This window comes from Affinirhizobium capsici (assembly GCF_977018625.1).
Window position 1 is genome coordinate 1 of record NZ_CDRNXD010000005.1, and the last position, 57,671, is coordinate 57,671.

50 protein-coding genes (1 of these 50 running past the window's edge) are annotated in these 57,671 nt (G+C 54.3%); 32 read left to right on the plus strand and 18 right to left on the minus strand.

Annotated elements, in window-relative coordinates:
* Positions 1-41: 41 nt before the first annotated feature.
* Positions 42-1,136 carry an ROK family protein gene (locus AC0JZ1_RS16195; RefSeq protein ID WP_471883484.1) on the plus strand — a complete coding sequence of 365 codons (1,095 nt, stop codon included), beginning with the start codon at positions 42-44 and terminating at the stop codon, positions 1,134-1,136.
* A gap of 153 nt (positions 1,137-1,289) precedes the next feature.
* Here AC0JZ1_RS16195 and AC0JZ1_RS16200 read toward each other — a convergent pair whose 3' ends face one another.
* Complete coding sequence (locus tag AC0JZ1_RS16200) at positions 1,290-2,225, minus strand: bile acid:sodium symporter family protein (protein ID WP_471883485.1); 936 nt, start codon at positions 2,223-2,225, stop codon at positions 1,290-1,292.
* Between the two features lie 360 nt (positions 2,226-2,585).
* On the opposite strand from AC0JZ1_RS16200, the gene AC0JZ1_RS16205 reads away from it, so the two are divergent.
* Positions 2,586-4,424 (plus strand): methyl-accepting chemotaxis protein, encoded by a 1,839-nt coding sequence (locus AC0JZ1_RS16205; RefSeq protein ID WP_471883486.1) that lies wholly within the window; start codon positions 2,586-2,588, stop codon positions 4,422-4,424.
* 198 nt (positions 4,425-4,622) lie between these two features.
* Here the strand turns inward: AC0JZ1_RS16205 and AC0JZ1_RS16210 are convergent, their stop codons facing one another.
* The 5 genes from AC0JZ1_RS16210 to AC0JZ1_RS16230 form a co-directional block, all read right to left on the minus strand.
* Positions 4,623-4,892, minus strand: a complete 270-nt coding sequence (locus AC0JZ1_RS16210; protein ID WP_471883487.1) for a hypothetical protein — start codon at positions 4,890-4,892, stop codon at positions 4,623-4,625.
* A gap of 100 nt (positions 4,893-4,992) precedes the next feature.
* The gene (locus tag AC0JZ1_RS16215) at positions 4,993-5,847 is read right to left on the minus strand and encodes an SDR family oxidoreductase (protein WP_471883488.1); all 855 of its coding nucleotides are present in this window, start codon (positions 5,845-5,847) and stop codon (positions 4,993-4,995) included.
* A 37-nt stretch (positions 5,848-5,884) separates the two neighbouring features.
* Positions 5,885-6,340, minus strand: coding sequence for a MarR family winged helix-turn-helix transcriptional regulator (locus tag AC0JZ1_RS16220; RefSeq protein WP_471883489.1), 456 nt, complete (start codon positions 6,338-6,340; stop codon positions 5,885-5,887).
* A 350-nt stretch (positions 6,341-6,690) separates the two neighbouring features.
* The gene (locus AC0JZ1_RS16225) at positions 6,691-8,169 is read right to left on the minus strand and encodes an NAD-dependent succinate-semialdehyde dehydrogenase (RefSeq protein ID WP_471883490.1); all 1,479 of its coding nucleotides are present in this window, start codon (positions 8,167-8,169) and stop codon (positions 6,691-6,693) included.
* Positions 8,170-8,172: 3 nt separating this feature from the next.
* Positions 8,173-9,453, minus strand: a complete 1,281-nt coding sequence (locus AC0JZ1_RS16230) for a 4-aminobutyrate--2-oxoglutarate transaminase (RefSeq protein WP_471883491.1) — start codon at positions 9,451-9,453, stop codon at positions 8,173-8,175.
* A gap of 133 nt (positions 9,454-9,586) precedes the next feature.
* Here AC0JZ1_RS16230 and AC0JZ1_RS16235 point away from each other — a divergent pair, with 133 nt between their 5' ends.
* On the plus strand, positions 9,587-10,408 hold the full coding sequence (locus AC0JZ1_RS16235; protein WP_471883492.1) for a MerR family transcriptional regulator: 822 nt from the start codon (positions 9,587-9,589) through the stop codon (positions 10,406-10,408).
* Positions 10,409-10,458: 50 nt separating this feature from the next.
* Here the strand turns inward: AC0JZ1_RS16235 and AC0JZ1_RS16240 are convergent, their stop codons facing one another.
* Positions 10,459-11,190 (minus strand): GntR family transcriptional regulator, encoded by a 732-nt coding sequence (locus AC0JZ1_RS16240; protein ID WP_471883493.1) that lies wholly within the window; start codon positions 11,188-11,190, stop codon positions 10,459-10,461.
* Between the two features lie 49 nt (positions 11,191-11,239).
* On the opposite strand from AC0JZ1_RS16240, the gene AC0JZ1_RS16245 reads away from it, so the two are divergent.
* The 10 genes from AC0JZ1_RS16245 (at position 11,240) to AC0JZ1_RS16290 (ending at position 20,263) form a co-directional block, all read left to right on the plus strand.
* On the plus strand, positions 11,240-11,842 hold the full coding sequence (locus AC0JZ1_RS16245) for an amino acid synthesis family protein (RefSeq protein ID WP_471883494.1): 603 nt from the start codon (positions 11,240-11,242) through the stop codon (positions 11,840-11,842).
* Positions 11,817-12,617, plus strand: coding sequence for an alpha/beta fold hydrolase (locus AC0JZ1_RS16250; RefSeq protein ID WP_471883495.1), 801 nt, complete (start codon positions 11,817-11,819; stop codon positions 12,615-12,617). The genes AC0JZ1_RS16245 and AC0JZ1_RS16250 overlap by 26 nt, the downstream gene beginning before the upstream one ends.
* A 20-nt stretch (positions 12,618-12,637) precedes the next feature.
* Positions 12,638-13,558, plus strand: coding sequence for a flavin reductase (locus tag AC0JZ1_RS16255; protein ID WP_471883496.1), 921 nt, complete (start codon positions 12,638-12,640; stop codon positions 13,556-13,558).
* Positions 13,559-13,561: 3 nt separating this feature from the next.
* On the plus strand, positions 13,562-14,599 hold the full coding sequence (locus tag AC0JZ1_RS16260) for an LLM class flavin-dependent oxidoreductase (protein ID WP_471883497.1): 1,038 nt from the start codon (positions 13,562-13,564) through the stop codon (positions 14,597-14,599).
* 8 nt (positions 14,600-14,607) lie between these two features.
* Positions 14,608-16,071 (plus strand): aldehyde dehydrogenase, encoded by a 1,464-nt coding sequence (locus AC0JZ1_RS16265; protein ID WP_471883498.1) that lies wholly within the window; start codon positions 14,608-14,610, stop codon positions 16,069-16,071.
* Between the two features lie 5 nt (positions 16,072-16,076).
* Positions 16,077-16,406: an NIPSNAP family protein gene (locus tag AC0JZ1_RS16270; protein ID WP_471883499.1), complete on the plus strand. Its 330-nt coding sequence runs from the start codon at positions 16,077-16,079 to the stop codon at positions 16,404-16,406.
* 42 nt (positions 16,407-16,448) lie between these two features.
* Entirely contained in the window at positions 16,449-17,459 is a 1,011-nt protein-coding gene (locus AC0JZ1_RS16275) for an ABC transporter substrate-binding protein (protein WP_471883500.1), read from the plus strand.
* Between the two features lie 68 nt (positions 17,460-17,527).
* Positions 17,528-18,385, plus strand: a complete 858-nt coding sequence (locus AC0JZ1_RS16280; protein ID WP_471883501.1) for an ABC transporter permease — start codon at positions 17,528-17,530, stop codon at positions 18,383-18,385.
* A gap of 4 nt (positions 18,386-18,389) precedes the next feature.
* Positions 18,390-19,190 (plus strand): ABC transporter permease, encoded by an 801-nt coding sequence (locus AC0JZ1_RS16285; RefSeq protein ID WP_471883502.1) that lies wholly within the window; start codon positions 18,390-18,392, stop codon positions 19,188-19,190.
* Complete coding sequence (locus tag AC0JZ1_RS16290) at positions 19,187-20,263, plus strand: ABC transporter ATP-binding protein (RefSeq protein WP_471883503.1); 1,077 nt, start codon at positions 19,187-19,189, stop codon at positions 20,261-20,263. The genes AC0JZ1_RS16285 and AC0JZ1_RS16290 overlap by 4 nt, the downstream gene beginning before the upstream one ends.
* Before the next feature lie 158 nt (positions 20,264-20,421).
* On the opposite strand, the gene AC0JZ1_RS16295 is transcribed toward AC0JZ1_RS16290, so the two are convergent.
* Complete coding sequence (locus AC0JZ1_RS16295) at positions 20,422-21,330, minus strand: LysR family transcriptional regulator (protein WP_471883504.1); 909 nt, start codon at positions 21,328-21,330, stop codon at positions 20,422-20,424.
* 130 nt (positions 21,331-21,460) lie between these two features.
* Between AC0JZ1_RS16295 and AC0JZ1_RS16300 the strand changes: the two genes are divergently transcribed.
* The gene (locus AC0JZ1_RS16300) at positions 21,461-23,035 is read left to right on the plus strand and encodes a proton-conducting transporter transmembrane domain-containing protein (RefSeq protein WP_471883711.1); all 1,575 of its coding nucleotides are present in this window, start codon (positions 21,461-21,463) and stop codon (positions 23,033-23,035) included.
* Between the two features lie 4 nt (positions 23,036-23,039).
* Positions 23,040-25,475, plus strand: a complete 2,436-nt coding sequence (locus tag AC0JZ1_RS16305) for a YbcC family protein (protein WP_471883505.1) — start codon at positions 23,040-23,042, stop codon at positions 25,473-25,475.
* Positions 25,476-25,528: 53 nt separating this feature from the next.
* Here AC0JZ1_RS16305 and AC0JZ1_RS16310 read toward each other — a convergent pair whose 3' ends face one another.
* The 5 genes from AC0JZ1_RS16310 to denD form a co-directional block, all read right to left on the minus strand.
* On the minus strand, positions 25,529-25,615 hold the full coding sequence (locus AC0JZ1_RS16310; protein WP_471883712.1) for a small membrane protein YohP: 87 nt from the start codon (positions 25,613-25,615) through the stop codon (positions 25,529-25,531).
* Between the two features lie 177 nt (positions 25,616-25,792).
* Positions 25,793-28,954 carry a DEAD/DEAH box helicase gene (locus AC0JZ1_RS16315; protein WP_471883506.1) on the minus strand — a complete coding sequence of 1,054 codons (3,162 nt, stop codon included), beginning with the start codon at positions 28,952-28,954 and terminating at the stop codon, positions 25,793-25,795.
* Positions 28,955-29,485: 531 nt separating this feature from the next.
* On the minus strand, positions 29,486-29,773 hold the full coding sequence (locus AC0JZ1_RS16320; protein WP_471883507.1) for a hypothetical protein: 288 nt from the start codon (positions 29,771-29,773) through the stop codon (positions 29,486-29,488).
* Between the two features lie 47 nt (positions 29,774-29,820).
* Positions 29,821-30,705: an NAD(P)-dependent oxidoreductase gene (locus AC0JZ1_RS16325; RefSeq protein WP_471883508.1), complete on the minus strand. Its 885-nt coding sequence runs from the start codon at positions 30,703-30,705 to the stop codon at positions 29,821-29,823.
* Positions 30,702-31,685 carry a D-erythronate dehydrogenase gene (gene denD, locus AC0JZ1_RS16330; protein ID WP_471883509.1) on the minus strand — a complete coding sequence of 328 codons (984 nt, stop codon included), beginning with the start codon at positions 31,683-31,685 and terminating at the stop codon, positions 30,702-30,704. Before denD ends, AC0JZ1_RS16325 begins: the two co-directional genes overlap by 4 nt.
* A gap of 143 nt (positions 31,686-31,828) precedes the next feature.
* Between denD and AC0JZ1_RS16335 the strand changes: the two genes are divergently transcribed.
* From AC0JZ1_RS16335 to AC0JZ1_RS16360, 6 genes are all read left to right on the plus strand, one after another.
* Positions 31,829-33,286: an FAD-binding oxidoreductase gene (locus AC0JZ1_RS16335; RefSeq protein ID WP_471883510.1), complete on the plus strand. Its 1,458-nt coding sequence runs from the start codon at positions 31,829-31,831 to the stop codon at positions 33,284-33,286.
* A gap of 38 nt (positions 33,287-33,324) precedes the next feature.
* Complete coding sequence (locus tag AC0JZ1_RS16340; protein ID WP_471883511.1) at positions 33,325-34,047, plus strand: FadR/GntR family transcriptional regulator; 723 nt, start codon at positions 33,325-33,327, stop codon at positions 34,045-34,047.
* A 180-nt stretch (positions 34,048-34,227) separates the two neighbouring features.
* Positions 34,228-35,397 (plus strand): fumarylacetoacetate hydrolase family protein, encoded by a 1,170-nt coding sequence (locus tag AC0JZ1_RS16345; RefSeq protein WP_471883512.1) that lies wholly within the window; start codon positions 34,228-34,230, stop codon positions 35,395-35,397.
* Positions 35,398-35,401: 4 nt separating this feature from the next.
* A complete protein-coding gene (locus AC0JZ1_RS16350) occupies positions 35,402-35,935 on the plus strand; it encodes a TRAP transporter small permease (protein ID WP_471883513.1) in 534 nt (177 codons plus the stop codon).
* Positions 35,935-37,212 carry a TRAP transporter large permease gene (locus AC0JZ1_RS16355; protein ID WP_471883514.1) on the plus strand — a complete coding sequence of 426 codons (1,278 nt, stop codon included), beginning with the start codon at positions 35,935-35,937 and terminating at the stop codon, positions 37,210-37,212. Before AC0JZ1_RS16350 ends, AC0JZ1_RS16355 begins: the two co-directional genes overlap by 1 nt.
* Before the next feature lie 46 nt (positions 37,213-37,258).
* Positions 37,259-38,263, plus strand: a complete 1,005-nt coding sequence (locus tag AC0JZ1_RS16360; protein WP_471883515.1) for a TRAP transporter substrate-binding protein — start codon at positions 37,259-37,261, stop codon at positions 38,261-38,263.
* Positions 38,264-38,346: 83 nt separating this feature from the next.
* Here AC0JZ1_RS16360 and AC0JZ1_RS16365 read toward each other — a convergent pair whose 3' ends face one another.
* Both AC0JZ1_RS16365 and AC0JZ1_RS16370 read right to left on the minus strand, forming a co-directional pair.
* Positions 38,347-39,270: a DMT family transporter gene (locus AC0JZ1_RS16365; protein ID WP_471883516.1), complete on the minus strand. Its 924-nt coding sequence runs from the start codon at positions 39,268-39,270 to the stop codon at positions 38,347-38,349.
* Positions 39,271-39,291: 21 nt separating this feature from the next.
* Entirely contained in the window at positions 39,292-40,494 is a 1,203-nt protein-coding gene (locus tag AC0JZ1_RS16370) for a mandelate racemase/muconate lactonizing enzyme family protein (protein WP_471883517.1), read from the minus strand.
* Positions 40,495-40,831: 337 nt separating this feature from the next.
* On the opposite strand from AC0JZ1_RS16370, the gene AC0JZ1_RS16375 reads away from it, so the two are divergent.
* The 9 genes from AC0JZ1_RS16375 (at position 40,832) to AC0JZ1_RS16415 (ending at position 50,229) form a co-directional block, all read left to right on the plus strand.
* Positions 40,832-41,293 (plus strand): ParB N-terminal domain-containing protein, encoded by a 462-nt coding sequence (locus AC0JZ1_RS16375; RefSeq protein WP_471883518.1) that lies wholly within the window; start codon positions 40,832-40,834, stop codon positions 41,291-41,293.
* 116 nt (positions 41,294-41,409) lie between these two features.
* Positions 41,410-42,402 carry an ornithine cyclodeaminase gene (locus tag AC0JZ1_RS16380; protein ID WP_471883519.1) on the plus strand — a complete coding sequence of 331 codons (993 nt, stop codon included), beginning with the start codon at positions 41,410-41,412 and terminating at the stop codon, positions 42,400-42,402.
* Entirely contained in the window at positions 42,393-43,727 is a 1,335-nt protein-coding gene (locus AC0JZ1_RS16385) for a type III PLP-dependent enzyme domain-containing protein (RefSeq protein ID WP_471883520.1), read from the plus strand. Before AC0JZ1_RS16380 ends, AC0JZ1_RS16385 begins: the two co-directional genes overlap by 10 nt.
* Positions 43,724-44,794 carry a PLP-dependent cysteine synthase family protein gene (locus AC0JZ1_RS16390; protein WP_471883521.1) on the plus strand — a complete coding sequence of 357 codons (1,071 nt, stop codon included), beginning with the start codon at positions 43,724-43,726 and terminating at the stop codon, positions 44,792-44,794. The genes AC0JZ1_RS16385 and AC0JZ1_RS16390 overlap by 4 nt, the downstream gene beginning before the upstream one ends.
* A complete protein-coding gene (locus tag AC0JZ1_RS16395) occupies positions 44,795-46,192 on the plus strand; it encodes an MATE family efflux transporter (protein ID WP_471883522.1) in 1,398 nt (465 codons plus the stop codon).
* A gap of 198 nt (positions 46,193-46,390) precedes the next feature.
* Positions 46,391-47,353 carry an ABC transporter substrate-binding protein gene (locus tag AC0JZ1_RS16400; protein ID WP_471883523.1) on the plus strand — a complete coding sequence of 321 codons (963 nt, stop codon included), beginning with the start codon at positions 46,391-46,393 and terminating at the stop codon, positions 47,351-47,353.
* A gap of 41 nt (positions 47,354-47,394) precedes the next feature.
* Complete coding sequence (locus AC0JZ1_RS16405; protein WP_471883713.1) at positions 47,395-48,393, plus strand: FecCD family ABC transporter permease; 999 nt, start codon at positions 47,395-47,397, stop codon at positions 48,391-48,393.
* The gene (locus AC0JZ1_RS16410) at positions 48,390-49,424 is read left to right on the plus strand and encodes a FecCD family ABC transporter permease (RefSeq protein WP_471883524.1); all 1,035 of its coding nucleotides are present in this window, start codon (positions 48,390-48,392) and stop codon (positions 49,422-49,424) included. The genes AC0JZ1_RS16405 and AC0JZ1_RS16410 overlap by 4 nt, the downstream gene beginning before the upstream one ends.
* Before the next feature lie 7 nt (positions 49,425-49,431).
* Positions 49,432-50,229 carry an ABC transporter ATP-binding protein gene (locus tag AC0JZ1_RS16415; RefSeq protein WP_471883525.1) on the plus strand — a complete coding sequence of 266 codons (798 nt, stop codon included), beginning with the start codon at positions 49,432-49,434 and terminating at the stop codon, positions 50,227-50,229.
* Between the two features lie 40 nt (positions 50,230-50,269).
* On the opposite strand, the gene AC0JZ1_RS16420 is transcribed toward AC0JZ1_RS16415, so the two are convergent.
* Entirely contained in the window at positions 50,270-50,965 is a 696-nt protein-coding gene (locus AC0JZ1_RS16420) for a class I SAM-dependent methyltransferase (RefSeq protein ID WP_471883526.1), read from the minus strand.
* A 217-nt stretch (positions 50,966-51,182) separates the two neighbouring features.
* Here AC0JZ1_RS16420 and AC0JZ1_RS16425 point away from each other — a divergent pair, with 217 nt between their 5' ends.
* Both AC0JZ1_RS16425 and AC0JZ1_RS16430 read left to right on the plus strand, forming a co-directional pair.
* Complete coding sequence (locus tag AC0JZ1_RS16425) at positions 51,183-52,085, plus strand: SMP-30/gluconolactonase/LRE family protein (protein ID WP_471883527.1); 903 nt, start codon at positions 51,183-51,185, stop codon at positions 52,083-52,085.
* 235 nt (positions 52,086-52,320) lie between these two features.
* Positions 52,321-53,463 (plus strand): polysaccharide biosynthesis/export family protein, encoded by a 1,143-nt coding sequence (locus tag AC0JZ1_RS16430; protein WP_471883528.1) that lies wholly within the window; start codon positions 52,321-52,323, stop codon positions 53,461-53,463.
* A gap of 18 nt (positions 53,464-53,481) precedes the next feature.
* On the opposite strand, the gene tagF is transcribed toward AC0JZ1_RS16430, so the two are convergent.
* Entirely contained in the window at positions 53,482-54,897 is a 1,416-nt protein-coding gene (tagF, locus tag AC0JZ1_RS16435) for a type VI secretion system-associated protein TagF (protein ID WP_471883529.1), read from the minus strand.
* Positions 54,879-57,671 carry the 3' portion of a type VI secretion system membrane subunit TssM gene (tssM, locus tag AC0JZ1_RS16440; protein WP_471883530.1) on the minus strand. It continues 696 nt past the right edge of the window, so only the last 2,793 of its 3,489 coding nucleotides appear in the window; its start codon lies off the right edge, out of view; the stop codon is at positions 54,879-54,881. The genes tagF and tssM overlap by 19 nt, the downstream gene beginning before the upstream one ends.

Here is a 57,671-nt window from a genome sequence, read left to right on the forward strand (position 1 = left end):
AGTAATTGACCATTGCTGGCATGCTGAACAAGGTATCGAGAATGCAGAGACTGAGCCACAACCAGCGTATGTTGCTTGATCTTTTGCGCCGCCACCAACCCATCGCTCGGGCCGATGTAACAGAGTTGACTGATCTCACCCAGCAATCTGTTCATCGCTTGATCGAAGGGCTGATATCGGATGGTTTTGTTCAAACAGAGCGTGCGAAGCCGAATGGACGGGGCAAGCCCAGTCCGCTGCTGACCCTGGCTGGTTCGGCAGTATATTCACTCGGCGTGAGCGTAGATGCCGAGCAAATCGTCTTCGCGTTAATTGATCTGAATTGCAGCGTGATCGCGCGCCGCAGGGTCAACTACACCGAGGTGGGTCTCGACACCTTCATTGATATGATTACTGCCGCATTTGAGCAGATGGCTAAGGGAGCCAACATACCACTTCAATCTCTCTGCGGAATCGGTCTCGCTCTTTCCTCTCAAATTGTGGGCCGGGATCAGAGAGTTACATTTCCCTCATCGCTAGAAACCCGGTCTCAAGCGGAAATCCTCAATCAAATGGAAGCCAAATTTGGCGTGCCAATTTTTCAGCGTGGCGATGCCATGGCATCCGCAATTTGTGAGAGCCTGATAGGGGTGGGGCAGGCTTATAAAAACTTCGCCTTACTTGCCTTTGATCAACACCTTTGCGTTGGTTTGATTTTAAATGGCCAACCTTATTCTGGACAGCCCGGGAATGCGGGCGATCTGTCTTTGCTCGTATCCGACGGTCTGCAGAGTGACCAATCTATGCGCAACATTATGCACCGTCTCCAGGCGTCAGGGGTAAGCATCAACAGTTTGGACGATCTGTGGGAGGACTTCGATGTCTCTTGGCCGGGCGTCGATAAATGGCTGCAAGAGGTCGTGCCACAAGTGAACCATGTCACGCAGATCCTGAATGCGGTGCTGGCCCCAGATGCAATAATCCTTGGCGGGAAGCTGCCACCTGTCCTTGGCCAGATGATCATGGAACGTATTAAAGCACCCGATACCTATCCGGATGCAGTTTCAAGCCCCGCCTTGTGCTTGAGCCGCGTGGGCTGCGACACTGCTGCGATTGGCGCAGCGCTTTTGCCGCTCAAATCTAATTTCTTTCTATGAGTTGCCACGTTTTTACACGCAATGTCTCTGCTCAACTTCCCTAACCTGCTAACTCTGCTGATCTCGCAAATCCTGCGGGAGGGGAGTATCTGCTTCCAATCGCGGCGGCTCTGCCGAAAAGTGTGCCGCGCTGCTGGCTTGAGTAACACCCTATTACCGTTGCGCCTCATCACGTCCGGCAAACCAATTAGCAAGTAGCGCGCCGGATATGTTGTGCCATACGCTAAATATCGCACTTGGAACTGCCGCAAGCGGGGAGAAATAGGCGGTCGCAAGAGCAGCACCAAGACCCGAGTTCTGCATACCTACTTCAATGGCAATGGCCTTGCGCTTGGCAAGCGTCAGGCCGAAGGCTTTCGCAGCGAAAAAGCCGAGCAAATAACCAAGACCATTATGCAGAATGACAACGGCGAAGATCATCAGGCCGGACTGCACGATTGATGCTTTCGATGCGCCGACGACCGCCGATACGATCAACACAATGCCGATGACGCTAACGAGTGGCAGAGCAGGCACGGCAGCCTTAACGAAAGTCGGCAGAAGCTTCTGTAGGACGGCACCCAGCGCAAGCGGAACCAGCACCACCTTGATAATACTGATAAACATCGCCCAGCCGTCTACCGGCAGGTATTGGCTGGCGAACATCCAGACGAGAAATGGCGTGATAATTGGCGCCACAAGCGTCGTCACAGACGTGCAGGCTACCGAAAGCGCGACATCACCCTTTGAGAGATATGTCATGACATTGGAAGAGGTTCCACCAGGGCAGCACCCGACAAGGATCACACCAGCCGCAACTTCTGGAGGCATCGGGATGAGCTTAGTCAGCAAGACGGCGAGCAACGGCATGATCAGGAATTGACCGAGCACTCCAATTGTCACGTCAAATGGACGTTTCACCACTTCGCGGAAGTCGTCCAGGGAAAGGGTAAGGCCCATACCGAACATGATGATGGACAGCAGGGTGACGATCCAAGGACCGATCTGCTTGAAGGTGTCAGGGAAGAAAAAACCAAGGAATGCGAACAGCACAACCCAAGCGGCGAATGTCTTGCCAACGAAAGCTGATATCTGCGCTAATGGTCTCATGGTGTTTTCTCCCTGCATGCTTAGTGATAGCTGTAAAGCCAAGGCGAAGCCTGTCAAGGTTACCGAACTTGGTTGCTGGCGCGCGTGAGATAAGTTCAATCATCTGCAGGCAAAATTGGGCAATACGGATGCTGGGGGAGAGGCATCCAAAGCCAGCACCGCGAGGCTTGGTATTGTTTAAATGGCGTGCATACTTGGGAATATTATGAACATCATCTCAGCCGTGCCTAGAGCCGCGTGGCGGTGAGATTTCGACGTAGTTTTGCTGTAGCGGTAAATTTGAGAGTATATCACACTCCCTTTAATAAGTAGTAATAAATCACTTGCTAGATTTGCCCTTCGAATTCTGAGGGGGAAATTATGCAACGCTTAACCATCGCGTCACGGCTCTACTGCCTTATCTTATTGTCGATGCTGATCCTTGGAGGGGCGCTGACCTTCAGCCTATTTCAAAGCTATTCATCCGCCGAGCGAGAACGTAAGGCTGGTCTTGCACAAATGAACGATGTGGCGCTGACTGTCCTAAAAAAATATCAGGCCCTTGAAGTAACAGGCACGTTGTCTCGCGAACAAGCTCAGGCTGAAGCCAAAGCTGCAGTTTCAGTGATGCGCTACGGCGACGGTTCTGGATACTTTTGGATCAACGACATGTTGCCCCGGATGGTGATGCATCCCATCAAGCCAGAACTGAATGGCAAAGATCTCTCTAACGATAAGGACCCCAATGGGAAATTCTTGTTTGTGGAGTTTGTCAACGTCGTGAAGGGGAGTGCTACGGGTAAGGGCTTCATGGATTACTACTGGCCCAAACCTGGAGCGGACCAACCCGTTGAAAAATACTCTCACGTGGCGGGCTTCGCACCCTGGGGCTGGATTGTTGGTACAGGCGTATATGTTGATGACCTGCACGCTATGTTTCGTCGAGATGCTATTACATTCGGAACCATCTTTGCTTTTTGCGCGGTCGTGCTGATCGCTGGCGCGACCTTCGTCATACGTTCCGTGACAGGTCCCATCCGCGGTATTCACCGAGCTTTGCGTGGAATTGCTTCGGGCGAAACCAAAGTTGATATTCCCTGCCTTCGACAGAATAACGAGATAGGTGAAATGGCGAGGGCCCTTGGCGTTCTCCAAAACTCGGTAGCTGAACGTTCCGATCTTCAAATGCGTGAGGCAGAACAAAGCAGAGCTCTTGCAGAAGAACGCTCCAGCAAAGAGTCGGTTTTGTCGGTTGCGGCAGAACGTCAAGCCCGCGCTATGGACGAGTTGGGACTAGCCCTCGAAGCATTGGCTGCAGGTGATTTATCGATATCTCTCGGTGACATCGGATCGGATTATGCGAAGCTAAGAGCGGATTTCAACGCTGCAGTTGAGGCGCTTAATCGAGTTATTGCGGACATCTCCGAAACCAGCCTCGTTGTCCGCGACAGCGCGTCGGATATCTCTAGCGCGAGCGCTCATCTTTCCAAGCGAACTGAACAGCAAGCAGCCGCATTGGAAGAGACGGCAGCAGCTCTAGACGAGATCACCGCTACGGTACGCACAGCCTCAGAGCGTGCCATCGAAGCGCGCACTATGGTTGGTGAGACCAAGGCCAGCGCAGGGCGTTCGGGTGAGATCGTGAGAGATGCGATCGACGCCATGAATCGAATAGAAGAAAGTTCGAGTCGCATCAGCCAGATCATATCGGTCATTGACGAGATCGCCTTCCAGACAAATCTGCTTGCCCTGAACGCCGGTGTCGAAGCAGCGCGGGCTGGCGAGGCGGGACGTGGCTTTGCCGTGGTAGCGCAGGAAGTTCGTGAACTCGCACAACGTTCGGCCAACGCGGCTAAAGAGATAAAGGCGCTCATCAGCAACTCCGCACGCGAAGTGGAAGGTGGCGTTGCTCTGGTACGATCTACCGGAGAAGCGCTTGTTGAGATCGCTACTCTTGTCGATCGCGTAGATGCTCACGTTGATACGATTGCCACTGCTGCGCGTGAGCAGTCTACGGGGCTTCAAGAAATTAACTCGTCCGTGAACCACATGGATCAGATGACCCAACAGAACGCAGCTATGGTCGAAGAAACGACTGCTTCAAGCCAGACACTGGCTGAACAAAGCTTGCACCTGCGAAACCTGTTGTCTTCCTTTAAACTTGATGAAGGCACGAAACACGCGGCAGGCTCGCTGAAGCAAAAATCCCGCGCCGCCTAGAGGATCGTCAAGAAAGATGCACGGCGGATTTCCGTCCGCAAACGCGTAAAGCTTAAGAGTGAGAGCGTTCTGCGTTTTTGTCAGATATGAGAACGCTTAGCCCATCCAGTTCAATGCAGCCTGTCGCTGGCGGGCTGCGCTCTCCCGCAGAACTTGAAGCAACTACTCCTGGGCCCACCTTCGACAGCGAGATGCACATTATTCAGAAGGATCATCTTCGATCGCTTCCATGACACCAGGATAGTTCGAATATCTGCGTCGAATCCGAAGCTCTTCAGCCTCTATGGTGTCGCAGCGGAGCTGCCATAGTGCTGTCTGGATTTCCTTCAGACGGGGAGGGTCATACGGTTCTTCACCAGCCCAATGCTCGCATTGCATGCGTCTTTCAAGGAACGCCTTAACGTCCTGAGGCACTGCATTCGGTCCCGCAGCGAGGAGCATCAACGAAAACGATAGTTCCAACATCATCGACATCTTCCGGACGCGGGTGTCCGACCTTTATGGATTGAGAGAGGGGCAGTCCATGATGTGTTCGGTAGCATACTGAGCAGTCACATCAGCCGCCTGCCTAGACGAACAGCGAACGATGGTCTCGCAGAAAGTCGCTGAAACTACGTGGCTCCGTTCCAGTGAGCCGCTGGATCTCGAAAGTCGGATCGATATCGTGATGGCCCGCCACGACGTCCGAGAACTGTGAAATCAGACCGTTCGCCATCCATCGAGAATTGCCGGTCAGACGAAGAAGAACTTTAAAGATGGGGTTCGGCAAATTGATGTACCTAACCTTGCGCTCGGTAATTTTCGACAAACGTGATGCAGCCTCTTTCATGTCCAAAGTTTCAGGTCCGGTCAGGAAATACGTGGCGTGCTCATGGCCGTCCTCAACCAGAACCGTGGCGGCAACGCGTGCAACGTCGCGTGTATCTACCCATGAGACGTATCCCCTGCCTGCGATTTGCGGCAGAAATCCTTTGGCAATCGGATCTTTAAACCAGAAGAAGTTCTGCATAAATGCTGTGGGTCTCAAGACTGTCCATCCAATCCCGGCCTTTCGCAGGTGGTGGTCAATGAGCGCGTGGGATTTCGCCCATGGAACAGTCGATCGCACGTTGCTGTCGGAGGCAGAGATTTTCACTATCTGCCCGACGCCCGCGCGCTGCGCCGCGTCGATAGCACCTGTTTCCTGCTTGACTTGATCTGGCGTTGGCGGCGTGATCAAAAACAGTCTGTCACAGCCTTGCATTGCGGCAGCGAGCGTTTCCGGGCGGTCGAAATCGCCCAATACCGCTTGCATGCTCTTCTTCTTGAAGTGGTCGACCTGCTCCGGCTTGCGGCACATTGCCCGAAACGGCACTCCGGATTCATGAAGGAGCCTGCAAACTTCGCCCCCGATACCTCCGGTCGCTCCTGATACTAAGATCATGATGATTTCCCTGTTTTCAAAGAAGGTGAGATAAAAGCTATGCGGTATGATCAAGCCATCCGGTAATAACGCTGTTCATCTCCACGAGAGTCTCGATTGCTTCTCGAATGCGTTGGGTACCGATTTTATGCGCGATCACACGGTCAAGCGGGGCTACAACGTCTTCCGCTCCGGTGACGGCTTTGATACCTGCAGGCGTGAGAACAACAAGCTTAGCGCGGCGATGATGAGGGTTCGCTTGAAATTCGACCAGGCCGCGTTCCGCCAGCACATCCACGATGCGCTGAACTGCCTGCCGCGTGAGGCCCATGTTTCTGGCTATGGATGCAGCTGGAAGCGGTAGGGAAGAATAATGCAGAGCCGCCAGCACCTGCCACCAGGCACTGGTGAGGCCAAGATGAGCCACAAGCTCGTTGCCGGCACTCACCAACCTGCCATTGGCAGCAAAAACCGCGAGAGCTAGATCCCGAACTACGTTTTCTCCATCTGCCATCGACAGCCTGCTCCCAATTGGTCTACATGCTGTCAATGTGCGGAATGCAGAATAGTTCCTGAGTGCCTATCGTTGGCTCTACACCTGCCAGTTCGGCGATGCGGTGTGCAAGTCCATCTATAGCGGGGGTTCGAAGCCAAGGCACGACGTATTCCTGCTGGATACGCCAACGTAGGCATAAGTGTATGCCTGCCAGCTCTTTTGCTACCCGCGAGGGATCTTTAGGCTGTACATTGCAGGCCACCGAAGAAGCCAAATAACCGCAAACCCCGAATTTAGTCGACAAAGCTATCGAGATTGGTGACGGCTGGAGGTTGGGCTAACCAGCCGCCACACTATCGGTGCTGAATCTAGATGCTCAGGCACAGATACTTGATTTCAACATAATCCTCGATGCCGTATTTAGAGCCTTCACGACCTTGACCAGATTGCTTGATCCCGCCAAACGGAGCTACCTCTGTTGAGATGAGACCGGTATTGATGCCGACCATCCCATATTCCAGCGCTTCGGCGACGCGGAAGATCTTGGACATGTCTTTCGAATAGAAATACGAAGCCAAACCGAACTCGGTATTGTTGGCCATGTCGATGACTTCGTCTTCTGTCTCAAACTTGAAGAGCGGTGCGACGGGCCCAAAGGTTTCTTCGCGGGCGACTTTCATGTCTTTGGTCACGCCCGTCAGAACAGTTGGCTGAAAAAACAAGCCGCCACGCTCATCTGGTCTTCCGCCAAGTGCGATGGAAGCACCCTTGGAAACTGCGTCCTCAATGTGCTCTTGCACTTTTTCCAAGGCTTTTGCTGTAATCAACGGTCCCGCATTGACGCCTTGCTCAAAGCCATCGCCCACCTTCATGGCAGAGACTTTTTCGGACAGCCTTTTAGCAAATGCATCGTAAACGCCGGATTGGACATAAAGACGGTTGGCACAAACGCAGGTTTGACCGTTGTTGCGATATTTGGAGACCATCGCTCCTTCAACGGCAGCATCGATATCGGCATCATCGAACACGATGAAAGGTGCGTTACCTCCAAGCTCCAATCCCAGCTTCATGATCTGGTCGGCCCCTTGGCGCATCAGTATTTTACCGACATTGGTGGAGCCGGTGAATGTTAGTTTGCGCACCTTGTCATTTTCAGTGAATTCTTTGCCGATTGAGGCTGAATCCTTCGATAAAATAACATTGAAAACGCCGGGAGGCAGTCCAGCGCGTTCCGCCAGCGCAGCCAGCGCCAAAGCGGAAAGGGGAGTTTCCGCTGCCGGTTTCGAAACCATTGCGCATCCAGCCGCAACCGCGGGGGCAAATTTGCGAGCCAGCATCGCGTTGGGAAAATTCCAAGGGGTGATCGCTGCAACAACACCGACAGGCTGCTTGATGACGATGATGCGCTTATCCTGCTGGTGGCCGGGAATGGTATCGCCATAAACACGTTTGGCCTCTTCGCCAAACCATTCAACATATGAGGCACCGTAAAGAATCTCTCCCTTGGCCTCGGCCAAGGGTTTGCCCATTTCCGTTGTCAGGATCGTTGCAAGATCATCAGCATTTTCCACGAGAAGATCAAAAAGCTTGCGCAAAATCCCGGCACGCTCTTTGCCGGTTTTAGCGGCCCATAGCTTCTGAGCCTTGTAAGCGGCATCGATGGCTCGGGCAGTTTCGGCACGTCCCATATCTGGCAGAGTTGCAATCACTTCACCAGTCGATGGGTTCGTGACCTCAAACGTGGTGCCGCTATCGCTTGCTCCAAGCCAGGCACCACCAATGAAGGCCTGATCGATAGCGAGAGAAGGGTCCTTAAGCTTCGAACGCAGTTTTTGCGAGATTGTCATCGATCACGCCTCCGACGCGCATTCGCGAAGTGTCGTTTCGAGAATGGTGAGCGCCTCGTTGAACACATCGTCTTGAATTGTGATGGGCGCCAGAAACCGGATCACATTCCCATAAACGCCGCAGGTGAGGAGGATCAGGCCTTTCTGCAGCGCCCGTTCGCGAACCTTGTTCGTAAAGTCGGGATTAGGCGTCTTCGAACCGGGCAGGTTGAACTCGACCGCGTTCATGAAGCCTGGACCGCGAATGTCAGCAATCTGCGGAACGGATTCACGCAGCGACTGAAGCTTTTGTTTCAGGCGGTTGCCGAGGGAGCCTGCCCGTTCGTTGAGGTTTTCCTCCTCGATGACATCGAGCACCGCATTGCCAGCAGCGATCCCAATTGGATTGCCGCCATACGTTCCGCCAAGCCCGCCAGGACCAGGAGCATCCATGATGTCTGCTCGGCCGGTGACGGCCGCAATCGGGAAACCGCCGCCCAAGCCTTTTGCCATAGTAGTGAGGTCTGCGACGACGCCATAATGCTCCATGGCGAACAGCTTTCCTGTCCGTGCAAAGCCTGTTTGAACCTCATCTGCGATCAACAGGATGCCGTGCTTGTCGGCGATCTCACGCAGCTTCTGCATGAATGCGCGTGGCACTTCGTAGAAGCCGCCTTCGCCCTGTACGGGTTCGACAATGAAGGCCGCGACCCGGCTGGGATCGACATCAGCCTTGAACATCTTGTCCAGAACCGAAAGTGAATCCTCAATCGCCTGTCCATGCAGTTCGACTGGAAAAGGTACATGAAAAACATCCGGCACCATGGGGCCGAAACCGGTCTTATAGGGCACGACCTTCCCCGTCAGGGCCATGCCCATGAATGTGCGGCCATGGAAACCGCCCGTGAACGCGATGACTGCAGAACGATTGGTTGCAGCGCGCGCAATCTTGACGGCGTTTTCAACGGCTTCCGCACCTGTCGTAACAAAAATTGTCTTCTTCTTGAAATCGCCGGGAACGAGGTTGTTGAGGCGTTCGGCAAGGCGAACGTAATTTTCGTAAGGGACGACCTGATGGCATGTATGCGTGAAATGATCGAGCTGATCTTTAACTGCGGCAATGACTTTTGGGTGACGATGGCCAGTGTTGACCACAGCGATACCCGCCGCAAAATCGATGTACCGACGCCCTTCGACATCCCAGATTTCAGCGTTCTGGGCTTTGTCGGCGTATATCTGCGTCGTGACACCCACACCACGCGAAATGGCGTCAGAACGGCGTGAGGCAATTTCCAAATTTTGCATGATTGTCGTCCCAAATAACTCTGTCCCCCGCGTGTTCGCGTAAAACATTCTCTACATTTTTTCTGTAGGTTTGCAATGGACGTCTTTGCAATTATGAAGGCTTTAGCAAAGCAGCATCTAAAGCGCCGGTTTTATGGACGTCACATTTCTCAAGATTGCCGAAGCGGCCCGTGCGGCTGGCGTCTCGCCATCCACTCTTCGACTGTGGGAACAGCAGGGATTGGTGGAGCCAATCCGCACGCCATCTGGCCAAAGGCTTTACGATGCGGCGCTGGTGGAGCGCTTGAAGACGATCAGCTGGCTTCGTAGTGAAAAAGGTCTCAATCCTGCGGCCATCAAACAGGCTCTGATTGGCGGCGAGGGGGCGAATTATCCAAGCGATGTAGTGTCGGAAGAGCGAGAGGCGCCCGATCTCTCTATCGGGATGAAGGTCAGGCATTTGCGCAAGGAGGCAGGGTTGACGCTTGAGGCCGTCGCACGGGCAACCGGGACAACCATATCGGTTTTATCCACCTTCGAGCGAACCTCACAAGGTATTTCGGTGACCGCACTCCACCACGTCGCTCAACATCTTGGAACCACAATTGCAACTTTGAGCGGTCAAGGGAAACCTCGGAGCGGGGCTTCGCTCGTTCGAGACGGGCAGTGGACCACGTGGCCGACGACAGCGTCGGGCGTCACGATTCACGTTCTCGCTGACGGCAATAATCAAATGGAGTGCCATCGGTTCGATCTGGCTCCCGGAGCGTCAAGCGAAGGTGCTTATCAACACGAAGGTGAAGAGTTCATCCATGTACTGGCAGGCGGCCTGGAAATCGTTCTGGACGGGGACCAGTTTCATGAGCTGCGCGTCGGCGACAGTTTCTATTTTGAAAGCACTCGGCTGCATTCATGGCGCAACAATTTCGACGGCCCAACTACCCTTATCTGGATCAATACGCCGCCGACATTCTGATGGGACCTTAGCCTTCACCGGCTGGCAATAGGGGCTTGATTGACCGGCAATCAGCCACGTCCGATGATGCTTTCTGCAATTTTTGCAGCTGCCGCGACATGCTTACGGCAGGCCTCTGCCGCAGCTTCAGGTTCGTTCCGCTCGATAAATGAGAAGATTTCTCTGATCTGCGCAGGTCCAGATGTTGTGCGGTTCGTCGTTGAGAGGGTCATAACGCGCAGGCGAGAAATGCGGCTGTTCAGCCGGCTGACGATATCCCAGGCAATAGTATGACCTGCCGCCTGAAAGATCGTGGCATAAAAGCTTGTTGTTGCGTCAAGTATACCCAAAGGTGAATTTTGCTTAGATGTTCGGTCCAGCTCCTCAAGCGCCGAGCGCAATTTTCGCTTGATGAGTTCATCCGCTACGCGAGCGCAGTCTGCAACGGCGGTTGCCTCCAGAGATGCGCGTATATCGTAAATCTGGCGTGCATCATCCCACACCAGCCGCGCTACAATTGGCCCTTGCTTTGGTAGCATCTCCACCAAGCCTTCGGCCTCGAGATGCCGTATGACCTCTCGTATGACTGAGCGTGAGACCCCTAATTGATCACATAAGGTCCGCTCGACCAACCGAATCCCAGGTTCAAAAAGGCCCGAGATAATCGCCCGCCGAACGCGTTCTAGTGCCATCTCGCGCAGCGTTGCCGGAGGAGTTTCTATCCGAAGAGAAGACATGGGGTCGGTGGATTTGGCCATAGCATTCAATAGCGCGCAAAAATGATTCCGGCAAGCTCTTGACATCCGGTATTATGGTATACCAACATACGATCAGATGATTGAGGAGAACATGATGGCCCCGGCGATCCGCAAGACCTTTCTGCAGATTGAAACGACGCATATTGAGGGTGGCAAAGAAGCTGCCATACCGCTCAAACTCGTTGCTGCATTAGCCGTGGTTAAAAATCCTTGGGCTGGTCGTGGTTTTATTGACGATTTGAAGCCCGAAATTCATGCTGTAGCACCCGTTCTTGGAGCGCTTCTGACCAAGATGATTATCGAGGCAGTCGGCAATGGTGAAGCTGTTGAAGCTTACGGCAAGTCGGCTGTCGTTGGCTTGGCCGGCGAAATCGAACACGGCTCTGCTCTCATCCACACCCTGCGCTTTGGTAATCACTACCGTACAGCGGTGGGTGCAAAGTCTTACCTTGCCTTCTGCAATACGCGGGGGCCTGCAAATGCGCCGATCATGATCCCCTTGATGGATAAGAATGATGAGGGGCGTCGTTCCCATTACCTGACCATTCAATGCGCGATACCCGACGCGCCTGCTGCCGATGAAATTGTTGTTGCGCTCGGCGCGTCAGTCGGTGGCCGGCCGCATCACCGGATTGGTGACCGGTATCAGGATTTGAAGGAACTGGGTCACGATGTTGCAAACCCTGCCTCGGTGTAAGACCAAATCTGATTCAGCCTACCTCGAGCAAGGCGAGGGACGCGAAACCCTTGTACTCATCCACGGCGTGGGAATGAGGGCCGAGGCCTGGAAGCCGCAGATCGAGCGTCTTTCGAAGGATTATCGTGTTATCGCAGCGGATTTACCCGGTCACGGTCATTCGGCACCTTTAGAAGGTGCACCGGATCTAAAAGACTTCGTGGCATGGTTTTCAGGTTTGGTGCGTGACCTCGACCTAGACTTGGTCAATGTTGCAGGACACTCGATGGGTGCGTTGATTGCGGCAGGCTTTGCTGCGACCGAACCCTCTAAACTTCGGCGCGTGGCCTTGTTGAACGGGGTTCATAAGAGAACTCCAGCAGCGCGGGCAGCGGTTGAGGCACGGGCAGAAGAGATTATGTCGGGCGATTTCGACCGCGAGGCACCGCTGGAGCGTTGGTTCTCACCCGCTGAGCAGAAGGGGGAGGCCTATCGTTTGGTGCATGACCTGCTTCAGAACGTGGATTCGCAAGGCTATGCAGCTGCCTATCGCGCATTCGCAAGAGGTGATGCCATTTACGCTGATGACTGGCCGAAAGTCACCTGTCCGGCGCTCTTCCTGACAGGGAATGGCGATAGGAATTCGACGGCCGAAATGGCGCATGAGATGGCAAGAGCAACACCAAACGGAAAAGCATTCGTGATCGAGGGCCACCGGCACATGGTCAATCTCACAGCACCGGAGGAGGTGAGTGAGATCCTGGCTGATTGGTTAACCTGGTCGCCGGTGCGGTGAATGAAAAGGGAGGAGTGACTATGAGTGATCCGCGATTGCTACGCGATGCGTTCGGCGCATTCTTGACCGGCGTGACCGTCGTTACGACCCTGGATGCCCGCGGCGCGCCTATTGGCTTTACTGCCAACAGCTTCACCAGCGTGTCGCTTGATCCACCGTTGCTTTTGGTATGCCTGGCAAAGACTTCTAGAAATTACCAGACATTGATGACGACGAGTGGCTTTGCCGTGAATATTCTTTCGGAAAGCCAGACGGACATTTCCAACACTTTTGCCAGACCCGTCGAAGATCGATTTGCTTCCGTCGATTGGCAAAAAGGTCCCCTCGGATCACCTGTTTTTGCTGGCGTTGCGGCTTGGTTTGACTGTTCCATGCATAATCGTGTGGATGCTGGAGACCACGTCATCCTGATCGGCAAGATCGAGGCATTCGAAAATTCGGGAAAAACTGGCTTGGGATATGCGCGCGGCGGCTACTTCACGCCTGCTCTCACGGAAAAAAATCTGCTTGCCAATGTTGAAGGCAGCCTTTGTGTCGGCGCTGTGGCGGAGAGGGCTGGCGAGGTCCTGCTTGTTCCTGATGCAAAAGGCGGGTGGACCTTGCCGTTTATCGACAAGGCCGAAAGCGAGAGCATGGAGGTTCTGGAGCCGCATTTTAAGGCGGAGATCGGCCTCTCAATTCAAACGGGCCTACTCTATTCGATTTACGAGGACACAACATCTGGGCGCCAGCATATCGTTTATCGCGCAGCGTTGGGCGAAGGCACGCCAAAGACCGGACATTTTTTCCCCACTCAACAACTGCCGCTGGCGCAGATCCCTGATCCAGCTGTGCGCGAGACGGTCAAACGTTACGCTCAGGAACGGATGATCGGCAATTTCGGCATTTATTTCGGCAATCAGGAAAAGGGCCGGGTGCATGCCGTGGCTCAAAAAGGTTGAATCATGAAGTTCTCGCTTTTCGTTCACATGGAGCGGCTGAACGCCGACCAGACCCATGAAGAACTCTATGAGGAGTTTCTGAAGCTGTGCGAGATCGCCGACAGAGGCGGCATGCACGCGATCTGGACCGGCGAGCACCATGGCATGGATTTTACCATAGCACCGAACCCGTTCGTCAATCTGGCCGATCTGGCCAATCGCTTCAAGAATGTGCGCCTGGGCACTGGCACCGTCATTGCTCCCTTCTGGCACCCTATCAAGCTGGCGGGAGAAGCGGCTATGACCGACCTGATCTCCGGTGGCCGTCTGGATCTGGGGATTGCCCGCGGCGCATACAGTTTCGAGTATGAGCGTGTATTGCCGGGCCTCGATGCTTGGGGGGCGGGCCAGCGTATGCGTGAGCTTATCCCGGCGATCAAAGGTATCTGGGCTGGAGACTACACGCATGATGGTGAGTTCTGGAAATTTCCCTCCACCACGTCGGCACCAAAGCCGGTACAGCAGCCTCATCCGCCCATCTGGGTGGCGGCGCGCGATCCGAACAGTCATGAATTTGCCGTTGCCAATGGATGCAACGTGCAGTGCACGCCGCTTGCGAATGGCGAAGCTGAAATTGCGAGCCTGATGGAGCGCTTCGAGGCAGCGTGCGGCAAGGCGCCCAATGTGGCGCGGCCCAAAATCATGCTCCTGCAGCATACATATGTCGGTTCTGACGAAGCAGACATCGCGCAGGCTGCAAGCGAAATCAGCCACTATTACAACTACTTCTTCGCCTGGTTCAAAAACGAGCGTCCCATCAGTCAAGGCCTGATCCAGCAGCTGAGCGAAGATGAACTGGCTTCAAACCCCAACCTGTTACCGGAAAAGATGATCACCAATATGCCGATTGGCAACGCCAAGTCGGTGATCGACAGGCTGAAGATTTATGAGAAGCAGGGTTGGGACGAGTATTCCTTCTGGATCGACACGGGCATGAGCTTCGAGCGCAAGAAGGCATCCTTAGAGCGCTTCATCGCTGACGTTATGCCCGCATTTGCGTGAGGAATCAGATGCAACGGTTTCAGCAATACATAGATGGGGCCTTCGAAGATGGTTCTGCGCAATTCGATAGCAACGACCCGGCCAATGGAGCCGCATGGGCATCCATGCCAGAAGCGCGTGAGGCTGATGTCGATCGAGCAGTGAAAGCGGCTCGGCAAGCCCTGTGGAACGGCGCTTGGCCAGCCATGACAGCAAGCGCTCGCGGCAAGTTGCTCTACAAGCTGGCCGATCTTGTACAGGCGAATGCCAAGCGCCTTGCTGAACTCGAGACTCGCGATACCGGCAAGATTATCCGCGAAACCTCTGCGCAAATCGCCTATGTGGCAGACTACTACCGCTACTATGCCGGTCTCGCCGACAAGATCGAAGGCGCGACGCTGGCAATCGACAAGGTAGACATGGATGTCTGGACAAGGCGCGAGCCCGTGGGCGTCGTGGCTGCCATCGTGCCTTGGAACAGTCAGCTGTTTCTTGCTGCGGTGAAGATCGGACCTGCACTGGCGGTCGGCTGCACTGTCGTCGTCAAGGCGTCTGAAGATGGTCCAGCGCCTCTTTTGGAATTCGCCCGTCTTGTGGATGAAGCAGGTTTTCCGAAAGGCGTCGTGAACGTTATAACCGGCTTCGGCCCCTCTTGCGGGAATGCACTGACGCGCCATCCAGACGTCGACCACATTGCCTTCACCGGTGGTCCGGTCACCGCGGCCCATGTCGTTCGAAATTCGGCGGAAAATTTGGCCAGTACGTCGCTGGAGCTTGGCGGCAAGTCTCCCTTCATCGTCTTTGCCGATGCCGACCTCGAAAGTGCGGCGAATGCGCAGGTGGCGGGCATCTTTGCTGCGACAGGCCAGAGTTGCGTTGCAGGTTCCCGTCTCATCATAGAACGCTCTGTCAAGGACGAATTTTTAGCATTGCTGAAATCAAAAGCCGAAGCGATACGCCTTGGAATGCCACTTGATATGGCAACGGAAGTCGGGCCGCTCTGCACGAAGCGCCAGCGCGATAACATCGAGCAAATAGTCTCGTCGTCGCTCAATGCTGGCGCCAAGCTGATAACCGGCGGACGGATAGGCAATGGAGAGGGATTCTACTACTTGCCGACCATCCTCGACTGCGACGGCATCACCTCACCATCGATCGAAAACGAACTTTTCGGGCCTGTTCTATCAGTCCTATCCTTCAATACAGAAGAGGAAGCCGTTGCGTTGGCAAACGATACCCGCTTCGGCCTCGCTTCTGGCGTTTTCACTCGAAACCTGACGCGGGCTCATCGCATGGTGAAGAGAATTCGCGCGGGCATCGTCTGGATCAATACCTATCGCGCCGTTTCACCTATCGCACCTTTCGGTGGGTACGGTCAGTCGGGACACGGTCGCGAAGGCGGGATTGCAGCGGCGCTGGATTTCACCCGCACCAAAACCGTCTGGCTCAGAACCTCGGACGAGCCTTTCCCTGATCCCTTCGTAATGCGGTGAGCGCAATGCTGTATGAGATCAGAACCTACCGACTAAAAAATGGGTCCATACCCGATTATCTCAAGGTTGTCGGTGAAATCGGCATCACAATCCAGCAGAAACATCTCGGAAATCTGGTGGGGTACTTCTCGTCAGAAATCGGCCCGATCAATGAGATCGTTCACATCTGGGGCTTTGACAGCCTTGATGATCGCCAGAAAAGGCGTGCGCAATTGGCGGCTGATCCTGAATGGCAGGCATTCCTGCCCAAGATCCGCGATCTGATTGTCACTGCTGAAAACAAGATCATGACACCTGCTGTCTTTTCGCCGCTAGGCGGCGCAACGCCGGTCTAGTGGTGTCCACTATTTGAATATTGTTCTCAGGGAGGAGAAAGCATGACAAGCAAGAGGATTATCGCCCTATTCGCCGCAGTGACGAGCCTCACGGGCCAAGCGAGTGCAGCTGATATGGTCTTCACAAGCTGGGGCGGCACCACGCAAGATGCCCAAAAACAGTATTGGGCAGACACTTTCTCTGCTGCTTCAAAGACCAATGTGACGCAGGATGGCCCAACTGATTATGGCAAGCTTAAAGCCATGGTTGAATCCGGAAGCGTTGCCTGGGACGTGGTCGATGTGGAAGGAGACTATGCTGTTCAGGCTGGCAAGGCGGGGCTGCTTGAAAAGCTGGATTTCTCCGTTATTGACAAAAGCAAGCTCGATCCAAGGTTTGTCACCGACTATTCGGTCGGGAGCTTCTATTACTCCTTCGTTATCGGTTGCAACAAGGATGCGGTGAAAGCGTGTCCCAAGAGTTGGGCCGACCTCTTCGATTCAGCAAAGTTTCCGGGCAAGCGTACGTTTTACAAATGGTCGGCACCCGGCGTGATTGAGGCGGCGCTTCTCGCTGATGGCGTGCCTGCGGATAAGCTTTACCCGCTCGATCTCGACCGCGCGTTCAAGAAGCTCGACACCATCAAATCCGATATCGTCTGGTGGGACAGCGGCGCACAGTCACAGCAGTTGCTGGCCTCCGCTGAAGCGCCCTTTGGCTCCTTCTGGAATGGCCGACTGACAGCTCTCGCGCAAACCGGCGTATCTGTCGAAACTTCCTGGACCAACAACATCACCGCTGCAGACGCGCTGGTCGTGCCGAAGGGCACGAAGAACAAGGACGCTGCGATGAAATTCATTGCAAATGCAACGAGCGACAAGGCGCAAGCCGAATTTGCCACTGCCACCGGCTATGCGCCTATCAATACGGGCTCTCCAAAGCTGATGAATGAGGATGTCCGCAAGACCTTGCCAGACATGCAGGCCCAAACGCAGGTGAATGCCGACATGACGTATTGGGCCGCACATCGCGATGAGATTGGCACCCGCTGGTATGCCTGGCAGGCGAAGTAATGGCACGCGAGGACATGGGCTGACTGTCTTGGCCCATGTCCCATGGAATATCCATCGGGAGGTTTTCAATGGCTTTGTCCGCAACGACCGGGGTCCAACGAAGGAAGCGTCAGCGGGACGATAGCTTCAGCTATGTCCTGCCAGCACTGCTATTGATTGCTTGTTTCTTTATCATCCCTGTTCTTATGCTGCTGTTGCGAAGCGTCCTTGAGCCCACGGCCGGTTTCCAGAATTATCAGACGCTCCTTGGCTCCACGACCTACTTGCGTGTCTTCGTCAACACCTTCACCGTTGCCGGAGTAGTGACAGTGATATCCGTCGCCATTGGCTTTCCGGTTGCTTGGCTGTTAGCCATCATGCCGGATAGATGGTCAAGGTTGATCCTTGCAATCATTGTTCTGTCAATGTGGACGAACCTGTTGGCACGGACTTATGCTTGGATGGTGCTGCTTCAGCGCACAGGTGTGGTCAACAAGACCCTCATGAACCTCGGCATCATCGATACACCTCTGGCACTAATCAACAACCTTGTCGGTGTGACGATCGGGATGACATACATCATGCTGCCTTTCGTCATCCTTCCGCTCATTGGCGTCCTGAAATCGATTGACCCCGCGATCCTGCGGGCGGCGGCTCTCTGCGGGGCCAATAAACGCCAGTGCTTTACACGCGTGTTATTACCGCTCTCACTGCCCGGCATCGTATCCGGCGCGCTGATGGTTTTTGTGATGTCGCTTGGTTATTATGTGACGCCCGCGCTTTTGGGAGGCACGTCCAACATGATGTTGGCGGAACTGGTTGCGCAATTCGTGCAGTCTCTCGTCAACTGGGGCATGGGCGGGGCTGCTGCACTTGTACTCCTGATCGTGACGCTGCTGCTCTATGCGGTCCAGCTCAAATTTTTCAATTCCTATCGGGCGAGGTAACCTGATGTTGCTCGATTTCGAGAAACTTGGGGTACTAAAGCCCTTACTGGTCGGTTTGACAGTGCTTGTGTGCCTGTTCCTTATCCTCCCGATCGTCTTTATCGCGGCACTCTCATTCGGCTCTTCGCAGTGGCTGATTTTTCCGCCGCCCTCCTGGACGCTGAAATGGTATCAGGCCTTATTTGCCGATCCGCGATGGCTGTATTCAGCGCTGACCAGTCTGAAAATCGCCGCTGTCGTCACAGTGCTTTCTGTCATTCTCGGCTTCCTCGCAGCACTCGGTCTCAACCGCGGAGCTTTTTTGGGCCGGGAAGCTTTACGTGCTTTGTTCCTGACGCCCATGATCCTCCCCGTCGTGGTGCTGGCCGTCGCTCTCTACGCGTTGTTCTTACAGCTCGGACTGGCTGGCACCACGATCGGCTTCATCATTGCGCATCTGTTGATCGCATTGCCGTTTTCAATCATTTCTATCGGCAATGCACTGGAAAGCTTCGATAAATCCATTGAGGATGCAGCCATTCTCTGTGGTGCAAGCCCATGGGAGGCACGGCTTCGCGTGACGGTTCCAGCCGTTAGCCACGGTATCTTCGCCGCCGCCATCTTCTCTTTTCTGGCGTCATGGGACGAAGTCGTTCTCGCAATCTTCATGGCAAGTCCAACGTTACAGACGCTGCCCGTTAAAATCTGGGCAACCCTTCGGCAGGATCTGACGCCCGTCATCGCCGCTGCCTCTACAATCCTCATTGCCTTCACCATTCTTCTGATGGTTCTGGCCGCAATTTTCCGCAAGGGACGCAAAGCATGACACAGCCATTCCTCTCAATCCGCGGAATTCGCAAGACATATGGTCAGGTCACTGCTGTCAAAAACGTGACGATGGATGTCAGCGAAGGCGAGTTCATGACATTCCTTGGGCCATCAGGCTCTGGCAAATCGACGACGCTTTATATTCTTGCAGGATTTCAGGATCCTACTGAGGGTGACATATTGCTGAAGGGGCAAAGCCTGCTTTCGACACCCTCGCACAAACGAAACATTGGGATGGTGTTTCAGCGCTATACGCTATTTCCTCACCTGACAGTGGGGGAGAACGTGGCGTTTCCTTTGCGTATCCGGCGTGTTGGTCAGGCTGAAATTGCAGAACGTGTAAAGAAGGCGCTGCAGCTTGTTCGCCTTGAAGGCCTGGAAGATCGCAAACCTGCGTTGATGTCCGGCGGTCAGCAGCAACGTGTCGCCCTGGCGCGTGCGCTTGTCTACAATCCCCCCGTGCTGCTCATGGACGAGCCACTTTCTGCACTCGACAAAAAGCTGCGTGAAGAAATCCAATTTGAAATTCGCCGTATTCACCAAGAGACTGGCGTGACGATCCTCTACGTCACGCATGATCAGGAGGAAGCGTTACGCCTCTCGGACCGTATAGCCGTATTCAGCCAAGGCGAAATTGATCAGATTGGTACAGGGCCGCAGCTTTACTCCAACCCTTCAACCCATTTCGTTGCAGGTTTCATTGGCGACAGCAATTTCATTCAGGCCGAAATACTGTCCCATCAGAATGGCAAGGCGAGGCTAGCTCTTGCCGGTGGCACCATCATTGATGGTGTTCCAATGCACGCCCGTCAGGCTGGCGGCAAATCCGCTCACTTGCTGCTGCGTCCTGAGCGACTTTCTCTATCCCGGCATCAGGTTGATCATGGCCTCGCTGTCAAAATCAAAGACATAACTTTTCTGGGGAACAATATTGAGGTCAATACGCAAACAGATAGTGGTGAAACATTGGCAGTACGCCTGCCTTTCGGTCACGATGCTATCTCAAGCATTCATCGCGGTGATCAAGCTTGGTTGACCTTCGAGCCAAACTCGACCCATGCATTCGCATAGTCTGATACCCTTGGCGAGAGCATAGGCAAACAGGCCGAAATTAACTTCAGCCTTGTGGTTTCCCCACCAAAGTCGAGAAATGCCTCACGTGCCAGATGCTGCTAAAGACGCATCTGCCTGCCTCATGCGGTATGGCACGTGTGACCCACTTCCGACCATCAACTCGCACCATTGCCTTGCTCAATGGCTTTCGGAGCATTGTGGTTGAGCAAAGGCAGTATGAGCGGGTTGGGAAAGCGACGCTTGATGGTCACTGCATAAAACGATTCCACCATGCCCGGCAGAGCATCGAGCTCCACCAAAACGCCTGCCTCCAACTCGCCCTTGACAACGATCGGCGGCAGCACTGCGAGACCTGCGCCCTCGCGGGCAAGAAGACGCATCATGGCCATGTCATCCACTTCGGCTGCGATCTGTGGTGTCAAGGCGAGCGTGGCCATCAGCGCTTCGAACTGTGAGCGAACGTCGCTCTCAAGGGTTGGCAAAATGACCGGGTGTTTTTCCAGGAGATCCGTGAGCGTTGCACCCGATTTCAGGTAAGAAGGGCTACCGATCAAGCTTACTCGTTGCTGATAGACATGCTGGGCAATAAAGGGGGTAACCGCATCCGCCATTGGAGGCTTGTTCAAAAGAACGATATCGAGGTTCAAAGCTTCCAGTGCAGCCAGAAGTTCTCTGGTGCTGCCTGAGCGCAGTATCATCTCCACGTCCGTCCGTCCGAGGATTGGACGCAAGAATTCCATCTGGAAGTTACGCGATAGGGTGGCAAGTGCGCCTATGCGAATAGCTCGGCGGGTTTTTCCCGTTTCCTTGAGCGTTTGCAGGAGTTCCTCGCCAGCGGCAAAAATTGTGTCAGCGTGATCAAGCGCTACGCGGCCAGCCTCGGTCAGGTAAAGTTGACGACCACGACGTTCGAATAGGGCGTGTCCCAACCGTTCTTCTAACTGCTTGATTTGTATTGAAAGCGCCGACTGCGATAGGTTGAGCCGTTCCGCAGCGCGCGTGAGATTGCCATCGTGCGCAACAGCACGAAAATAGCGAAGATGATGATAGTTCAATTCGGACATGGTTCTATTTTATAGAACGATTTCGCGGAAACAATGAATTTTTCTTGTAGCCACTCGACTGGTAGCAGGTCTGAGGTTGTCGCTGCCTCCTCCAAGCAGCGGCCCAGACAGGAGCTATCCAGTGATCTACATGTTTCCGCTTCTCGCACCGCTGTTGCTTGCCGCTGCTTCGTTCTATGCCTTTCGAGCGCCCGGCCTACGCCCACGTTTTGCAATCCGCTTGGCCGAACTCGCAGGATTAGGCTCGATTATCGTAGCACTCCTCTCAGGTGTTTTGCTCGCCCTTTGCGGTTCTGGCACAAGCCCATCTCTCGGCTACGGATATGTGGCTTTCGCATCCCGGCTTGACCTCGTCAGCCTGGTCATGCTGCTGCTAGTGGCCTTCATTGGCTGGGTCGTTCTGCGCTATGCCGGGACCTTTCTCGATGGTGAGGAACGGCAAGCGCCATTCACTGGATGGATGACCGCGACACTTGCCGCCGTTCTCCTGCTCGTCCAGTCCGGAAGTTTGCTACAACTTCTAGTCGGGTGGGTCGCAAGCAGTCTCCTGTTGCACCAGTTGCTGCTCTTCTATCCGGAAAGAGTGGCCGCTCAACGTGCTGCGCGTAAGAAGTTCATCGTTTCGCGCATCGCCGACGCGGCTTTGGTCGGTGCTATCATCCTGCTCGCCATCTCCTTCGGCACGGGTGATATTGCTACTATCCTTTCAACTGCTCGGAATGGGGAAGGGCTGCCACTGACGATTTGTGCCGCTAGCCTTCTTGCCGTCGCCGCCCTTCTTAAGTCTGCCCAGTTCCCGACCCATGGCTGGTTGACCGAGGTTATGGAAACGCCGACGCCGGTTTCCGCTCTGTTACATGCGGGTGTGGTGAATGCAGGTGGCTTCCTGCTAATCCGCTTCGCAGACGTCATGCTGCAGGCACCTGTGGTACTCGCAGTGCTGGTCATGGTTGGCGGATTTACCGCGCTGTTCGGCAGTCTTGTTATGCTGACACAGTCTGCGGTCAAAACCTCTCTCGCATGGTCCACTGTGGCGCAGATGGGTTTTATGATCCTGCAATGCGGCCTTGCGCTCTTCCCGATTGCGCTTCTGCATATTGTTGCCCATTCGCTATATAAGGCGCACTCCTTCCTTGCCTCGGGCTCTGCCATTGAAGTTGTCGCCTCAATCCGGAGACCCGGTCCCGTCGCGATCCCGAATGCGAAAGCAGTGGGTCGGGCGTTTCTTCTCGCACTTACGATCTATGCAGTGATCGGCCTGCTTTTCGGATTTGCTGACAAGCCACCGCAGGCGCTGGCCCTCGGCGCAATCTTGATCTTCGGTGTTGCCTATCTCATTGCGCAAGGCTTGGCAGATGCGGCCCCATGGGCTCTGACATGGCGCACCTCTCTTTACGCGATTTCCGCTGCAACGGCTTATTTCGCTCTCCAGCGAATTGCGGACAAGCTGATGTTTGGGACGCTGCCTGCTACGCCTCAGCCGGGTGCTTTGGAATGGACGCTGATGCTGCTGGCTGTCGTTAGTTTCGGTGTGGTTGCGGTTGCACAGTCACTGTTTCCCCTCTGGGCTTATCACCCGGCAGCGGCGGGCCTCAGGGTGCACCTGGCTAACGGCCTTTATGTGAATGCCCTCTTCGATCGCCTGCTCGGTGGCTGGACTATTTCCCGCACGACTTCCGCAACACCCGCGTCCATCAAGGAGTGATGAGATGACTAAGTTGAACACAACGGTGAACCTTCATAGTGAAGCACTTGCGAAAGCGGCAGATGAGGCGGTGCGGGCGATACCGCCTGCTTGGCCATTGACGGCCACTGTTGCAGTCAATCCCTTTCTTGGCCAAATAAACGAAACGCTTGAGCAAACGGCGGCACGCCTGGCCCGGGTTACTGGCGTACGGCTTTCAATGCCCCGCAAGCATTATGTGGATAAGATCGCGAAGGGAGAGATCCTTGATGAGGATCTTGCTGGGGCGCTCCAATCGTCTGCTCTCCGTGACACTCTTGATGTTTCGGCATTAAAGGCAGCTGCAATCAAGCAACCACGCTTGGGTACTGGGCTGCCAACAGTCGCCGATCTTGTAGCGCGGGTAACGGGGAAGGATTGGCCATCCCTCTTGTCAGAGCGGATTGGTAGTTTTGCCGCCGGTTTCTTCGATCAGGGCCAAGCCCTTTGGATGGCCTCCCGGCGCAGCGGGCTCTATTCCGCTTGGCGGGCTTTTGCCACTCACGATCTTACGCTCGACATCCATGGACTGAAGGGCTTCAGCATTCATGTGGATGAGACGCCGGAAACGCCGCAAGGAATGATAGAGCGGGCAGCGGTATCTCTCGGTTTTGGTTCCGAGCCCGGAACCTACTTCCACCAATTGCTTCTTACGCTCGGTGGCTGGGCACAGTTCGCACGCCATATTCAATTCAAGGCGGAAATCGAAGGGCGGTCTGACACCACCGCACTGGAACTTCTCGCTATTCGGCTTGTGTTCGAAGAAGCACTTTACATACGGCACAAGATCGAAATTGAAAACAATTGGCAAGATGTTCGCCGGGCACATGCCGAACCATTGGTGGTTGATCACGAAACGCTTATTGATGGTGTCCTTCAGGCTGCCGCCGAACAGGCCAGCCAACGCAAGCTTGCTGCCACACTCGCTTCGCCTTCGACAGCTAAAATCGCAGAGTTGCGCCCGGTGCTGCAGGCCGCCTTCTGCATTGACGTGCGGTCCGAAGTTTTCCGGCGGTCGCTGGAGAGTGTCGATCCAGCTGTCATAACATTGGGCTTTGCGGGCTTCTTTGGTCTCGGCACCAGTCACAAAGGTTTTGCCTCTGAGGTCGCGGAAAACCGGCTTCCAGTTCTGTTGAAGCCGTCCGTATTCAGTTGCAGCGCTGTAGATGATGACACGGCAGCCGACGATCAGGCTCGGTTCAGCGCGCGTGCCACCCGTGCCTGGGGTCGGTTCAAGCTTGCAGCTGTCTCCTCCTTCGCCTTCGTTGAGGCCATGGGGCCAGTCTATGCTGGCAAGCTGATGCGGGATGGTCTAGGTCTCGTAAAGGGTAGAAGCGTGGATGCGGCCAAACCACGCTTTGTATCCGCTCTCGATCTCGATACACGTGCCGTCATTGCCGAAACGGTGCTCAGGGCCATGTCCCTGACCGAAGATTTTGCACGTTTCGTGTTGATTGCGGGTCACGGTGCCAACGTCGTCAACAACCCCTATGCCAGCGCACTTCATTGCGGCGCCTGCGGCGGCTATGCTGGAGACGTCAACGCACGCTTGCTTGCGAACCTTCTGAACGAAACTGAGGTTCGGGAGAAGCTGGCAGCAAAGGGTATCGCCATTCCTACCGATACGGTCTTTCTCGGTGGTTTGCACGACACGACAACAGATAGCCTCACTCTGTTCGAGGGTGATCTTGAGAACGAGATCGCCTCGCAGGATATCGTTCGTATCAAGAATTGGCTTGTTCAGGCGGGCAGCTTGACACGGGCCGAGCGGGCTCAACGTCTGCCGAACTCGACAGCCGCCAGTGTCATGGATCGCAGCCGTGATTGGTCGCAAGTGAGGCCAGAACTGGGGCTTGCGGGATGCCGGGCCTTCATTGCCGCACCAAGAGCGGGCACGGCAGGCCGGTCGCTGGAGGGACAAGCCTTTTTGCATGATTATGTCTGGAAAAAGGACGAGGGCTTCAAGATCCTTGAGCTGATCTTGACGGCACCCGTTGTTGTCGCAAGTTGGATTAGCCTCCAGTATTTCGGTTCATCCGTTGCGCCTTCGTTGCTCGGAGCTGGAAACAAGCTGCTCCACAACGTGGTTGGTGGTATCGGAGTGGTGGAAGGCAATGGCGGAAATCTCCGTGCTGGCCTTCCCTGGCAGTCGGTTCACGATGGCGACAATTTCGTTCACGATCCATTAAGACTGACAGTTGCCGTTGAGGCTCCCAAAGAAGCGATCAGCGATATCCTGAAGCGCCATGACCATGTGCGCACCCTTTTTGATAACGGCTGGCTGCATCTTTTTGCACTTGATGAGAAGGGCCAGATGGCTTGGCGTTACAGTGGTGGACTCAATTGGACAGATGTTGCGGAGACCGCCGGCTCTGGAAGGATTGGGTTAGATAGCATCCAGATGAACCGCCGGGCCTCATGATGGCCTCATCAGATCGGTCTTAGATCAATACCTCGGCAACACTCCTGCTGGAGCTAGAAAATCAGCTTCAGCAGGAGGATGACCACGATCAAACCGATCAAAAATATGACACCTACGGTTCCACCGATAAATTTGAGCATCTGTTTTCTCCTTTATTCTCATAAACTTCGACCGCGGTACTGCGTGTTGTGACAACGGTCACGGTGGAAACAGGATGAGGCGAAAGATGGTTCCAGTAATAGGCGAAATCATCGGAAGGCGATCTGCCGCCGAGCAAGCTTTCTGCTTGGCGAGCGTGGAATTCGTGTAGTACCGGTTCAAGGCTGCGTGGTCGGCGCGCTCGCGTGTTCGAGGAACTGCTCGACAAAGCCAAGCTGTTCCTCACCGGCGATGGGCTTGTCCATTTCAAAGACAAAGCGCGGCGCTCGCCAGCTCGCTCCTGATTTTTTCGCCGATGCTGCAAGCTTTTTGGATGCTCCTTTTGAAGCGACAGTTAACGCCAATCCCTTTGGGCCAGCTTCGATCTTGGCTATGCCTAGTTTTGCCGCGAAAAGCTGCAAGCGGACCAGACGCAGCAGAAGCTCCACATCTGGCGGTATATCCCCAAAGCGATCTTCAAACTCGTCGCTCAATTCATCCAGTTCCTTGGGCGAACCCACTCGGAAGAGCTTTGCATAGAGATTGAGGCGTAAGGCGGCATCTGAAACATAGCTCTGGGGTATTGTGCTTGCCAGGCTCATATGAAGAACAGCCCGCTGTCCTGTATCGTCCTGCTGCTGACGCGAGCGTGCGACGGACCATGAAAGCAAGCTTTGATAAAGACCGACACCGATTGCCTTGATGTGTCCTGCCTGCCGCTCGCCTGCAAGGTCGCCCCCGCCGCGCAAATCCAGATCGCGCATGCTGATTGCCAAGCCTGAACCAAGGCGATTGTTTTCCACCACAGTCAACAGCCGAGCATATGTTTCCGGGGACAATTCATCGGCCTCTTTTGTAATAAGAATGGCCGACCCCTGAATGCTGCCGCGACCGACCCGCCCACGTAACTGATGAAGCTGTGACAGCCCAAACAACTCCGCGTTCCAGATGAAGATTGTGTTGGCGCGCGGCATATCAAGTCCGTTTTCAATGATGTTGGTTGCAAGCAAAACATCACCGTCTCCAGCCGAAAAACCTATGATAGCCTCATCAATGTCTGCCACTGGCATTTTTCCGTGTGCGATTTTTATGGAAAGCTCAGGAACGGCTTTTCGAAGGAACTGCTCAACCCCTTCTATGTCTTCAATGCGTGGCACAACAACGAAGCTCTGCCCACCTCGGCGGAATTCGCGCATGAGGTTCGTGCGTATGGACGCGCTATCTAGATCGGTAAGAACCGTCCTGATTGGCAGACGTTTGCGCGGTGGAGTTGTGAGGAGGCTGACCTCTTGAATTCCGACCATCGCCGATTGCAGCGTCCTGGGGATGGGTGTGGCTGACATGGCAAGGACATGCAGAGATGGTGCAAGCGCCTTCATTGCCTGCTTTTCTTTCTCCCCGAACCGATGTTCCTCATCTACGATCAAGAGTGCAAGGCGCGCAAAGCTAACGTCCTTGGCGAGCACAGCATGCGTTGCGATGGTAATGTCGAGTTCTCCCTCCGCAAGTGCCGCTTTCACTTGCTTGGCCTCACGCGGATTAACGAGGCGCGACAAAAGGCCTATTTTAATACTTGTTCCTGCAAAGCGTTGCTTGAAAGTGTTGAAATGTTGACGCGCCAGAACCGTCGTCGGCGCTATAAGTACGACCTGCCCTCCGGCCAGGGCCACAGCCGCCGCTGCACGCAAGGCAACTTCTGTTTTACCGAAACCGACATCCCCGCAAACAAGGCGGTTCATCGGGCGCCCGGATGCTAGGTCACCAAGAACATCATTAATGGCTAGGATCTGGTCAGGTGTTTCAGGATAGGGAAACCGCCGAGCGAAAGACGCGAATGATATAGCTGGGGGAACGAACTTGTCCGCATTCGCTGACTGCCTCCGCTGCGCGAAAGCCGCCAGATGGCGAGCAGTAGCCTGGATATCCCTGGCAATCTTTTCGCGTTTTTTCTGCCAAGCTTGTGTATGCAGTCTGTCCAGCGAAACGGCTTCGGCCTCTGATCCGTATCGCCACAGCTTTCCGAACTCCTCCATCGGAACAAGAACCGATCCGCCATCACGATATTCCAGACGCGCAGTGTCACGGGAATGCCCCTCTATGTCGATGGGTTCAAGATTCCGAAGAATCCCGATGCCGTGATCTTCATGCACGACCACATCACCAATACGTAGCTCAGGTTCGCGAAGCAGGCCTTGCCTTTGGTCGGCATCATAGCTCTGCGGAGAAGCGATCACGGCGATATTATACTGAAGATCAATGAAGCCAGTCTCCAACGGAGAGGGGAATTTCAAAAGGCTGCGGGGATTTGATGCCAGGATATCGTCCCAGCTTTCAACAGCGCGAATAGGAGTTTCCATGGCCTTGGCCACTCGTCTGCAAAGCGTTTCAAAACCTTTACCCATTCCGGCAATGACGATCTTTTGGCCTTGCTTGCTCGCATTTTGAACGAAACCAATGATTGATCGGTGCGCATCAGGACGTGAAAACTTAATTGGAAGCTCGGTGCCCTCTTCGATTTTGAACCCGCTAACCTTCATGCGATCAGCGTAACGATCCCATTCATTGGGGGTCAGGTAAAAGGCGTGCGAACCGGCGCTCTCGGCGTGGTCGACATCAAATCGTAACTGCCGAGCGTCTTCGATAATATCGAAATGGCGACTAACAAGCGTTTTTATGCCTGGAGCCAAATGAATCTCAGCGTCGCCCAAAAGATCTAGAGCGCTAGGCATATCCTCGAACAGGTGAGAGAGAAGCCGCTCCATGGTTCCCGATGGCGTCACCTCTTCATTCCAACTATCATTAGGCAGAACTGCTTCGGTTGCGGGGCCCAGCGTGACGCGTTCCAAGAAACTCTCTGTACGCTGTGAGGAACGATCAAAACCCCTGAGTTCAAGGACATGATTGTCCTTGCAGAGAACAATACGCATGGGGCCGGGAGCACCAGCGGGATATATATCTATCACACCCTCGCGAACCACGACCTCACCCGGATCGTCGGCGACACCCTCTGCGACATAACCTGTTTGTCTGACGAAGTTATCGAATGCCTCTGGGTCAAATGGTTTGCCGACCACAAGCTCCAGCCTGCTTGCTTCAATGATGGCTGTTGGTGGAACGCGTTGAAGCACCGCTTCCAGTGACGTGATGAGCAACGTCGGATCAGCGCTGCGCGACATCCATATCCGCAAAGCATCCATTCGCCGTCCCATGGAATGAGGGGAGGGCGGCAATCGATCATAGGGAAGGCAGTCCCACGGTGGGAGGACGAGAAGCTGTAGCTGGGGGAAGAGAGCGCAAAACGCCGCGGCGATTTCTTCGGCGGCGGCCTCGCTCTCGGCCACGTAACAGAATGATCCGCCTGAGGTTTGAAGAGTTTCGCCTAACCTGGCTGCTAATAAACCCGGGGAAGGGGGCGTCGCCTCAATGGCTAACGGTGCATCGGGGGGACTCGAAATAACTTCGTCTTCAATTGCAATGAGGCTCACATTAACCTGCCAGTCTTGTATCAGCGGACGCCGAACTACAAGAACCGGACTATCTTCGACTTGTTCCACCTTCCACGGCAGTATCCAGTATCAATCCGCCAGAGACGTCAGATAGCGCGGACTAAATGCAGTGCAGCCTATAATGTCTCCGCAGCAAGACCTGCATGCGTATCTCTGAAAATAGGCGGATGGGATTTGGAAGCGTTGAACCGTTCTGTTGGCAGGCGAAGAGTTGTAAGGACCGCGCGAACTCGGCAAACAAGTGCGATGAGGCAATAAGTGAGAGAGATACCACCATTTCCACAATCGGCATGTTTGGCAATCGTCTCGGGGATGAGAACATGGAATGGCAGAAACTGGAGGGATGGAGAATTGGGTCTCTAACGCTCACTCTTTCAGTGCCACCTGTATAGCAGCTTTCACAGGCTGCGTTCGTAACAGACCACTCACAGACAGCGTGGTGAGCGCCACTGGGTGTTTTGCAAGCAAATCAGAGAGCGCCCCTTGTTCCATAACTATGTTTATCTGATTTAACGGAACACCGCGATGGCTAAAAAACGATGTGTAACTTGAGCATGATAACAATGGGTTGTCACTCGCAAGGAAGATGCAATGGAACGCACCTACTCCCATAATAACTTGAACTAACGCTGCTAACGAGTTGAGGAACGCCATGGTTTCGCCCTCCCCACAAATCGCATTTCACCGCAAACTCAAGAGAATTATTGGCGATTGATCTTTTCCAGATGTAGCAAAAGTCCGCTGTGATCTGTTTCTCCGTGTCCGTTCTGAACGAAGGCTTCAAAAGCACTGCGAATCTCTTGCGTGAGCGGGAGCGAAAGTGAAAGGTTCTTTGCCATGTCGGCTACAGCATTCAGATCCTTTAACTGAAGCCTCGAAGGGCCACCTGGTTCAAACTGACGGTTCACCATCCGTGCGCCATGAATCTCGAGAATACGGCTTTCTGCAAAACCTCCGCGAATGGCTTCACGGAATTTTTCGCGTGAAGCACCGCCAGCTTCGACCAACATCATGGCCTCCGCAACCGCCCCGATGGTGATCGCAACAATCTGCTGATTGGCGAGCTTGCAAATCTGCCCTGCACCGGAGGGCCCGACATGCGTTACGCGACCAAGGTGAGCGAATACACCTTTGACGCTTTCGATAACTGTCGCATCTCCTCCGGCCATGATCGCCAATGTGCCTGCCTCGGCACCAACAACACCGCCTGATACAGGTGCATCAATATGCGAAATGCCAAGATCATTCAGTCTAAGTGCATGATCCTGAGCGATGGGGGGCGCAATCGAGGAGCAATCGATGACGACCGCCCCTCGTTTCAGATGCTTCACTGCACCGCTGGAGAACAAAACCTCCTCCACGGCCTTGCCATCTGAGAGCATCGTAAAAACGACATCCGCATTTTGAACAGCATTGCTTGGGCTGTCGGATGATCGAGCCCCCTGCTCTACCAGAGGTTTTGTCTTTCGGGTGTCTCGGTTCCAGACGGTTAGGACAAAGCCAGCCGCTAGAAGTCGTGCCGCCATTGGCGCACCCATAAGGCCCGTACCTAGAAAAGCGAATCTGAGCTGTGGCGTGTTGGTCATAGCTTTCCTCCGAGTTCATCTTCGATGTGAATGCGAATGATTTCGTCGAAAGAGTTTTCGGCTGCGAAACCAAGCTCGCGTGCGCGTTTTGCTTCAAATCCCGGTGCCCAGCCAGCGCACATGCGCATGATCATTTCATCCGGTTCGCGCCGGATCAGTCGTACTGCATTCTCACCCGCGATCCGCCGCAACGCATCGATTTGCTCACCCACCGTCGCGCTCAGACCGGGCATGGACAGATTACGCCGTGGACCGACTTTTTCCAGATCGATCGTCGCTCCATGTATGAGAAAGCCGACCGCCGAGCGTGGTGATGCGTGCCAATGGCGCACATTTTCGCTCACAGGAAGCACGGCTTCCTGGCCCACCAGAGGCTCACGCAGAATATTGGAAAAGAAACCTGATGCTGCTTTGTTCGGCTTGCCCGGTCGAATGCAGATTGTGGGAAGACGAATACCAATGCCGTCAAAATAGCCCTTGCGAGAATAATCCGAGAGCAGAAGCTCGCAGATCGCCTTTTGAGTGCCATAGCTCGTCAATGGCGTTGTGTGGAAATCGTCTGGTATTGGGAATGGCAGGGGGGCGCCGACAACGGCGATCGATGAGGTGAATACCACGCGAGGACGATATGCATCTTCTTCGTGAGCTTTGCGGATGGCATCGAATAAATAACGTGTTCCATCCAGATTGATCCGGTAACCCTTCTCGAAGTCCAGTTCCGCCTCACCTGAAACGATGGCGGCCAAATGGAAAATGATGTCTGGACGGTTTGCGACCAGCCGTTCAGCTGTACCAACTTCAGAGAGATCAGCAACTTCGCAGTGTACACTGCCTTGAAAACCTATTGGAGCCTCTGGTGCCACCACATCAACAAGGGTCAGCGTCTCCAATCCCCTGCCCCCGACAGCACCATCCCCGCTCAGCTTTTGCGCTAGCTTGCGGCCCACCATGCCAGCCGCGCCAATGATCAGAATATGCATACTAGTTCCTCCCGAAACGCAGAGGGAGGAAACGACCTCCCGCAAAAAATTATTTGTAGGGTTGTCTGATAACCTTATATCATGCCCACGCAAATCAATTTATGCCATTAGTGAAATTTAACGAGTTGAGGGACGAAGGTTCGATGACGAGCGTGTCGGGAATGGATGGCGAAGCACACTTACCTGCTGAGGCTATTGAAGCTCTGGTAACCCGACTGGGTGAAGACCTTGTCCTTCACGGTCCAAAGGTCGAACCCTATTGCCGCGACTGGCACGGGGACGTGACGACCGGTGCGATTGCTGTGATCCGTCCGCGAACGACAGAGGATGTTTGCAAGGCGGTCCGCCTAGCCGGAGAACTGAAGCTTGCAATTGTTCCGCAGGGCGGGAATACAGGGCTTGTTCTCGGTGCAACACCTGATGATCCAAATCGTCAGATTGTCATCAGTCTGGAGCGGATGAATGCAGTTCGCCGGATTGATGTCGATGACTTTTCCGCCGTTGTTGAGGCGGGCGCCATTCTCTCCGAATTCAAAGATGCGGTTGAGCAAGCGGGGCTATATTTTCCATTGTCACTTGGCGCCCAGGGATCGTGCCGTATTGGTGGCAATGTGTCTACCAATGCGGGTGGCATCAATGTGTTGCGCTTTGGGATGACGCGTGAACTCGTTCTGGGCCTTGAGGTCGTGCTGCCAGATGGCTCCGTTTTCGACGGCCTTTCGACCCTTCGCAAAGACAACCGTGGGATTGACTTAAAGCAGTTATTCATAGGGGCGGAAGGTACGCTTGGAATTGTCACAGCGGTAGCCGTTAAGCTTATGCCTCCTGCTCAGCAAGTCGCAACGGCACTTCTTGGCCTTCCAACGCTGGATCACGCTATCGCTCTCTACCGCCGCGCCCGGAAAGATTGCTGTGATCTGATGTCTGCCTTCGAATTCATGCCGCCTCTGGCGTTCACCCTGGCACGCGAGGCCATGCCGGACCTTACAATGCCCATTGCCGGTGACTATGAGGCATATGTCTTGATGGAGGTTTCGGGCTCGGGGCTCGTCGACATTGATGAGCTGTTGAACCGTTTTCTGGAGGGCGTCATGGCCGACGGCCTCGTGATTGATGGTGTGATTGCCGGATCGAAGGCGCAGGCACGTAACCTTTGGCTTTTCCGTGAAGGAATGAATGAGGGTCAGGCTAAGCGTGGCCCGCATCTCAGAACCGATGTTTCCGTTCCACTTTCGAAACTGCCGGATTTTGTGCGCGACGCAGAAGCTGCAGTACTGGGGGTTTGTCCAGATTGCACCTGTGTTTCTTATGGGCATGTCGGGGATGGCAACGTGCATCTTAACGTCCTGCCCCCTTCCGGCCTGCCAGTGCAGGAGACCACACAACGCATATATGCGTCCAAGACTGCAATTAACGAAGTGCTCTATCGTTTCGGCGGCTCCATTAGCGCGGAGCACGGGATTGGGCGCCTTAAAAAACCGGATTTCGCTTCCCGGTTGCCGCACGCTCAGCGAAAATTGCTGACCGCTGTGAAGCGGGCCATCGATCCCAATTTGCTGATGAACCCTGGTTGCCAATTGAATTTTACGCAGGATTCGTAAACATCGGATTTGGCAACAGCGCCACCAAAGGAATTGCGATGGATAACGGGCAGATCAGTATAGGGCAAATCAGGCGAAGCGAGCATCTCCCGGCACGCATTGCCGCTCAATTGGCCAACGAGATCACCGAAGGTCGCTTGAAACCTGGTGAAAGACTGCCCACAGAACATGCATTGTCCAAAACGCTCGGCGTCAGCCGTTCAGTGGTTCGTGAGGCCATTGCACAATTGCGGAATGAGGGGCTTGTTGAAACGCGCCAGGGTGTAGGCGCATTCGTGAGCGAGAAGTCAGCGCGCCCGATCCGAATAAACGATGATGAGCTCGGCGATCCACACAGCTTTCGGGCGCTCTTTCAACTTCGCGTCCCGCTGGAGATCGAGGCCGCTGGCCTTGCGGCGTTGCACCATACACCAGCTGACCTCGTTCGTATTGACGATGCATTGGCGGGAATGACAGGCGCTGAAAAATGGTCTCATCAGGGGGTCGAGGCGGATCTTCTGTTCCACCGTGCTGTGGCCGAGGCTACCCACAATGCCTATTTTGCCATGTTCGTCGGCTTCATTGCGGAAAGAATTAGTCACGCAATTGATGCAGCTCGCGCCCGAGCGGTTCTTGAAGAGATTGTAGAAGTCACCATTACAGAGCACGTAGCTTTAAGAGACGCGATTGCAAGTCGAGAGCCTAAGCGCGCCAGAGAGGCGATGCGGACACACCTGCTTGGCGCGGCGAGCCGAATAGAGCTGAGCCTCGAAGAGTTCTGAGCATTACATTTTCGTTCAAATAGTGCTGCCGTCATAAAAGCTTGTGTCCCGCGCTCGCAGGGGTAGACATGACCGCAAACTGTCCTTAATACTTCGCAAACCGCGTTGTCAGACATCCTGACAATAGGGCGAGATGACAGGAGGTGTCGCTCGCCGGGAGGGAACTGGGGGAGGCTAATCTTGGCGTTACAACGCAAGCTGCGTGCTGCCGAAATTTTACCGCATGATGCTGGCGAGGCAGTGCTGGTTGGCCGTGTCTGGTCAAATGAGGCAGGCGGTCCCTGCCCTGTTGTCGTTCGAGATCAACGCGTTCTCGACCTGTCATATATGGCAGCAACGATGAGCACACTGCTCGAGACCGATGGGATTGCCGCAAAGGTAAAGGCCGCTGAAAATCTGCGCGATTTGGGCGATGTGGATGCGTTCCTGTCGGGCGAGGCAGGGCATTTGTTGGCTCCGGTTGATCTGCAAGCGGTCAAGGCTGCTGGCGTGACCTTCGCTGACAGTATGCTGGAGCGGGTAATCGAAGAGCAGGCTAAAGGTGATGCGGGTCGCGCTCAGGAAATTCGCATCAAGCTTGCGCCTGTTTTGGGCGATAGCCTTCGCGGCTTGGTTGCCGGTTCAGAACAGGCAGCAAAAGTTAAAGCGCTCCTACAAGACATGGGTCTTTGGTCGCAATATCTCGAAGTGGGCATCGGACCAGATGCTGAAATTTTCACGAAGTCACAGCCTATGTCTTCTGTCGCCTGCGGCGATAAGGTCGGCATTCATCCAATCTCTCAGTGGAATAATCCAGAGCCTGAAGTGGTTCTGGCCATACGTTCTGACGGCAAAATCCTTGGTGCAACGCTTGGAAACGACGTTAACCTTCGCGATGTCGAAGGACGTTCAGCACTTTTGCTCGGCAAGGCCAAGGATAACAATGCGTCTTGCGCACTCGGTCCTTTCATCCGTCTGTTCGATGAGAATTTCACACTCGACGTCTTGAGCAAGGTGCGTGTCTCGCTTCTCGTTCAAGGTGAAGACGGGTTCGAAATGACGGGTGAAAGCCCGATGGAAGCAATCAGCCGCACGCCGGAAAATCTGGTTTCACAATTGCGGAACCGCAATCATCAATACCCTGATGGCGCAGTACTGTTTCTCGGAACAATGTTCGCACCGGTGAAAGATCGACGCGGAGCGGGCCTCGGTTTTACGCATGAGGTTGGTGATCGCGTTGAGATTGCCTCGCCCAAACTGGGGAAGCTCGTGAATTTCGTCGATCGATGCGATGCCTGCCCGGAATGGGCGTTCGGAACACGCGCTCTTTTCAGGAACCTGGCTCAACGCGGCCTACTGGATAAGGCGTGACCTCATGACAAAAGCGATTGATATATTTTTCAAGCTTCTGGAATGGCTGCTTATTTTTCTGCTTTCCGGCATGGCAGTCATGGTGTTCCTCAACGTCATCTTGCGTTACGCCTTCAATTCCGGGCTCACCGTATCTGATGAAATGGCCCGTTATTTCTTCGTTTGGCTTACGTTCATCGGCGCGGTCGTGGGCTTTCGTGAATATGGACATATGGGTGTCGAAAGCCTTGTTGCGCTTCTTGGTCGCAAAGGTCGCGTTGTCTGCATGATCCTGACGAATATCGTTATTCTCGGCGTATCTCTTCTGTTTTTCTGGGGCACCTGGAAACAGCTTCCCATCAACAGCAGCATGAAAGCACCCGTCACGGGCCTCTCCATGGGCTGGGTCTATGGCATCGGCTTTTTCACCGGCGGTGGTTGTGCACTGATCGCACTGGAACGGCTGTTCCGACTCGTTACCGGCCGCACCACTGAAGCTGAAATTGCTGCTTTTGCCGGAGAAGGTCAGGACCTCGAAAAACTGGTGGAGCGCGCCTGATGACCCTTCTCGTTTTTATCGCGTCTCTGCTTGGCGCAATGGCAATTGGCGTGCCCGTTGCATTTGCCCTTATGTTCTGCGGCGTTACCCTCATGTGGTACATGGGGATGTTCAATAGCCAGATCATTGCGCAAAATATGATTGCTGGCGCGGACACATTCACTCTCCTTGCGATTCCGTTCTTTGTCTTGGCCGGTGAGTTGATGAATTCCGGCGGCTTGTCACGCCGCATCATTGATTTCGCTATTGCCTGCGTTGGCCATATTCGTGGTGGCCTTGGTATCGTCGCTATTATGGCCGCAGTTATCATGGCCAGCATTTCTGGTTCTGCAGCTGCAGATACGGCAGCGCTTGCCGCCATTCTGATCCCCATGATGGCCAAGGCTGGCTATAACGTGCCGCGCTCCGCAGGTCTCATTGCCTCGGGCGGCATTATCGCGCCGGTCATTCCGCCTTCGATGGCCTTCATCGTTTTCGGTGTGGCAGCGAACGTATCCATCACGCAGCTCTTCATGGCGGGTATAGTTCCTGGCATTCTGATGGGGCTAGCCTTGGTGGTCGCATGGCAAATCACGGTCCGCAAAGACAATATCAAGCCCCTTCCCAAAACCACGGGTGCTGAGCGTCTTCGCGCAACGGGTCGTGCTGCCTGGGCTCTTGGCATGCCCGTAATCATCCTGGGTGGCATCAAGGCAGGGGTTGTGACGCCCACAGAGGCCGCAGTCATTGCCGCCGTCTACGCAATGTTTGTCGGCATGGTCATCTATCGGGAATTGAAGCCAAAGGATCTGCCGCGTGTCATTTTGCAGGCTGCAAAGACCACCGCGATTATCATGTTCCTCGTCTGTGCCGCCCTGGTCTCCTCCTGGCTCATCACGGCTGCGAACATTCCGGGTGAAATCACTGGCTTCATCGAGCCCCTGATTGACCGGCCAATGCTGCTGATGTTCGTCATCATGCTTTTGGTGCTGCTGGTTGGAACGGCGCTTGATTTGACGCCAACCATCCTGATCCTGACACCCGTTCTGATGCCAATCATCAAGCAGGCTGGCATCGACCCGATTTACTTCGGCGTCATGTTCATAATGAATTGCTGCATCGGTCTCATTACGCCACCAGTCGGCGTCGTTCTCAACGTCGTAAGCGGCGTCGGGCGAGTGCCTCTTGGCAAAGTAGTCACGGGCATCACACCGTTCCTCATCGCTCAGGTGACCATCCTCATGCTGCTTGTCTTGTTCCCGCAGATCGTCACCGTCCCGGCACAATGGCTGAGGTGAAGCGCGCGCCAACTTCTAAAACGAAATCCAAAGGGAGGATTAAACCATGAAGAGACTACTATTCGCTACGACGGCTCTTGCATTTGCTGTTTCTACCGCTGCACCGGCATTTGCGGAATTCCAGGCGCGCACGATCCGCGTCTCCAACGGCATTAACGCAGATCACCCGGTCGGCAATGGCATCAAGGCAATGCAGGAATGCCTGGATCAGAAAACCGGCGGCAAGATGAAGTTGCAGGCGTTCTGGGGCGGCGCTCTAGGCGGCGATCTGCAGGCAACGCAGGCCCTTCGCTCAGGCGTTCAGGAAGCGGTTGTGACCTCTTCATCGCCACTTGTTGGCATAGAACCTGCACTTGGTGTTTTCGACCTGCCTTTCCTGTTTGCCAATGCTCAGGAAGCCTACAAAGTGCTGGATGGCAAGTTCGGTGACATGATGACCGAAAAACTGGCCGCCGTCGGCCTGGTCAATCTCGGATATTGGGAAAATGGCTTCCGCAATCTCTCCAACTCGGTGCGTCCGGTCAACAAGTGGGAGGACTTCCAGGGGATGAAGGTTCGCGTCATGCAGAACAACATCTTCCTCGACACTTTCCAGAATCTTGGCGCAAACGCCACGCCTATGGCATTTGGCGAAGTGTTCTCGGCGTTGGAAACGAAAACCATCGACGCGCAGGAAAATCCTTACGTCACGATCGACACCTCGAAGTTCTTTGAAGTGCAGAAATACGTGACCGAGACCAACCACGCCTACACGCCATTCCTGTTCCTCTTCTCCAAGGCAATTTTCGATACCTATGCGCCTGAAGAACAGGCTGCTTTGCGCGAGTGCGCCACTGTTGGCCGTGATGTTGAACGCGGCGTTATTGCTGACCTCAACAAGAAGTCGCTTGAAAAGATCGAGCAGGCTGGCCTCAAGGTGAACAAGCTTTCCGACGATGAGCAGAAGCGAATCCGCGAGAAATCAATGGTGGTTTACGAGAAGCACAAGGCAGAGATCGGCGCGGATGTTGTCGATTCCGTCCTCGCTGAATTGGCTGAAATCCGCAAATAAATTTCCAACTGTTTGACTTACTGAAAGGCTCGCTGCATCACGCAACGGGCCTTTTTTTTGCGCATTGAGGTTCCTGTTGTTTCTCATTCAGGAACTGCAGGGAGAACCTGATCCCGCTTCTTTAATTGCTGCTCGCGGAAAAAGATGAACAGGCCAGAACCGACAATAAGTACCGCACCCAGCACCATGCTGATCCGCGGTACTTCACCAAAGAACCACCACCCGAACAGCAGCGCCCACAGCAGCAATGTATACTGAAGGGGCGCGACAGTAGCAGCATCGGAAATCTTGAGTGCACGGTTTACAAGCATATGCGCGCTCATTGCAACGACGCCCAAAAGTCCAAGCAGGAAGAGTTCCGTTGCTGAGGTGAGCGGCGTCCAATCAAAAGGCGCAAACACCAAGCCAGCGAGGGCAGCCCCGCTTGTCTGAAACAGAACAAGCGTCTTGTCCGGGGTCGAACGCAGGCTGCGTCCAGATAACATCATGAAGGCGAAGGCTGCCGTGCCAATAATTGAGATGACTGCCGGTGCCGTGAACATAGCGCTGGATGGTTCGAGCGTAATGATGACGCCGACAAAACCTACAGCAATTGCGCTCCACCGACGCCAGCCAACCTTCTCGCCCAAGAGGAAGGGTGAGCAAGCCGCAACATAAATTGGAGCCGCCAACCAGTATGTCATCACGTCCGCAAGCGGGAGATACATCACCGCATAATAGAAGCAAAAAAGCTCCATCGTGGAAAAGATAACGCGTGCAACCTGCAAACCGGGGCGCTCTGCTTCCATAATCGGCTTTTTCCCAGCCATCCAAAGAAACGGCGATAGGATGAGGAGAGCGGCGAGGCTGCGGATCAGCACCACCTGCCCAAGCCCGTAATTGGCAACCAGCCACTTGCCCATGGCGTCATTCAAGGCGAATAGCAGCATTCCGAGCAGCATGACGGCTGGACCAGCGAAGGCCGCTGAACTGCGGAAGGATAAGGTTGAAGACGCTGGAGTTGACATGTCTGCTCCCAATGCAGTGGCTTAAAGTGACGTGGTATTCGAAATGCGGCGCGAGACAGTAAATGCTTTGTCCAGCTCCGGGTTAAGCTCCATACCAAGTCCTGCGCCGGGTGGCACTGTAATCATGCCGTTGGAAACCTCCGGAAGCGCGGTGACGAGATCGCGATACCAGGTTTTGTAAAAGGCGCGCACACTTTCCTGAACCAAGGCATTGGGAGCATTGAGAGACAAGTGGGTTGAAGCACAAAGCACCACTGGACCGGTGCAATCATGCGGTGCCACTGGCAAATGCCACGCCTCTGCCATGGCAGCAATTTTTCGTGCTTCTGACAGGCCACCGCACCAGGAAATGTCCAGCATGACAATGCCTGCCACTCCTGTTTCAAGATAATCGCGGAAGCCCCAGCGGGTGGCCAAGGTTTCCGACGCCGAAATGGGCGCGGGGGAGACATCAGCATAGCGCCTGAGGCTAGACAGACTATCCATTTTGATAGGATCTTCATGCCAGAAGGTTTGATAAGGCGTCAGCGCCTTGGCAATCTGCATTGCCGGCAGCAACTGCCACATAGAGTGGAATTCCACCATGATATCCATTCGATCACCGACGGCCGAACGGATTTTCTCGAACGGAACAAGCGCCTGCTTGAGATCTGGCATCGAAATGTAGCTGCCGCGGGTTTTTTCTGCCGCTGCATCGAAAGGCCAGATCTTCATCGCCGTGATGCCCTCTTCCAAGAGGGAGACAGCAAGTTCATCGGCACGATGCAGGAAGCCATTCAGATCATCATGGCCGCTGGCAGTGGCAAGCCCATAATTTGCAGTCGTCTGGCCGGTCGATTTCTTGATATATTCTGTCCCGGCACAGGTATTGTAGGTGCGGATTTCGCGACGGGTAAACCCACCAAGCAGCTGCGCAATCGGTTGTCCTGTCACCTTTCCAAAAATGTCCCACAGGGCAATGTCGAATGCGGAATTCCCACGCACCTCTGCACCGGATGAGCGAAAGCCCACATAGCCCACCAGATCGGCGGCTAGGCGATCGATCTCTAGAGGATCACGTCCTAGCACTCTGGGCGCAACATACTCGTGCAGATAGGCCTCCACCGTTTCTGCGCCAAAAAACGTTTCGCCGAGCCCTGTAACGCCTTCATCCGTGTGGACCAGAACCCACAGGAGATTGGGGCGCTCGGCAATGCGAACGGTTTCGATAGACGTAATTTTCACTCTTCCCTCCCGGAAGCATGAGACAAGAAGCACTCTGGTGCTCAGTGCCGTACACGCTGGCAGTCACATACATACTGTCGGATATTGCATCCTCGGCGGGTCCCTACACCAGCTTTTACCCGCACTCAACGATATTGTCATGTTGTCGGACAATCAGAGAGAATGCAAGTATTTCAATGAGAAGGCACTTCTTTATCTAAGGCGTATACTGGAACGACTCTAAAGTTGACATTTCTTATCATATTATGTTGACGAAGGATTCATTCTGGCTATTATCGCGCCGATAATAAAAACTATGAGGGGCACCACTCGTTAATCCAAACGTCGAGGAGGCGTCATGTATACGAGAAGTCCAAGCTATTTTTTGATTGATCCAATTAAGCTCACACCAACAGAAGAGATAGACTATAACCATGTTGACTACCTAGAATCCGAAATCCGTAATTCTGGATATTGGACAGTTCCTATCACTATACAACAGAATGCGCTTTTTGTCATGGATGGCCACCATCGGCTTGAAGTTGCTAAGCGTTTAAATCTTGCTCTGATCCCGGTGGTGCTCACAGACTATGACCGCGTTGATGTAACCGCTTGGAGGCAAGGGGAGACCATTACACCCCAGTGTATATTCGCCATGGCGCGAAGCGGGGAAAAGTTTCCCCATAAAACAACCAGACACATTTTCCGCGAACCATTGCCCCGCTGCGCGGTGCCTTTAAGCGAACTCATGTATCCATCAATCACAGGATACGGTTTTCACGAGCCACAAGCGCCGCAAATGGAGTTGGCCGTCGGCTAACCACAGAAAAATACGAGATTAACCTCGTCATCTCTAAGCGTGCAAAACCTGTCACCTTCGGTTTCCGGCATGTCGGTGCACGTCGTAGCTTTGACCATTTATTCAAGAGTTTCAACATGACTTCATTTCTTCATACACCCGCCATGCATGTGCTGAGCAGAACAGACCTTTCCGATATTGAGCTGCCGCCTGCCGAAGTCATTCGGCTCGTTGAGGATGCCTATCTCTCCTATGCTCAAGGCGCTTCCCGTTGCCCAACCAAGCTTATGATGCCGCTGCCGAAGGAGGAGCGCGATTCCGTCTCATACTCGATGCTGGGTTATGACGGTGCCCTAGAGCAACTCGGTTTCAAGACATCCTATCGCCAAGGCAATGACAGCGCAGACAAGTATTACACGACCATCAGCCTTTATGACGATACGACGGGGCTTCCCTTTGCCTTTATGGATTGCCATAGGGTCGGCGGTTCCCGCACGCCTGCAACGACAGCCATCATTGCCAGGCATTGCGCAAAGCAAAATCCGGAAACTGCGCTTATGGTCGGAACCGGTGCGCAAGGTGTCAACACCCTTCCCTACCTGCTGACGGCCCTGCCTTCGCTGAAAAAGCTACGTCTTTTTGGTACGCATCCAGATGGGATTGCGCTGAGCCTTTCCACTTTCGCCAAGCATTTTCCTGATCGAGAGATCGAACTGGTGAAGGACGTACCAGAAGCGGTTTCACAGTCGGATATCGTTGTGGCCGCCTCAGGCCGTGCCGCGCATCCTAAAATCCAGACCAAGTGGCTGCCGGAGGGCGGTTTGCTCATCTCCGTGGCAAGCAAGGGCGTCGAAGCGGGCTCGCTTCACGACGCAGATTACGCCATTGCGACCAATGAAGGTCAGATGGGCGTAACAGGCAAACGTCTTGCCGGAGATGGACGAGATGCGAGCATCGACGCTGAACTGCCGGATATCGTCGCTGGTCTGAAGCCGGGACGCCGCACTCAAAAGGATCGCGTGTTCGCCTTCAGCAGCGGCATGATCATCACGGATATTCCCGTCGCACATGCGCTGGCAACCAGGGCCATTGCGGCAGGCAGAGGCGCGAGGGTAGAACTGTGGAAGTAACAGTCAACGCGATCCGCGCCATTGAGCGCGACTGGGCCGTTGCGGCCCGTACGGATGGCTCTTTGCTGGAGCAGATTGCAAGAGTGATCAATGGGCCATTCCATCTGATCCATCCTTCGACCTTCGGCGAAAACCTGAGCGCTTTTCAACAGGTTCTGCGTGAGCGAGACGTATCCGGAAAGGTGTACTTCGGCAAAAAGGCGAACAAGGCTGGCGCATGGCTGCGCGAAGTCGCCAAGCACAACGGTTGCGTGGATGTTGCGAGCATTCCGGAATTTGTTCACGCACTTGCCAATGGTGTGCGCGGGGAAAACATCGGCGTAACAGGTGCGGCCAAAACTGATGATCTGCTGTGGCTGTCCGCACGACATGGCGCAGTGCTGGCTATAGACGCCATCGACGAGTTGCAACGTGCCATTGTGATTGCAAAAGAGGCTGGCACCTTGCGCGTTCTCCTTCGCATTTTGCCGCCCAATGCACCGAATAGCCGGTTCGGATTCAAATCGGACGATCTGACAGCGGCTTTGCAGATATGCGAGGAAAATCGTGACGTCATCGAGATGGACGGTTTCTCATTTCATCTCGATGGGTATGCCGTTTCACCGCGTGCCGAGCTTGCCTCGCTCCTGATCGAGAAATGCAATGAAGCGCGTACGAAAGGATTTCCGTGCCGCGGTATTTCCATCGGTGGCGGCTTTGCCTGCGCCTATGTTGAAGAAACGGATTGGCTTGAATTCAAGGCTGCCTTGTCGCCGGATCTATTCCATGCGGGCAAGAGTTTCAATCATTTCTACCCCTACTTCCAGTCACCAACAGGGGCTGCGATGCTGGATGCCATTCTCCAGACAACTGTTGGCAATGCGACACTTGCTGAAAAACTCATTGCATCTGGCATCGAGCTTTATCTCGAACCTGGGCGCGCGCTGCTGGATGGCGCGGGGATGACTGTCTTTCCCGTACAGGGCTTCAAGCAGAATGACGAGCACGGCATTGTCACCGTTTCAGGCTTAAGCATGAGCCTGTCCGAACAGTGGAAGAACAGTGAATTCCTGCCGACGCCTTATCTCGTTCAGCGCGGCACTGAGCGGCTGCAAGACCCAGTGCGTGCGATCATCGGCGGGTCGAGCTGCATGGAATATGACGTGCTGACATGGCGTAAGATCATGTTCCCAGCGCAGCCTCGCCATGGCGATCTGATCGTGTACCCCAATACGGCCGGGTACCAGATGGACAAGAACGAGAGCGAATTTCACCAGCTTCCCCTCCCCCCCAAGATCATCGTGTCGCGCAATGGTGGCGAGACCACCTGGAGGATCGACGTATGAATATTCTCAATACAAAGGCGTTCGAACGCGTCGTCAATTTCGCCTCCGATCTGATTGGCGATACACCAATGATAGAACTTGCTCGTACGGGCAATGGTAGCCGCTTGATCCTCAAGCTCGATCAGTTCAATCCCACTGGCTCTTGCAAAGTCCGCATGGCGCGCGAGATGATCCTGGCAGCAGAGCGCGACGGTAGGCTGAAGCCGGGCGGCCACATCGTGGAGCCGACCTCCGGCAATACGGGAACCGGTTTAGCCCTCGTTGCCCTCGAGCGAGGCTATAAGTTCACCGCGATCGTAGATGGCCATGCGTCTCGCGATAAACTGCGTGCGATGAAAGCCTTAGGCACCGAACTCGTATTTGTGGAAAGCACAACGGAAGGACCTAGCACGGTCGCTCGCCGAAAAATGGCGGAAGAGATCGTGGCAAGAACGGGCGCTTTCTGGCCGGATCAACACTACAATCCAAACAATAATCGCGGCTATGCTAGCCTTGCCGCTGAACTACTGCGCGACCTGCCGAATGGTGTGGATTATCTTGTCGGCGCTGTCGGCACAGGCGGTACTCTTTGCGGCACGGTTAGGGAAATGCGGCGGCTAGGCTCTAAAGTTGCGAGCATTGGCGTAGAGCCGACTGGGTCCATTATCTTTGGTGGCAAGCCGGGAAAATATTGGCAGACGGGCGCGGGCGCTCCCGGCGGCTTCACCGTAGGGCCGAATGTTGAACACGATCTGATCGATGAAGGCCTGACTGTCGATGATGTGCATGCCTTTAGCGCCGCCCGAGTGATCGCCAAGCGCACAGGCCTATTGGTAGGTGGAACCGCTGGTGCCGCAGTCCATGTTGCGCTTAAACGCCTGGCTCTGGTGGAGCCCGGCAGCACGGTTGTCGTTCTGATTTGCGATGCGGGCGAGAAATATCTCGATAGCGTTTATGATGACGACTGGCTGCGGGCCCGAGATCTGCTCGATAGGCGAACAGATATGCGGATCGATGGCTTGCTCAGTGCCTACCACGATTCCGTTGTGCTTGCTGCCAAGGGACCATCTGGCATGGGAGTGCACTGAATGGCCGCGAAGCATTACCGTGATATTATCACGCTCGCTGCGCCTATCGCCGGAATTCAGTTCGCGCAGGTGGCCTTGACCAGTACCGACCTTCTGATGATGGGGCTTCTGGGTTTGGAAGCCGTCGCTGCCGGCGGTCTCGCCATGCTGCTCTATAACCAGTTGCGCACAATGTGCGTGGGCATGGTTACCAGCGTGGGCAACATGGTGGCAGCCGCGGTTGGGCGCGGAGAGAAGCGAACAGGTACAACGGCAATCGATGTAGCCGCGACTGAAGAGGTGAAGGATATTCTAAGGGCGGCCATGCTGCTGGCAACGCTATCCGCTTTGGCGGCAGGTGGGCTGCTCATTCTGTTTGGCTATTTCCTCACCTATCTCGGACAGGCTCAATCGGTGGTGGAGCTCGCCAAACCCATTATGCTTTCGTTAGCACCTGGCCTTCTGCCAATGGTTTGGCTGAATGTATTGCGGCAGTTCGCGGTCGGCATGCGTCGGGCAGGTTCGCTACTTATGGTCACCGTGATATCCATTGCCGTCAACGGTCTACTTAACGCAGCCTTCATCTACGGCTGGCTGGGGATACCCATGCTGGGCTTGGCAGGCATCGGCCTTTCGACCACGTTGGTGCAGCTATGGACTTTCGTCGTCTACCTTCGCATGGTTGGAAAAGATGAGAAGCTCCAAACGCTTTTGGCATTCGATGCGTGGAACGCCAACTGGCAGACGGTTTCGAAAATCGCCAAGATGGGCATCCCCATTTCCCTTACATATGGTTCGGAAGCGGCCATCACGTCCATCGCTACAGTGTTGATGGGAACATTCGGCCCTGTTGCGTTGGCGGCTTCCAACGTCGTCAATCAATTGGCTTATATTGTGTATCAGTTGAATATCGGCCTCTCACATGGCTCGTCAATTCTGGTCAGCCGCACACTCGGCAAGGGTGATGTTGATGAAATCGGTAAGGTCGCGGCTAGAACTTTCACCATCAGCTTCGGCATCATGACTCTCATCGGAATGATGTACATTCTTTTACCGGATCTGGTTCTACGCCCATTTTTGAGCGCGGATGCTGATCCCTCCGTGACATCCCTGGCGGCTATATTGCTTTGGTTTGCTATTGCCCATCAATTTCTCAAGGGTTCGCAGAACATCTGCATTGGGCTTTTGCGAGGCCTTGGAAATACCAAAGCCGGGCTTATCAACACGCTGATCGGCTACTGGGGTGTAGGTATTCCTTGCATGTTTATCTGCGGGTATCTGCTTGGATGGGGTGGTCAGGGCGTCTGGTTTGGCCTCTGCCTTGGCTTTGGGGTCACAAGCTTGCTGCTGTGGTGGCACTTCCTGTCAGCTCTTAGAGGCACAACTGATCGGCTACAAACCTTAGGAGCCCAAGGGTAGCCAACTGGAATTCCTAATATACATCACTTGCTCAAAACATGATTGCACATGTCATCTTTTTGCGCTACCGCTACCGCAAGAATTAAGGTTCGGCGACAACTTTTCTACTTACGAAAACGCAGACACAACGCGTTGAGATAAGTGTTGTCTCCTCCCTGCTTAGTAGTCATAGGTTTATATTTATTGGAGAATAGTCGAATGAAAAACATAAGTCTTCGTCTTAGCGCAATGGTCAGCACGGCGGTCCTACTGGCCATGCAACCTGCTTTCGCAAGTGACAAGCTTGCCGTGAAAGACGACCGCGGTGTCGAGGTGACAATCCAGGCTGTTCCGCAACGTGTGGCCGCAGTGTCTTACCTCGGCGTTGATACGGCGCTTGCACTCGGCATCAAGCCTGTTGCGACCACATACATGACAGCAGGGCGTGACCCTGACTTCCTGCTTGGCCTGACAAAGGGAATGAAGGCAATCGGACAGCGAGCAAAACCAAATCTTGAGCTTCTGGCAGAGGCAAAGCCCGATGTCATCATTGCGATGAAGCGGTATACAATTGGCAATGCGCCACAATATGAAAAGATTGCCCCTTATATCGCCTATAATGGTGAGCTCATCAGCCAGAGTTACCGAGAAGTGGCTGATATCTCGAAGATTCTTGGAAAGCCGGAACTTGGCGAAAAGCTGAATGCGGATTTCAAACGACACTTGGAAGAGTTTGCGGCCAAGGCTCCAAAGAATTCTCACCCTCGCTTCCAGATCATGTGGGCTGGCGACACGCCATTCTCCTTCCATACCGAGAATTCAGCGGCTTCCATTGTCGCAGCGCTCGGGGGCGATAATATCGTTGGGCCTGTGCAGAAAGACGGCAAATTCGGCATGGAAGTAAGTCTCGAAACCATGCTGGAAAAGGACCCAGAGGTCATCTTTGTCTATGATAGCGGCCCTGATCGTCCGCATGAAAACAACCCGATCTGGCAGCAGCTGTCTGCGGTCAAGAACAAGCGAGTTCATTATGTCGGCGATCAGTGGGTGGAGACGAATGGACCAATCGCGCGCGAAATCGTTCTGCGGGAGGCAGCCCACTATCTCTACCCAGAGACCTTCCCAGCTGTCGACGTGAAGACCGAAGCAGCAAAGCTCATTCCGGCCTCTGTTAGCCAGTGAGCCGCGCCGTGACGAGCTTGATCTCGGCTCGCGACATTCGCATGCTGGCGCTGACCACAGCTGTCGTCAGCGCCAGCATGCTTGTCATCGTCGGCGGCCTTCTTTTTGGAACACGTCCCGTGCCTCCTGCACTGCTCTGGCAGGTGCTTATGCATCCAGACGGAAAGATTGATTCAATTCTTGTTTGGACTTTAAGACTACCGCGGAGCCTCGTAGCTCTGATTGCAGGGGCAGGACTTGGCATATCAGGTTATCTGCTCCAATCGCTGACACGCAACCCCTTGGCGGGTCCGGGCTTGACAGGCGTAACGGCAGGAGCTGTCGCGCCAATCGTGATGTGTTTCGTGTTTCTGCCTTGGCTATCGTCTGTCTACTATCCCTTTGTGGGCCTGTTTGGCGGCCTTGCTGCTGCTATGGTGACATTTTGGATTGCGCATGGTGGTGTCCATGGCGGGTCAGGGCGCCCACTGCATCTTGCCCTTGGCGGCATCAGCGTTTCCATGTTTCTGACAGCCGTGACGACCTGGATCATCCTTGCAAGCGGTCCACAGGTGCCTTCGCTTCTCTTCTGGTTGTCGGGGGGCTTTCAAGGCCGTTCTTGGACACAGCTCATGTTCATGACGCCGTGGGTGCTGATCGGGTGCATAGGTGCCTTGTTGTGTCACCGTGTTCTCGCAATGCTTTCTCTTAGTGAGCAAGCCGCTGCTGGCATGGGGGTACAGTTGCAGCTTTGGAAGCCGGTTCTTTTGCTTTTTGCTGTTTTGCCAGTGGCGGGTATCGTTCCGGTTGCGGGACCTATCGCCTTTGTCGGCCTTGCGTCGCCCCATATTGCCAGATTACTTAAACCTTCCGGTCCGTTAGGCACCATGGCGCTAACCTGCGCTATCGGAGGCTTTATCGTCGCATTAGGTGATGTCATAGCGCGAAGCATTGCTCCGCCGCGCGAGTTGCCGTTGGGCGTGATAACAGCTTTAATTGGCGGTCCTGTCTTTATCTGGCTCGTGCAGCGGCGAAACTCCAATCTCGGAGGCTCGCGATGAGTGAGACTGCGGTTCGCAGAAAAAATCTGCCTATTGGCACGGTACTGCTCCTGTTTTTCATGATGCTACTCTCGCCTGTCGTGGCGGTGCTGCTTGGCGTGGTGGATATTCCGCCTGCAGACATTCTGGCTGTATTTCGGGGAACAGCGTCGAGGGATGTTCAGTCAATCATTTGGGACATGCGTATTCCCCGCGTGCTGGTTGGGGCCGTGGCGGGCATTCATTTGGCTGTGGCAGGCCTCATCCTGCAAAACGTCACCAAGAACCCCTTGGCCGATCCCTCAATCATGGGCATTTCTCAAGGAGCCACCCTCGCTGTTAGCCTGTTTTTGGTACTGTCCGTTTATATCCATTATACCGGCACGACGACAATTCCTGAGCTTCCACTCGAGTGGCTCCCAACTATCGGCGTCATCGGTGGCGCAATGGCTGGTGGGCTGATTTACCTGCTGGCTTTTCGAACCGAGCTTGGGCCACTGCGCATAACGCTTTGCGGCATTGCGGTCGGTGCCGTTCTACATGCTATTGCCATAGGTCTTATTGCCGGCTGGGGCTCAAACAGGTTGGATGTGCTTTTGGAATGGCTGTCGGGCAGCCTCTATGCGCGCAGTTGGGAACATGTTGTTTTCCTGCTGCCCTATACCGCAGCTGGCTTGATATTCCTGCCGCTCATTCGCCGCCCGCTGGAAATGTTGCGGCTGGATTCGACCGTAGCACAATCCTTCGGCCTTTCTTATCAGAGACAGTTCACACTGGCTCTTTTCCTCTCCTGCCTTCTCGCATCCAGTGCCGTAGCAACCGTAGGCCCAATTGTTTTTATCGGTCTCGTTGTTCCACATCTTGCGCGATACGTTGCTGGCAGTCGCACGAATCTGATCCTGCCTCTCACCGTTGCTTTGGGTGCAATCGTCGTCACCCTCGGTGATCTAGCGGGCCGCATCCTCGGCCAGGCTGAGGAAATTCCCATCGGTGTCATCACTGCCATTCTTGGTGTGCCGGTTCTTATCTTTATTCTTCGGAAAACTCCTTGAGGTCTCCATGCCCCTCTCCTGTTCCAATCTTTCCGTCCAATATGGAAAGCGTAAAGCACTCAATCGGTTGTCGCTAACGCTTCAACCGGGAGAAGTTCGAGCTCTCATCGGCCCGAATGGCTCTGGCAAAAGCACAGCGCTGCAAGCTCTGGCAGGGTTGGCAAAGCCGAGCGAAGGCAATGCGGCGATAGACGGTGTAACGGTTTCATCCCTTTCAAGACGACAACTGGCAAAGCGGCTGGCCTTTCTGCCGCAACAACCTGTGGCACCGGATGAGATGACTGTTGAGCAACTGGTCCGCCAAGGCCGCTTTGCGCATGTTGGCTTGTTGCGAAGCTATAAAGCGGAGGATGAAGCGGCCATTCAATGGGCTTTGGAATGTACCGGCCTAGCCGGTCATGCGAACCGAATTCTGCGGGAGCTTTCCGGCGGTGAAAGGCAGCGGGCTTGGATATCCGCTGCTGTGGCACAGGAAGCACAAGTTTTGTTGCTGGATGAACCAACTTCGTTCCTCGATATCGGCTATCAGATCGAAGTGCTGGATCTGGTGCACCACCTGAGCAGAGAGCGCGGCGTGACCGTCATCATGGCAATTCACGACCTCAACCAGGCCATGTCCGTTTCAGATCGGATATCGCTGCTGGCCCAGGGTGAACATTTGTTTGACGGCAAGCCGGACGATCTTGCACGAAGCGGCCTGATCGAACAGGTATTCCGCGTGAAGGGCCGGTTCGTCGATATCGCCCCGGATGCTCCACCCCATTTTGATGTAGAGCTTGCGCGCCGTAGCGCTTTGCGTGCCTGACGTCAGCCCCCTGCCTCATCGGCAGGGGGTATTTCGCAACTTAGAAAGGCTTAAACAGCCGGAAAACGACTTTGGTGGTTGAATAATAGGTGAGCGCGTCGGCAAAACTTGGGGTCCAATTACTCTTTGAGTAAGGTATGAAACCATCAAAGTTCAGCTTGCGCGCAGAAACCTTGAAACCCGTGGCCTCGAAAACTTCTGCATAATCGGTGATCGAACGATCCTGCACAACGGTATGCGTTTTCTCGGCAACCAGCCTGCGCCACTGCGGCCATAGAGGATTATCTGTGTGGCAGCCGGTCACCGCATAATAAACGCCACCAGGCTTCAACGCCTGCCAAACTTCAGACGCATGACGTGCAATATTTTCGATGAGGTAGATCACCTCATGGCTGAAGGCCAGATCGAACTCTTCACTCCATCCATCAAGATGCGCAACGGCTTGGTATTGAACAGGAAGATTCCCCTTCAAACTGTTCGCTTTGGCGATGGACTGCTCCGCTATATCAATCCCTAATGCTCTATGAAACGGACGCTGCGAATGCAAAAGACGCAAGAAACCGCCTTGATTACATCCAAAATCAAGCACGGCTTTACCCGTAAGATCGCGTTCGGGGATGAGGTCGATGATATGTCGCCATATGGGGGCATGGCCGTCTGCCATCGCATCTTCCGCATCCGGATCAATATACCAGGTGGAAATCGTTTTGATTGTGTCACTGCCCAGTTGCGCCATAACATCATCCACTAAAATACTACTGCTCTGAAATATTCAGTCAAATCCACTATGTGAATACCGACATAACGGCAAAACAGATAGCCTGCCTCTCAGGTTTTTTCATGTGTTTTTATCAATTGACGATTCTCGCCTGGGGCTCGTTTTAGCAGCGGCAAAGAGCTACAAGGCAAATCAAAATATATCGCAACTCTGCCCTCCGGTTAGGATTATTTCCATGAGCGGCTCCACATTCGATATCATCGATCAACGCTTCCGCCACCTCATTGTGCCAAGCGCGGCGTTAGAAGAATTGTATAGCGACGGTCGTTGGACAGAAGGCCCCGTATGGTTCGGTGACCAAAATCTGCTCCTCTTCAGCGACATTCCGAATGAACGGATTCTTCGCTACGTTGATGGTCAATCTGTTTCGATTTACCGTCAGCCAAGCAATTTCGTGAATGGTAACACGCGTGATCGCCAAGGGCGCCTCATCTCCTGTGAGCACGGCGGACGTCGCATCATACGCACGGAAACAGATGGCCGCATTACGGTTCTGGCTGATGGTTATAAGGGTAAGAGGCTGAATTCACCCAACGACGTGGTGGTGAAATCTGATGGTACGATTTGGTTCTCCGATCCCACCTACGGAATCATGTCTAATTACGAAGGGTATAAAGCGGAACCGGAGCAGGAGAAACGAAATGTATTCCGGTTCGATCCCGCCAACGGTGAACTCGTTTCGGTCGTCGATGATTTCGGCCAGCCAAACGGCCTAGCATTTTCACCTGATGAGACCCGTCTATATATCGCTGATTCAGCGCGCAGCCATGATGACGCAGCCAAACCTGTGATCCGGGTTTTTGATGTCGTAGATGGCAGGAGACTTTCCAATGGTCGGGTGTTTTGCGAGCTGGAAAATGGCGTTCCCGACGGCTTTCGGCTGGATATCTATGGAAACCTGTGGACCAGCGCTGGCGACGGCGTGCACTGTTTTTCCTCTGGCGGCAGTTTGCTCGGTAAAATCCTTATTCCACAAACTGTCTCAAACCTCTGCTTCGGAGGTCCAAGGCTTAATCGCCTTTTCATAACCGCCACGCGATCGCTTTATTCAATTTATACCGCAACAATAGGGATCTGACGGTGTGGTGAAAGCGAATTCATGCATCGTCGTTGATGAAGCAGCAAGTGGCCAATCATCTACAATCTTAGATAAGTTTAATACTGCTGCAACGCCGTGCAATGTTTGCGCGTTGCCGATAAGCCACAATTTCAAGTAATAGTAGCTGAAATTCAACACATTGGCGAAACTGATATTGTATCACCGCCTTGCAATGCTAGTTTCCAGAAAATTCGAGTGATTTGTGGGGATTGTGATGCGAAAGATCGGTTCGATCTTATTGTGCTTGGCATTAGCAGCATGCGCGAGGCCGTCAGACGGCCCCTCTCCCTCCAGCTTCTACAATGCGAAAGACCCATCAACCGGGCAGAACATTCCGGTTGTTCGCCTTTCTCAGGCTCATCTGTCGTCTGTAAATACAGCACCACTTGCCTATAACCCCGCAGATCCAGGCCTCTCGATCTTCCGTTCGAATGGTGCAAGCGATGTTCGCCTGCGGCGTGGCGATGTCATTGAGGTCACGATCTTCGATACGGGAGAAGAGGGTCTGTTCTCATCCGCCAATAGCAAGACCTTGCCACTTGGGCGCTTCACGGTTGATTCATCGGGCAATGTCGTCCTGCCATTCGTTGGCAAGCAACGCGTTCTCGATTCCTCACCTGAAGCTCTACAAACCCGCATCGTCGGCGGTTTGAAGGGCTCTGCCGTTAATCCGCAAGCTGTGGTGACCGTGGTCGACCGTCCCGGCAATGGAGTGACCGTTGGTGGAAGCGTTCGCACACCCGGTCGCGTGGCACTGTCTGCGCGCAAGGAAAAGGTTACAGATGCAATTGCACTTGCCGGAGGCGCCTTGTCTGCGCCAGCCAGTGCGACGGTCACTTTGATGCGTGGCTCGCGAAAGGCAACGGCTCCGCTCTCTCGCGTTCTGAACGAAGACAGACAGAATGTTTATCTGCTGCCTGATGATCAGATCTTTGTGCAGGACGCTGCACCAAGTTTCACCGTGATGGGTGCATTCAAAAGTACCGGCGAATTCAAGTTCGAGCCCGGCCAGCTCACGCTATCCCAAGCAATCGGCCGTGCCGGTGGATTGCTGGATGATCGTGCGGATGCAAGCCAAGTCTATATTCTGCGCAATCAAACCAAATACACCACTGTGCAAACGAGCGCCGGCAAAACACTCACAACCACGACAGCCGTATCCAACAAGCCTGTCATCTATCGCGCGGATATGAAGGATATCGCCAATCTGGCGCTGGCGCAGCAGTTCCAAATGGCGAATGGCGACATTCTTTATGCCGGAAATTCTGGCTTGGTTGATTTTGCAAAACTGTTCAATGTCTACCAGAAGTCTCCGAACCTGCCTGCGGCCGCACCACCTGTTTCGCCAAGCAATTGAGGTAAATCGGTTAGCTGTTCAAGCAGATTGAACGCGAACAACAAGGGCTGTCACGTTATCGGGGCAGCCGGCAATCAGCGCATTTTCGATCAGAATACGCGGCAGTTCTGCGGACTTATCTTCGAGCATGGTTTCTGCGACTGATCGTTCCGAGAGACAGCGCAGCAGCGAACCACTGCATAAAAGAAATATGTCGTCTGGTCGGATTTCCTCAACCAGGCTTTCGGTCTGCAAGGTCGCGTCCAAACCCAGAGCTTTGGAAAGCGACCGGCGCATGCCAATCTGCACGTGATCCCGGGTCAAGCATCGTAACATGCCGTCTCGAAAGAGATAGCAACGGCTATCTCCAGACCAAAGAACTGCAAAATTCGCACTCTCCAGAACAAGGAGCGCGATACTAGCAACAGCGGATCTTGCGGAGGCGGGATTTCCGTTGCGCGATCGTAGCAGGGTGTTTGCGCTTCCAAGTTTCCCCTTAAGCTCTCTGAGACGTTGGTCCATTGGACCATCCATCACCGCCTGGCCTGCCAAATGCACCGCTAGTTTTGCGGCTTCGGCCGAAGTTTGTGTTTCACCTGAGCCACAGGACACCCCAAACAGGCCTGCTGGCGCTGAAGCAAGAAGCGCATCTGAAATAGGCTTCCCCCGGGTTCCGGCATGAGTTTGGAAACTATGTGTCCAACTGAGGTGCGATACCATCTCGGTGGCGGAAACTGCTGCCACAGGCTGCCCGGAGACTGCTGGCGGCGGCGCGGCCTTCACATTCCGGTGTGCATCTGTACGGTCGGCTGAAGTGGTAAAAAAGCGGAGGAAGTCGTCCTTCTTTGGCGCACCTTCATTACGAAAGCCCTGCACGTCCCTTGAGCCAGGCAAGACGGTCCACCAAAGGCTTTCGCGAGTGGATCGATTTGCTCTTTTCACATCACCGTCCCGGGAGTTGATAGGGCGAATACGGCGCAGTTTTTGCAGCCCTTGCGTAAAGCTATCGAGTTGAAAGTCCCGGCGTTGGCCTCCTTCGGCCATAGCCTCCAAAGCAGTGAACCAGCTCTCATCTTTGTAGAACTTGAAGGGATGCTCATCGGCCTGATGGATCTGACTGAGCAGAACCAGTGGAAACTCGCGGCCTACCCGATCAGCGCTCGCAACCATGACCCCCGCTATCGCGTGGCTAGACCAGAGCCCTTCTTCGATAATGAATCGCCAAGGTGGCATGGTTTGGAAAGCATGCTTCCAGCGACCGCCCAAACTCTCCTTCGCTGTCTGCAAGCCAGCTTGCAACCAATCCTGGAGTGTTCGCTGGAGATTAGAGGATAGGCCCCAGCCCACGAAATCCCCATGCGTGGGCAGCTTCCCGAAGAAGCCAATCCGGTCCAGTTCCTTCAAACCATGCAAATTCGCCTGGTCCTGCACGGCCATCAGAACTGCCTCGGGCATGAAAAACTACCGAGCGCCGGCAGCCTGAACGGATTGAGGACAGAACCAAACTGCACATCGAACTGTGCAACTTGGTCGCCGCGTGAAAACTCGGCACGAAATAGGTTTGGTTGGCCTCCTTGGCTGAGCTTGGCGCTATCAAAGAGGCGAAATGCCGACCAATCCCCAGTCGTCGTCAAAGCCTGCTGCCAACCGCCGGGTTGAAACGCGAGGCGTGAACTGTTGCTGGCTTGTGCGGCTGGCCAGGTAACGGATTTGGATAGAACCGGCCCATGGAAATAGACCACTTTCTCCCCTCCAAGTTCCAACATCACCGCATTGGCAGCCTGAGTGAGGGATACTGGCGTGATGTTGATTGAGACCGCAGGCTCCTTGGCGCCGTTCGGGAAGAAGGCGCGCGTGATCTGATCGGCCTTATCGAATTCTGCGATCGCTTCGCTCGGTATGCTTGCCGCGCCAAAGGTGCCTTTCCATCCCCATGGCGAGGCACTGGTATCTACGAAAGCCTCAAGATTATCCTTGAAGAAGGTTTTCAGCAGCCCTTCCGGCCCGAAAAGGCGAACGAAATCGCTCATAGCTACATCGGTTGTCGATTCACGGTCAAACGGATAGCGACCGGAAAGGGCGTTGGTGCAGTAAGAGGCTGACTCCGCTGCCCAACGATCTGCAATGCGCGCTCGCGCGGATCGAACCGCCAGCGAACCAATATCCGCAGCCACGCCTGCCATCCAGGTATCGAGAGGTGCTGGCATTTGGCGTGCCTGTTGAAGCAGATCCTGATTGGCGGTGGTCAATTGACCGTCTACATCAAACACTTTCGCAATGGTTGCGGTGGATGTCGATGCGCGCGAAAGCTGGTCACGCAATTTCTGTAAAGTGCTGATCAGTTGCTTTAGCGGCGGAAGGGGCTTCTCAGTGCCATCGACGCTTTGAGGGGCAGCTTCAACACCTTGCGTGGGCAGGATTTCGCGAAGTTTTGCGTAAGGATCCGGCAAGGACGAAAGGGACATGATATTTCGGTTACCCTCATCTGCTGTCGAAATTGCTCCTGTTACCAGCGCATCGGGCGATCGCAGATCTGTTGAACTCGCGACGGAGCGAACCAAGCCTTCGACGGGATTGGGTTCCACGGTCAGCAGTCTCAAGGTTTCCGCAGCGTTCGCCAGGGTTTGCGGTGTCTTCACACGCAGATCCGCTAGGATTGATCGCCATTGCTGCTCAAACTCAGCAAGATAAAGCTGAAGGGCAGCATCCGAAATTTGGCTCACAGAGATTTCCGCCGGATTGGAAGTGCCCCTAACCCATTCCTCGCCAATGGCGTCACGGGCTGCATCGTCCAATCTTGACCGTACAACCGTTTGAAACCCGTTTGCTGTCAACAGGCCTGGCAAACCGACCCGTAAACCAGCGCCTGAAGCTCGCTCAAACGCCTGCTCACCCAAAGGGCCGAGAGCACCAGATGGCGTCCAAGAGGCGAGCTTGCGTGCCTCTGGATAGTTTTTCAGAATTTCGAACGCCCTAGATGCGACAGTAATATCGCGAACCTTGATCCTGGTTTCGGCAATCAGCCGGTTATCCAGTTCTATAGGCGGAATAACCCCTTGTACGAGTGCCGAAGCATGTCGTAGCAGTGATTTTCGGGTCGCTGCTCGGCCATCGCCTGGAAATAGCGACATGAAAATATCATCTGCTTGCTGTTCGGCAAATTCTCGATCAACCGCTCCAATACCGCCTAGCATTCCATAGAATTTCAGGGCGTTGAACGCCTTCTGTGGATCCTTGTCGTTTTGCATATCCCGCTGCAACTGCACCATCAATCGCGGCAATAGCAGAGCATTGAGCGCTCGCTGATAAGCATCGCGCTGACGCCCTTCCACCTTCTCCTGTTGGTCGAGCCCGAAGCTGACAGGCCATGCCCTCGCCTGCTCGAAGTCATCTGGAATTGTAGCGAGGTTATCGAGTGCCGGCAAAATTCGCAGAAAGTCCGTGTCTTTGACATCTTGAACAGGGATGCCGCGAGCAAGCTGCTCATAAGCGTTCAAGCGCTTATCGGCGTTTGCGAGTGCGGCACTATTTTGAACATAGGTCGCAATCCAGCTGGTTAAAACGACAGCCACCAGAACGGCAGCCAGTGCATAGGTTGCGCGCCGTATGAACAGTTGACGTCTGCTCAAACGCTTATCGCGGGCGACAAGCGAAGCCTCTTCAAAAATGACGTCGTGGAACAGCCTCTTGAGGAAATAGCTACGACGCGGACGTGCCTGCAGCGCTTGCGCCATTTCCTCTTGCGTCTGGGTGCCAGAGGCGAAGTAGACGCCGCGCAGCAATGGCGGCTCCATAAGTTTCGATCCAGCGCAAAGCTCTGGCATGACCTCGACCAGACGCTCTCGCAACAGCGCAAGTTGGGCAGGAAAGCGAAAAATCCTGCCGCGAACATCTGAATTCGGCTCCTGTTGAAGTCTTTCCAGCAGAAGGGAGTTCACCCTCTCCTGAAGAAGGGCAAATTCCATGGCAAAGGTATCGGGCAGGTCAGACGCTTTTTCGCTTTTTTCCAAGTCAAAGGTCATGCCCCAGACCTGTTCGCGATCCGATTTTCCGAACCCGTCAAAAAAATCGACGAAGCCTGTCAAGAGGTCGGCTTTTGTCAGAACGAGATAGACAGGCACTCGCACCTGCAACTGCTGGTCCAGCTCTGCCAATCTCTGTCGGATAATGCGAATCTCTTCCTTTTGCGCCTGCGGATCGCGCTCTAAAAGGTCTCCGATAGACAGCGT

Coding starts and splice junctions, on each gene's coding strand:
- AC0JZ1_RS16195 (WP_471883484.1), top strand. CDS start 42: ATGCAGAGACTGAGCCACAACCAGCGTATGTTGCTTGATCTTTTGCGC.
- AC0JZ1_RS16200 (WP_471883485.1), bottom strand. CDS start 2,225: ATGAGACCATTAGCGCAGATATCAGCTTTCGTTGGCAAGACATTCGCC.
- AC0JZ1_RS16205 (WP_471883486.1), top strand. CDS start 2,586: ATGCAACGCTTAACCATCGCGTCACGGCTCTACTGCCTTATCTTATTG.
- AC0JZ1_RS16210 (WP_471883487.1), bottom strand. CDS start 4,892: ATGATGTTGGAACTATCGTTTTCGTTGATGCTCCTCGCTGCGGGACCG.
- AC0JZ1_RS16215 (WP_471883488.1), bottom strand. CDS start 5,847: ATGATCTTAGTATCAGGAGCGACCGGAGGTATCGGGGGCGAAGTTTGC.
- AC0JZ1_RS16220 (WP_471883489.1), bottom strand. CDS start 6,340: ATGGCAGATGGAGAAAACGTAGTTCGGGATCTAGCTCTCGCGGTTTTT.
- AC0JZ1_RS16225 (WP_471883490.1), bottom strand. CDS start 8,169: ATGACAATCTCGCAAAAACTGCGTTCGAAGCTTAAGGACCCTTCTCTC.
- AC0JZ1_RS16230 (WP_471883491.1), bottom strand. CDS start 9,453: ATGCAAAATTTGGAAATTGCCTCACGCCGTTCTGACGCCATTTCGCGT.
- AC0JZ1_RS16235 (WP_471883492.1), top strand. CDS start 9,587: ATGGACGTCACATTTCTCAAGATTGCCGAAGCGGCCCGTGCGGCTGGC.
- AC0JZ1_RS16240 (WP_471883493.1), bottom strand. CDS start 11,190: ATGTCAAGAGCTTGCCGGAATCATTTTTGCGCGCTATTGAATGCTATG.
- AC0JZ1_RS16245 (WP_471883494.1), top strand. CDS start 11,240: ATGGCCCCGGCGATCCGCAAGACCTTTCTGCAGATTGAAACGACGCAT.
- AC0JZ1_RS16250 (WP_471883495.1), top strand. CDS start 11,817: ATGTTGCAAACCCTGCCTCGGTGTAAGACCAAATCTGATTCAGCCTAC.
- AC0JZ1_RS16255 (WP_471883496.1), top strand. CDS start 12,638: ATGAGTGATCCGCGATTGCTACGCGATGCGTTCGGCGCATTCTTGACC.
- AC0JZ1_RS16260 (WP_471883497.1), top strand. CDS start 13,562: ATGAAGTTCTCGCTTTTCGTTCACATGGAGCGGCTGAACGCCGACCAG.
- AC0JZ1_RS16265 (WP_471883498.1), top strand. CDS start 14,608: ATGCAACGGTTTCAGCAATACATAGATGGGGCCTTCGAAGATGGTTCT.
- AC0JZ1_RS16270 (WP_471883499.1), top strand. CDS start 16,077: ATGCTGTATGAGATCAGAACCTACCGACTAAAAAATGGGTCCATACCC.
- AC0JZ1_RS16275 (WP_471883500.1), top strand. CDS start 16,449: ATGACAAGCAAGAGGATTATCGCCCTATTCGCCGCAGTGACGAGCCTC.
- AC0JZ1_RS16280 (WP_471883501.1), top strand. CDS start 17,528: ATGGCTTTGTCCGCAACGACCGGGGTCCAACGAAGGAAGCGTCAGCGG.
- AC0JZ1_RS16285 (WP_471883502.1), top strand. CDS start 18,390: ATGTTGCTCGATTTCGAGAAACTTGGGGTACTAAAGCCCTTACTGGTC.
- AC0JZ1_RS16290 (WP_471883503.1), top strand. CDS start 19,187: ATGACACAGCCATTCCTCTCAATCCGCGGAATTCGCAAGACATATGGT.
- AC0JZ1_RS16295 (WP_471883504.1), bottom strand. CDS start 21,330: ATGTCCGAATTGAACTATCATCATCTTCGCTATTTTCGTGCTGTTGCG.
- AC0JZ1_RS16300 (WP_471883711.1), top strand. CDS start 21,461: ATGTTTCCGCTTCTCGCACCGCTGTTGCTTGCCGCTGCTTCGTTCTAT.
- AC0JZ1_RS16305 (WP_471883505.1), top strand. CDS start 23,040: ATGACTAAGTTGAACACAACGGTGAACCTTCATAGTGAAGCACTTGCG.
- AC0JZ1_RS16310 (WP_471883712.1), bottom strand. CDS start 25,615: ATGCTCAAATTTATCGGTGGAACCGTAGGTGTCATATTTTTGATCGGT.
- AC0JZ1_RS16320 (WP_471883507.1), bottom strand. CDS start 29,773: ATGGCGTTCCTCAACTCGTTAGCAGCGTTAGTTCAAGTTATTATGGGA.
- AC0JZ1_RS16325 (WP_471883508.1), bottom strand. CDS start 30,705: ATGACCAACACGCCACAGCTCAGATTCGCTTTTCTAGGTACGGGCCTT.
- denD (WP_471883509.1), bottom strand. CDS start 31,685: ATGCATATTCTGATCATTGGCGCGGCTGGCATGGTGGGCCGCAAGCTA.
- AC0JZ1_RS16335 (WP_471883510.1), top strand. CDS start 31,829: ATGACGAGCGTGTCGGGAATGGATGGCGAAGCACACTTACCTGCTGAG.
- AC0JZ1_RS16340 (WP_471883511.1), top strand. CDS start 33,325: ATGGATAACGGGCAGATCAGTATAGGGCAAATCAGGCGAAGCGAGCAT.
- AC0JZ1_RS16350 (WP_471883513.1), top strand. CDS start 35,402: ATGACAAAAGCGATTGATATATTTTTCAAGCTTCTGGAATGGCTGCTT.
- AC0JZ1_RS16355 (WP_471883514.1), top strand. CDS start 35,935: ATGACCCTTCTCGTTTTTATCGCGTCTCTGCTTGGCGCAATGGCAATT.
- AC0JZ1_RS16360 (WP_471883515.1), top strand. CDS start 37,259: ATGAAGAGACTACTATTCGCTACGACGGCTCTTGCATTTGCTGTTTCT.
- AC0JZ1_RS16365 (WP_471883516.1), bottom strand. CDS start 39,270: ATGTCAACTCCAGCGTCTTCAACCTTATCCTTCCGCAGTTCAGCGGCC.
- AC0JZ1_RS16375 (WP_471883518.1), top strand. CDS start 40,832: ATGTATACGAGAAGTCCAAGCTATTTTTTGATTGATCCAATTAAGCTC.
- AC0JZ1_RS16380 (WP_471883519.1), top strand. CDS start 41,410: ATGACTTCATTTCTTCATACACCCGCCATGCATGTGCTGAGCAGAACA.
- AC0JZ1_RS16390 (WP_471883521.1), top strand. CDS start 43,724: ATGAATATTCTCAATACAAAGGCGTTCGAACGCGTCGTCAATTTCGCC.
- AC0JZ1_RS16395 (WP_471883522.1), top strand. CDS start 44,795: ATGGCCGCGAAGCATTACCGTGATATTATCACGCTCGCTGCGCCTATC.
- AC0JZ1_RS16400 (WP_471883523.1), top strand. CDS start 46,391: ATGAAAAACATAAGTCTTCGTCTTAGCGCAATGGTCAGCACGGCGGTC.
- AC0JZ1_RS16405 (WP_471883713.1), top strand. CDS start 47,395: ATGCTGGCGCTGACCACAGCTGTCGTCAGCGCCAGCATGCTTGTCATC.
- AC0JZ1_RS16410 (WP_471883524.1), top strand. CDS start 48,390: ATGAGTGAGACTGCGGTTCGCAGAAAAAATCTGCCTATTGGCACGGTA.
- AC0JZ1_RS16415 (WP_471883525.1), top strand. CDS start 49,432: ATGCCCCTCTCCTGTTCCAATCTTTCCGTCCAATATGGAAAGCGTAAA.
- AC0JZ1_RS16420 (WP_471883526.1), bottom strand. CDS start 50,965: ATGGCGCAACTGGGCAGTGACACAATCAAAACGATTTCCACCTGGTAT.
- AC0JZ1_RS16425 (WP_471883527.1), top strand. CDS start 51,183: ATGAGCGGCTCCACATTCGATATCATCGATCAACGCTTCCGCCACCTC.
- AC0JZ1_RS16430 (WP_471883528.1), top strand. CDS start 52,321: ATGCGAAAGATCGGTTCGATCTTATTGTGCTTGGCATTAGCAGCATGC.
- tagF (WP_471883529.1), bottom strand. CDS start 54,897: ATGCCCGAGGCAGTTCTGATGGCCGTGCAGGACCAGGCGAATTTGCAT.